Raw genomic sequence first — 57,671 nt, 5'->3', positions numbered from 1 at the left:
TCAAGTTATATAACCATCGTGAAATGCATACATATTCAGATAATTCGGAATCGTTTCCGATAAAGTGAGGTAACCATACATTGAGTAAAGAACAGAAACTTACGATCAAGGACGTAGCAGAACGTGCTGGCGTGGGCATCGCTACCGTATCCCGGGCCATCAACAATTCGGAAGGCATCAGCAGTAAAACACGAGATAAGGTGATGCAGGCCATTGAAGAACTTGGATTTGTACCCAACACCTCTGCACAGAGTCTAAAAATCCGGCAAACCCACCAAATCGCGCTCGTTGTACCCGACATACGTAACGCCATCATTCCGGAGATTTCCTGGTCCGTGGAGCAAACCGCGAAGCAGCATGGATACCATGTCGTGCAGATTAATACGGCGGGCAATGCCCGAACCGAACTGGAAACCATTCGTAATGTAAAAAAACTGCATGTGGATGGGCTGATCTTTATGCCTCTGGCTTATCCCAAAACATTGCCCGGACTGATAGATAAAGCCCCTCTCCCCATCTCCATGATTAATTACGGCAAGAAACTGGAGCCGGGCATGAAGGCAGATATCGTCTCTTTGTCTCAACCTGAAGGCAAATTGGTGATGGAACATCTGTTCAAGATTGGCCGGACTCGAATTGCATATGCCGGAGCATCCAAGGACATTATTGAAGAACGCTTCCGTGCTTATGAGCAAGCCGTAGGCCATGTGGACATTTCTCTCGTCTACTTTGGTGAGGACTTTTCATTGAATACAGGGGCTAATGCTGCCGATTATTTCTACGGACTTACGCATATGCCCGATGCCGTTTATGCCATTAATGATATGGTTGCCATCGGATTGGTTAATCGCTTCAAGGAGTTGGGGGTGCGTGTGCCCGAAGATGTAGCTGTAGTGGGCGTCGATAACAATCAATGGACTACCGTCTCGTCTCCACAGATTAGTTCTGTATCCATTATGGGAGAAGAAGTCGCCAGACTTGCTACCGAGCTGTTGTTAAAACGAATTCGGGAGATGAACACGACCGACTACGAGCACATTCAATTTGAACCGCGCCTAATTGTTCGTGAATCGAGCGTTGCCATGATCCGTTCTTCTCATCAAGGACCACACCGTTAAACTTGGTGAGTGGAATAGATCTGAGTACCTTACGGCTACGGTTGTAACAGTCCCTTAAGTTCTTCTTTTATGTGGATGTACTAAAAAGGTGTTGCCTAGGGATAATCCTTTCCTGGCAACACCTTATTTGTCTTTGAATCTATACAACTATAGGTAAATGGTTATTCAGCATACATTCCTTCTAAGGTAGCAGTTGCCTGATCGGTGTTCCCTTCAGGAACATCTCTATATTTTCTACGGTATGATTATAATAGATCTCATAATTGCCGCGAGTTACATAACCCAGATGCGGTGTGGCCAGGACGTTGGGCAATGTTCGCATGATATGGTTAACGGGCAGTGGTTCCTGCTCATATACATCCAGACCTGCACCTGCAATCAAACCACTCTGCAATGCCTTCACCATAGCTTCCTGATCGACAATGCCCGCTCGTGACGTATTGATCAATAGGGCATGAGGTTTCATTTGTTGAAATTCAGCTTGTCCGATCAGATTGCGCGTACGATCACTTAATACCAGATGGATGGAAACGATGTCGCTCTGTGCAAGCAGTTGCTCCTTGGTCTCGGCCCAGATCACACCATGTTTTTCGGCTTTCTCTCGTGTCAGATTCTCGCTCCAGGCGATCACATTCATACCGAATGCTTGTGCGATCTCAGCCATACGAGTACCTATCTTGCCCAAACCGAGCAATCCAAGTGTTCTCCCATGCAGATCCAACCCGACCGTGCTCTGCCAGTTTCGATTGGAGCGAAGTGCATTATTTTCCGTAACTAATTGTCTGGACAGTCCCAGAATGAGCGCCCAGGAAAGTTCGGTCGGCGGGTTGGAGCTCCCCTCGGTTCCACACACAATGATCCCGTTCTGCTCCGCAGCCTTGAGGTCTATGGACGCATTGCGCATACCACTTGTAATCAGAAGTTTTAGCCGTGGGAGCTGCGAAATGACATTCTCCGGAAACCGTGTGCGTTCCCGCATCAGGACCACAATATCGAAGTCCTGCAATTCCTGGATGACTTTTTCTTCCGAACCCATATAGTTGTTGAATGTCTGAATCTCCACCCGTTCCATCAACGGACTCCAGTCCGCCGACGTCAGCGCAACGTTCTGATAATCGTCCAAAACGGCACAGCGCAACTTTGTATCCATTCCTGATCTCCTCCTATACCTGCTCAATTCTTAACTATATTGTAGCAGAGACAATGTAACCTGAATGCTCTGTTCTACAAAAGAGCGGTCCGGTCCTGATTTCATCAATACCGTCAGTCCAATCATCGATACGATCAGAGACTGTGCGACCGCAATCGCATCCATATCCGCAGACAACTCCCCGCTTTGTTGCCCTCGTTCTATCGTTTCTTTGAAAAGAACACCCAGGTACATCTGATGCTCTCGCGTAAGAACAGCGAATTTGGGATCATGCGGAGCTAGTTCAACCATTGTATTAATGCAAAAACAGCCGTGACTAGGCTCGGTCACACTCCCCTCTGCTCCAATATGTTCAAACAATCTACGAAAGGCTTCCCGCACGGAGGATCCCTGTTGAAGTCTGGCCCTGACTTGAGCCGCATGCTGAGTGGTATACCTGCGAAGCGCCGTTTCAAATAATTCCTTTTTATCCCCAAAAGCTGCATACAGACTTGGGCGTTGAATGCCCATTGCATTCGTCAAATCACTCAAAGATGCCGCTTCGAATCCTTTGTCCCAAAACGTATGCATCGCTGCATCAAGTGCTTTATCCGTATCAAATTCCCGTTGTCTAACCATACAACCCACCTCTTTATGTATCGATCAGTATTTATTACATTGTAATCTCACTCTTATTACAAAGTCAAAACCAAATAACCAGAAAGTAGTTATTAGTTACAATGGAATCAAAATATCTTGTAATAATAGCGATTTAATAGTTATTCTGTCATCGCAGTCTCTGTGTAAAATATTCTTTAGTTCAACCCTCACCTAAATCTCTGTTGACAGAATTCACACAATTAAAGTATGGTTATGCGGAAACATATCATACCAATCAGTACATAATAGAAAGGTGACATCCATTCATGCAAACTTCTTCCCCAGATGCACAATTATCCAATAAGGATCGTCCTGTCATGTCACGGTTAGTTGCTCTTCTTTTTGCCGTGTGCAGCGGACTTGCGGTCGCCAATATCTATTATGCTCAGCCTTTGCTGGACTCCATCGCTCAAGAATTCAGCCTCTCTCCATCATCCATAGGGATTGTCATCACAGTGACTCAAATATGTTATGCCTTGGGGCTGTTCCTTCTTGTTCCGCTTGGTGACCTCTTAAATCGCCGCAAGTTGATCATCATTCAAATGCTCTTATCTGTGCTTGCACTGGTTCTCGTAGGAACCGCACAATCCAGCTCACTTTTATTAACGGGCATGGCTGTAGTAGGTCTACTCGCGGTCATTACGCAAACGCTCGTTGCCTTTGCTGCACACTTGGCAGCCCCTTCCGAACGTGGTCGCATTGTCGGATTGGTAACCAGCGGGATAGTCATTGGCATTTTACTTGCCCGAACGGTTGCAGGTACGCTGAACGATTGGCTCGGATGGAGATCGGTATATCTCTTCTCCGCCAGCTTTACCTTACTCGGAATTGTCGCCTTATATCTTGTTCTCCCAAGGCAGCAGTCCTCATACGTGAAACAAAGCTATTTCCAATTACTCAGATCTGTTCTGCTACTGTACCGTGAATTGTCTGTATTACGAGTACGCGGTATACTGGCCATGCTGATTTTTACAGCCTTCAGCATCTTGTGGACTTCCATAGTTCTGCCACTAAGTAGCCCTCCACTGTCCCTGTCTCATACAGTCATAGGTGCATTCGGTCTCGCAGGAGCGGCGGGAGCATTGGCTGCTGCTCGTTCAGGTAAACTCGCCGATCGGGGACTTGGGCAAAAAACAACCGGCATCTCACTTGTCATTCTGCTCCTATCCTGGCTGCCCATCGGATATATGCATCACTCCCTGTGGTTCCTGATCCTGGGCGTTATCCTGCTCGATCTCGCCGTGCAGGCAGTACATGTTACCAACCAGAGCCTGATCTACGAAGTTCGTCCTGAAGCGCAGAGCCGCCTAACGGCAGCTTATATGATCTTTTATTCCATCGGCAGTGCGACCGGCTCCATCGTTTCTACCCAAGTGTATGCATGGGCGGGCTGGACAGCGGTTTGCTGGTTAGGTGCGGGCGTTAGTGCAACGGCCCTTGTGTTCTGGATGATCGATCGTTGTATGCATCGGAATACTGTTCGTTGAATTAGGGCGAGTTTTAAGACACGCCCTAGTCCAGTTTATTCCACACAACAATAAAGAGGGTTGCTAACGGACCAAATAACAGGGAAATCAGAAACCAGTTCCGACCACTTCTGTTTTTTCCCTGAGCCAGTCCGGCATTAATCAAGGCAAGTGTGCCCCAACCTACATAGTATTCATTATCCATCAATCGTCTTCTCTCCTTTATCCATTCAATTCTGGCTGCTGCTCAATCATCGTTTTGAGCTTACGATTACGACTCTCCAGAAATGCCTGCATGTATCTCTTCAGCACAAGTCGCTCCGTTACCCATCCCAGCAATCCAAGTGGAGCTTCGAATCGAAGTGTATCTCTCATGCAAGTCATCTGATCTCCAATTACGCTGAAATGATGTTCATGTCGCATACTCTTGAAAGCCCCTTTCTCCATCTGATCCACAAAGAGGAAAGGTCGTTCAAACTGCATGATTCGGGATTTCAGCTTCTGTCTGACCCCAAAATGAGTAGCCTGAAATGTGACTGTATCCCCTGCTTCAATTCTTCCTGTTGTTACTCCTGCGATTGCTCGCTCTCTCGTATGTTTCCAGACGGTCTGAGTATGTACGTCAATATCCCGGGCATAGTCAAAGCACCGTTCAATCGAAGCATGTATCGTAATCTCGGTTGTCACTTCAATCATGGCGATCGCTCCTTGGTAGGAAAAATAAGATCTTTGCAAAGTATACGCTTGCTTTTCTTGTCGAACAACACATCAAGAATGATATAACAAAAAACGGGTCCCCTGTCTTCGTACAGGAGGCCCGTCTTCTATGTAATACTGAATAGCAATGAATATCGATATTAAATAAGCAATTCATCAATGGCAAGCGTACGCTCTTTGGAGAGGTCGCGATATTCTTCAGATTCCACTTTGATGAGCGGTTTGAAAATATCAGACGTATTGTTCATGACAATAACACCTTTTTCTCCGTTGCTGAGCAGAACCTGTTTCCCAATGAAATTAGGAAGCAAATGTTGCATCAATGCCTGAACCGGCTTTTCGTTCAATTTACCAAATCCCATACCATAGATATCTCTAAGGTTGTTGATCAGGTTCGGATTACTGCCTCCGTGGTTCCCAGATCTCATGCCAATATAGATATCGGCTACAGATACAATCTGGGTATAGGGATGAATCTCCTCTTTTTTCAGTTGCATCGGATAACCGGAACCATCTTCTCGCTCGTGATGCTGCAGGGCAACCAATGCCGTCGCTTCATCCGTCATGGAATTTTTGATAATATCATGGCCATAGATCGTATGACGTTGCATTTCAAGCTGCTCATCAGCCGTCAACGGTTCTGTTTTGTTCCGAATCCGGTGGGATACTTTGCACTTTCCGATGTCATGCAGGTAGCCACCACGACTGATCTGATAACTTTCCTTCTGAGAATATCCAAGCCAGTTGGCGAGGTAGAAGGACAACAGGCCCACCTGGATTGAATGTGTATAGTTATTGACGTCATCTCGCTCCAGCATCATCAGGAGATGAACGACATCTTTCTGCTCATCCAGTCCCTCAACCATTGGTTGCAGTGCATCATCCACCATGGTGGCGTTGAACTTGCCAACAGTCAGAGCTTCGAGAAAAGCATTTTGATAATTATGTACAGTCTGAATAAATTGGGACTTCATCTCTTCTTCAGGCGGCTCTTCCTTCGTGCTTGCGCTTGACCCGGAAGCATGCTTTGCCGCTGCAGCAAAAAATTCGGCCTCAGTAATTTCCTCTTCACGTGATTCAATATCTACATAATCTACACGGTGCTGCATGAGCAAGGAGATATCCTCACTTTTGATTACAGTCCCCTTTCCGAGAACGTGTAATCCTGCATCGCTGAATGTATCTGCAGTCAGACGGTCTCCGTCTTGCAGGTTCATAATATGGATTCTCAAATCGGTATTCCCCCTGAACAATTCATTATAGTAACAGCACCCAATGGATCGGGCCCACAAAAATACCTATACTTCTTTATATCGTTAAAATTCTTCATTTCCTACATAGTTCAAACGACCTTAATCGCAAAGGTAAATACGAATATATAAGACTTTATCCTCACTACTGCATCTGAATTAGTCCCGGTTTTGAACATTTATTTACTTTTATGTGAAAAAACTCTGGATCAGAGTAAACAAAAGAAGTTCAAACTCTTATGTTTGAACTTCTTAAACATCACAAATTAGATTTTGATCGAACCCAGGCTTGCCCCTTTAACAAAAAATCGTTCAATGCTCTTCTCGACCGAAGCATCGGGAATCAGCGGCGGTGCCTGATGAGGTTTGGTACGGGCATCAATAATAACCTGATCACAACCCCAATGCTTGTGGTCATATCCGCTATTAACCCCATACATATCATGTGAAGGGTTGCTTCGAGTAAAGGTTGCCCATAAGAAGTTGCTGAGGTTCGCACTCAGGAACGAACTGTCATCACAAAGAATGATCATCGGACACGAGTCCAGACCTCCTTGTTCCTTCAATAGAGACGTGAATGCTTGCATCTCTTGTGCTGTATCCGCATAACTCGTGAAGGCCGATGTCTGAATCGAAACGATGCCCGGCATGATGAGTTGCGCATTCTCATAACCTCGAATATTTTTCAAAGACTCCGGCACTTCCGTGCACAGATCCCGAATCTTGTCGCCATAGGCTGCAAAAACAACTTTGCTACCGCTGTTCAGCCCTGTACCCGAGTAATCCAATGTATCAATGGTCGTATGGGTATGGAAATGAATATCCCGTTGCATATCCATGCGCTCCAAGATATAGGTCAGGAATTCAACTTCCTTATGGGTGTCCAAAGGCTGTTGATCCTCAGCAGTAATGAACAGGTACTTCGCCAGACTTAGCTGACCCGTACCCAAAATGCGATTAGCAATCGTGAGCAACTCTGTCGGTTGCTTCACAGCCTGATAAGGTGTGTAACGTTCACTGCCAATGGCAAACAGCAATGGATGAACCCCTGCTGCATCGACCGCATGCACTTCTTTGACGCCAGGAATCTCCTGTTTGATCGCGTCTCCTGTAATCTCATGAATCAAATCGCCAAAAGCCGTATCCTCTTGCGGTGGACGACCAACAACCGTAAACGGCCAGATGGCATTCGGTTTGGCATAGACTTTATGCACACGCATTAGTGGAAATTCATGCGTCAGACTGTAGTAACCCAGATGATCGCCGAACGGACCTTCTGGCTTCGTCTCGCCTGGATAGATATCACCTGTGATGACAAAATCGGCATCATTACTAATGCAATACCCATCTTTGTAACTGTACCGGAAACGACGTCCAGCGAGCAGGCCAGCAAATGTCATCTCACTGAGTCCTTCAGGCAGAGGCATCACCGCTGAGAGTGTATGTGCTGGTGGACCCCCGATGAAAATACTGACTTTCAGCGGTTCTCCCTTTTTGACAGCTTTGGCTTGATGTATACCAATTCCGCGATGAATCTGATAGTGCAGTCCAATTTCCTTGTTCATTTCAAAATCATTGCCATCCAGCTGAACCCGGTACATCCCCAGATTGGAATTCATGATTCCTGGCTTATCCGGATCTTCGGAATATACCTGCGGCAGTGTCACGAATGCCCCGCCGTCCATGGGCCAGTGCTTGATGAGCGGCAGGTCCGAGATTTGAATCTCTTGCGCGGACACGGGTAGACTAATAGACTTCTGTTTCGGCAGCGCCTGCCACGCAGCTAGACCTGTTTGGACATGCTGGAATGGCGTCTTAAGCGCCTTCATAGGATCGTCACGAACAGCCATGACCCGTTGTACGCCTTCCAGCGTACCGCGGAACATGAATTTGCTTCGTTCCACCGTGCCGAACAGATTCGATACGGCCTGGAACTTTGAGCCTTTTACATTTTCGAATAATAACGCCGGGCCTTTAGCCTCGTGCACTTTCATGTGGATCGCTGCCATCTCCAGATGTGGATCAACCTCTTCTTTGACCCGAATCAAATGACCGTGCTGCTCCAGATCGTTAATACAATCTTCCATATTGCGATATTTCATTGGATGGCTCCATTCTCTGTATGATAAATTGATTAAGTTCATAGATTCACATAACGTCTCTTCTATTTTATCAAATGATCCACTGCTAAACAAAACTATATGTGAAATTTTGTCGCGATTATAAATGTCAAAAAGCAACATGGAAGCAATCTGAACCCTGAACGCACAGGGACCGATTGTTTCCATATTGCTGCTCTCTATTTTCTGACTTGCCTTAAGATAAAATGGTCGATCTGGGGATCGTGACAATAAACTGCGTACCTTTTCCTACTTCACTCTTTACATCAATTGTACATTGATGCAATTTCAAGATTTTAATCACAATGGACAACCCTAATCCATTCCCTCGAAGCGAGCTGCTCCGCGCTTTGTCCGCCATATAGAATCGATCAAAGATATACGGCAGAGCTTCCTCAGGTATGCCTTGTCCTGAATCTCTAATCAGTACCTTCACGAATGAAGATGACGTCTCAATCTCCACATGGATGGTACCACTAGAACCGGTGTATTTGATCGCATTGTTTATTAAATTCTGCCAGACCTGATCAAACAAATCTTTGTCCACTGTGATCTCGCAGGGCAACAGGTCCAACTCGATCTGGATGTCCTTCTGCGCCCACTGCGGCTCTGCCAGTAAAATCGCCCTTCTTAATTGTTCATCCAACTGGAATGTGGTGAGATGAACCGGATGATGCTCCGAATCCAGCGAGGCCAGCCGAAGCAGATTATCACTGAGCCTCGATAAGCGCAGCGTTTCCTCATAGATAATATCCAAATGCTCTTTCTGCTCTTCTAATGGAATAACACCATCTTGTAGTGCTCTGGTAAACCCTCTGATCGATGTGAGCGGAGACTGCATTTCATGAGAGACGTTGCTGACAAAGTCATCACGAACCGAATCGATTTTCTGCAACTCACTGGCCATATGATTAAAGCTCTCCATCAGTTCCCCAAACTCATCCTTATTATTGTGTTTCAGGCGGATCGACAGGTCTCCTGAGGACATCTCCTTCGCTGCAACCGTTAATCTCTTAATCGGTTTCACAATGTACCCGGACATAAACAGGATTAATAAGCTACCAATGACCAGAACCGTTAACAATGAGGTTAAGAGCGTGTTTCGCAGTGTATGAAAAAGAGAGGAGAAATCGCTTTGAATTAGAAATGTGCCTATCCCCTCGTTCGTTCCGGGAACACCTATAGTCGCAATTCCATCCTTACTGGACATAAACATTGCATCCGTTGTACCCATCTCAAATAACGAATGAACTTTGTCCTCAGGCAAGGACGATAACACTTCACTCTGTTCATTCACGGGAGTGATGTTCAAGCCATACCGGGCAAAGATGCCTAAGCTTGATTGTACTTTTTCCGGATCATCGATCAAATTAATCAGTGTAGCGATATCTTCGGCAAAGGTAACCATGAAACGATCTGGCGTCTTTTCCTGTGTCCCACTATTCAGCATAAAGGAGAGAATCAGACTCACCAGAACAATTCCAATAAACGTAGCTACGATTCGAAGTCGCAGGCTTTTCCTCAACATGTTCATGCACGCTCCAGGCGATATCCAAGTCCTCTTATCGTTGAGATCACTAGCTCAGGTACGGGTTCAAGCCGTTCCCTTAACCGCTTGATATGCACGTCGACCGTACGCTCATCGCCTTCATAATCGATACCCCATATATCATCTATAAGCTGTGTACGTGTGAATATTTTCCCTGGCGAACTCGCCAGAGAAAATAACAATTCACATTCCTTCTTTTTCAATTCGATAGATTGTCCATCCGAAACAACCATCAGATTGCCCAAATCAATCGTTACACCGCTGATCTGGATCATGTTCGATGAACTTTTGTTATATCGTTTCAGTAACGATTTTACACGTAGGATTAACTCTACCGGATCGAAAGGTTTAACCATGTAGTCGTCTGACCCTGCATTAAACCCTCTGACTTTGTCCTTGGATTCTCCCTTGGCAGTCACCATCAGGATCGGAATATCCAGATAAGATCGGATATCTTCCGTCAGTTCAATGCCGTCTATTCGTGGCATCATTACATCCACAATCGCCAAATCAACTCTTGTATGAGAGAGGATATCCAGCGCTTCTTGACCGTCTGGTGCTTCCAGCACGGAAAATTGATTCTTTTCAAGATAGATTCGGATCAATTTGCGGATATGGGAATCATCGTCCACCACCAAAATCGTGTTCATGTAGCCATTATCCTTTCCGCAATTGGTTTTATTCGTATCGTAAAGATTCCATCGGGTCCAGCTTCGCAGCTTTTGATGATGGCATCAAACCAGCAACGATACTAATCGCTGTACTTACGACGATCCCGAACAAGATATAATATCCTGAGAGATTAATGAGTTTTGCGCCAAACGCATTGTCCAATAGAATATTTAACACATAACTAATGATTACTGCAAAGATTACCGCAATAATACCACTAAATACGCCTAATAAGGCAGATTCGGAGAAGAATATTCGCTTGATATCTTTCTTTCTCGCTCCAATTGCCCGAAGAATTCCGATCTCCTTCGTCCGTTCCACGACACTGATATAGAGTACTACCAGTATCATAATACCGGATACGATCAACGAAATGCCTGCAATACCCGCAAGTACAATGGAAGCCATACTTACATATGTGGTGATATTCTCCATGACCTTGGCCATTTGGGAGCCTGCGAAACCAGCGTCTACAGCAGCTTCATTGATTTCATTTACATATTTCATATCGGTTGCATAGGCGTTAACCTGAATCGGCCCGATTGTTATTCCTTTGTCAGTATACATTTGCTCCAGCATCTCTGATGAAATGTATCCAGGCGATTGTTGCATTGGAGATTGTGGATCTGCCGCTTCGTAAATCCCTGAAATGGTTACTTCCTTCTCCAAAGTTACTGGTTTATTATTGCCATCCATCTCATTGATATATAGAAACACGGACTTGCCGATCATGGTTTCAGCTTGATCATTTCCGCTTAATTGTTTCGCTGTATCGAGAGGTAACAACATCTGATTTTCTACCGGCAGAACACCAGTTGTCATCAGTGCTGGATCAAAAGCATCCGTTAACGTTGTTAACTGTGTGAGTCCCACACTTTGTTCTTCATTCGCCATAGTCGATTTACCTGTAATGGTCGTGATCGTCTCTACATGATCCACATTAGGAAAATTGCGAATCGTCTCAACATCAGCTTCGGTGAACGGTTCACCTGGTGCCATCAAGGCCTCGGGGCCTTGCATGTCTTTGGCTTCTTCACTCGGCTTCGTTATATCCACGAGCAAAGGGTCCATACTTGAATTGATTTCGTCATTCATATACGTCGTTATACCATTCCCCAGCGAAAGCATCAGCAGTACACTTAATATACCTATAGATCCACCCAAAGCGACCAGAACATTACGCTTGCCGTTGAGTTTCATATTTTTAAGTGCCATCTTGAATGAAGCAAGCAAGCTCAGGCTCCGGGAAGAATCCTGACGACTCTCATAAACAGCCGTAGAAGGATCTTTCAGGTGAATATCATCACTAATGCGCCCTTCTTCAACCTTCACAATACGTGTACCGGAGTCAGCGACTTTCTGCGAGTGAGTTACGGCGATCACCAGCATTCCCTTTTTTGCTATACTGTCGAGCAAAGCGAGGATTTGATCTCCGTTTTCCCTATCCAGAGCACCTGTTGGTTCATCTGCGAGAATAATATCCGGATTGTTGGATAACGCCCGTGCGATGGAAACTCGTTGCTTCTGACCGCCAGATAACTGGTTGGGACGTTTGTTCAGATGATCCTTCAGCCCGACCTCTGTTAATATATCAACGGCACGTTGGTTCCGCTCCTTCTCATTGGTATCCGTCATTTGCATCGCAATCGTCACATTTTCGAGGACAGACAGATGCGGGATCAGATTGAAATTTTGAAAGACAAAGCCGATATTATTCTTCCGATAATCATCCATTTCTTTCTCTGTCATCGCACTTAAGTTCTTGCCACGAACAACGACGTCCCCTTCATAATCGGAGTCCATTCCCCCAATGATATTCATCAGCGTTGACTTACCGCAGCCAGATTCGCCGAGGATGGAGACGAACTCCCCTGTCTCAAAGCTTAAGTTCAAACCGTGGAGTACCGGAACTCTTTCTTTTCCATATAAGGTGTATAATTTCTTCACATTTTTAACTTCTAGTATTTTCATATGGATCTCTTCCTCTCCTGATCATGCACTCTATCTATCTATTTCATGTTTCATATCGTAACAAATCATTGTGAACTGATAATGAACTGGACCATTGCACCTATAAGAGGTTGTTCAAAAGAACTATATGCAAAAAACCCGAATCCTTAGATATAAGGACTCGGGTTGTCTTATTTCGTTATTGCATTTGATAATATAAGTTAAACTAATCATTTACACGATAACGGAGAAGACAGAAAAAACCTGAAAAAGCGAAGCGTTCGCCTTTATCCCCGGATTTTCACCTTTGGAAAAGGGATTCAAAAAATCTGGGGATAACAGCGATTGGAAGGTTATTCTGTCGTCGTAGTGTCAGTGTAAATAATCTTTAGTTCAACTTATAAAGTTTAGATTAGTCCGGCTTTTGCCAGCAGCCTTTTCACAATTGCCGCTGACTGTGCACGACTAATGTCTGCATCTGTCATCAGCTTGCCATCAGCACCTTGTACCAGCTCTTGTTTAATCGCCGATGCAACCGGCTCTGCTGCCCATGATTGTACTTTAGCGCTATCGCTGTATGTGCTCAGCAGGCTTGTTGTCTCTGACGCGTCGGCCTGTGCCAGACCGACCAGTTTCATCGCACGTGACACAATGGTTAGCGCTTCAGCACGAGAAATTTCGCTGTTCGGACGGAAGCTGTCGTCAGCATAACCTGAGATCAGGCCATAGGACACAGCCGTCTGAACCTCATCCTCATACCAGCTGCCTGTCTTCACATCCGTGAATGATGCTGCTTCTGCGCTGTTCGGGGAGTGCAGACCCAAACCTCTTAACAGAACAGCCGTGAACTCGGCACGTGTAATACTGCGGTCCGGCGCAAACACGTTCTCACTGGTACCTTGTACGATCAGACGGGATGCCAGATCCTGTACGTCCTCACGACTCCAGTGATTCGTTACATCGCTGAATGTTGCCGGATGATAGATCAGGGCGTAAGTGCTGTTCGTCAAGCTGTTAATTATAGCAGAATCTTGCCCGTTACCTTTGATAACCTTGGTCGGCACATGCAGAAGGCTGCCATCTGGTTGAAGTACGACACCTGTCGTGATCTTTGAACCATCGACACCCTCTGGGAGTGTAATGGAGCGCTCTACATAAGAGTTAAAACGATCCACATTGACTTGCTGTCCATTCCAGATGGCTTTCACTTCAAAATCAACCGGAGTTGCAACCACCGTAGTGTTCTGCAGCTTGTCTGCTGCGGCCTGAATTGCTGTTTGCTTGGATGTGGCACTAGGCACAATAGCGATTTGAATGGTGATATCTTCCAATGGAACGGTGCTTCCGAATTGGTTCAGAACCTGATCTACCTGAATCTGATTAGCCGGGAGGGTATACGTACCGCTATCAGTTTGAATGACAACTTCGGCATTACTTCCTTCCATCGTTTTGACCAGTTTGCCGTTCAGTTCACCAACGACCGCGCCCTTGCCAGTACCTGTAATGGGTAGCAGAAGCGTTCGCAGTCCACTTCCAATCTGATTAATGACTTTGTCATTATCCACGTGAACAGTGGTAGTAACCTGATTGCCTACCGTTGATGTGGTAGCCGTCGCTGATTGTTCCTGTTTCTGTCCGTTCACATAGATGTCTACGCCTTTGGTTACCGCCGGAGTAGATGGAACCGGGGTAACCACGGGTGTAGTAGGTGATACACTTCCTCCCGAAGAGGAAGCTGGAGAACCCGAATTGCCACCACCTGAGTTTGCTGCTGTAATTGTGATTGTTCCACCGGATAATTCAGTGTAGTTCTCGTGCTCTACATTCGTGAAATGCCAATGTTCTGAATCGGTTTGATCTACGGATAGCTGTTTCGTTCCAGGCGTCGCGTTGCTTTTGGCTTTGATTTCCATATCAAATAATTGGGTTTCATCTACAATTGAATGGTCACCCCCAGTAAAATCAACCCAAATGATCCGTACCCAGCCTTCCGCATTATTAATTTCGTACTGGAAGTCTGCTACACCTTCTTCATTTGGGGATGTGCTCATGACGTTGACAGATTTAGGTGTGATCCGAACGATTTCCAGTGCAGACGTATCATAATCAATCTGCATATTATAAGCTTTCACCCCGAAATGGGATTTTTTCAATGCAACAGGAACATGAACCGTCTGCCCCGCCTGAACACTAACATTTGCAAATTCCACCTGTGATGGTTCTGCCGGCTCTGCCCCAGCTATACTCGGGAATACGAGAGACGAGAGTAGCGTAAGTGCGATGAGACCTGACATTGTTCTTCTGATTCTTGGACGTTTCTTTTTCGGTTGAAACATGTATTAGCCTCCATGTCTATATCAATTGATAGATCGTATGGTCAAGATAGAAAAAGTATGGTTATTCCTTATCTGAAATAAAAAATATGAATTAATCAGGAAGTTGTATTTTTTCTTTTCCAACAATGAATGTTCGTCTAGGCTCCGTATTTGGGTTTGAAGTGGAGTGAGTAATAACTTCAAGCACAAGATAATGATCCTCGTCCTCAGATGTAACGCTATGCTGTTCTCCTGTTTCTCCACCTATCAGCACTCTATCTTCTCCTAAAGCGTCTGTTGCGCGATACCACTGATAAGAGGGAGTATTAAGGGAATCATCATAATCAATATCCATTAGATAGTAATCTGTGGAAAATACATTCTGCATGTACTCCTTCAATTCACCACTCAGTATATACGGCGCATCATCCACTTGTTGGAAGGTCAACACATAGTCATTGTTTTTCCCGCCAAGTGTTTTGCCCTTATATCCTTGTAACAAAGCATCCATGTCCCCCAGAGTAGGTTCCGTATTACGATCCACGTCCATACGGTTCATCTCTACATAGCTAAATCCGCGGCGACTTACAATGTTACGAAGATAATCGAACAAGTCTGCTGCATCCAGAGAATTCACTTTACCGTCTGCATTTACATCCCCTTTTTTACTAATGTAAAGTTCAATATTATCCGTAACAGTCTCTGGTGCACCAGAGATCATATAATTCGCTTTCAATTCGATGTTGATTTTGCCGCTTTGGCGAGGAATAACCACCAATGTACTCGTAGGGGCTGGCATATTCTCATCTTCTCTCGTTTCTACATAGACCTCAGCTATGCTGCTATCACTCGAGATGGCTGTGAGCATATTAAACTCATCGGATCGAAAATGTGTACTTAAATTGATTCTGACTGTATTATTGCTTGTTACCTCTATGGGCACATCGGGTACAAAAGAAGGATCATTTTGTTCCGATGAATAACTTAACCACTGGATGCCATCGTTAAGAACAGGTCGTGAAATGTTTATTACCGGACCAATTGCTCCTGCGTTAGCTTGAGGAAGCGTTCCACCTATAGGCAATGCAATGCCCAACCCGAGTGCAGTCAACATGCTTTTTTTCAATATCGGCTTAAGCCGTTTTTTGTTTTGTTTCCCCTTCAATTCATGTTCCTCCTCGTGTACATTTCAAATTTGAACAACTACATGCTCAGTATAACGAGTCATTCTGAACCGATTCTGAACAGGTCCATGGAACTATTCCCAGTTATAATTCGACAAAAAACGCCATGGAGAAAGCCTCCATGGCGTTTTGAGCACAAATCATTTTCCAGTTTGGATCAAATTGACCTAAAATTAAATTCCTTCAACGATTCGTTTGGCTCTAACCTTCACCTCACGGTAAAGTTCTTCCTCATCGATTGTGAGCAGCTTTCTGCCTCTCATGAGAATCTGGCCATTCACGATCGTGGTGTCCACATCCGCACCGTTTACACTGTATGCCAGTAGCGACTCTACCTCATGTACCGGTTGAAGATGTGGTTTGGCCAAGTCGATCAGAATCAGATCAGCTTTGCGATCCACTTCAAGCACACCCACTTCATGTTGAAGGCCAAGCAGATTAGCACTTCCGCGTGTCGCCATGCTTAGAACTTCCTTGGCTGGCAAGCGAGTGGGATCACCATAGTCCAGCTTTTGCAGCCAGGTCGCGGCTTTGATCTCCTCGAACATATCCACGGTTGTGGCACTTCCCGCTCCATCCGTTCCCATTCCCACGTTAATTCCTTGGGCCAACATCTCGGTAATCGGAGCAATTCCACAACCCAGCTTCAGATTGCTGACCGGATTGTGTGCTACACCGCCGCGCATACCCTTCAATCTGCCGATGTCCCTTCGATTAAGGTGTACGCCATGTGCAAGCAGGACATGTGCCTGTTCGAACATCCCCGCCTCTTCCAAATACTCCGTCGGCGTCATGCCATAGCGCTCACGAATCTTCACGACTTCTTCCTTCGTTTCAGCCAGATGAATATGCAGAGGAATATCCTCCGCGACAGCCATGGCAATGACTTCACGGAGCGGCTCCACGGGACAGGTGTAGGGCGAGTGGGGGCCATACATGGTTGTAATTCGCCCCTCTGCCGCTCCAGACCAACGTTGTACAAGATCGATCGCCTCCTGCAACCTGCGTCCCCCATCATCCTCCATGAATACCATCCCACGTGTAAGCGATGCCCGCATACCTGTTTGCTTCACTGCTTCTGCAATCTCATTCATATGGATATACATATCCGCAAAGGCAGTGGTACCTGAACGGATCATCTCGGCCATGGATAACTTGGCACCCCAATAGATGTCTTCCGGGTTCATCCGTGCTTCGGCAGGCAACATTTTACGTTCGAGCCAGTCCATCAGCTTCAGATCATCCGAGAATCCCCGGAGCAGGCTCATCGGTGTATGTTGGTGGGCATTTATCAGTCCCGGCATAGCAACCTTATTGCGGCCATCGATAATCTCATCGTCAGGTTGAGGAGGAATGTGGTTCGCAATCTGTACAATGCGATCTCCTTCAATACGAATATCCCCCATAAAGGGGGCCTCGGCATCTTTCATCGTTAGGATGGTCGCTTGCTGAATCAATATACTCATTACATTCACGGCTCCTCTGGATTGGTTATCGTTCCTTCCATATCCGAGGGTAAGCCTTCACGTAACGGCAAGGTCAAGTCATTTTAATTTTTGGATCGTCATCTTTCTGAAACTTTGTATAAAGGGTTTAGGGTCAATTTCGACCATGTATGGATACACGCCTGTACTTGTGTGCAGATAGAAAAATCCACCTTCATCGCCCATTCGGCGAAATGACATGTCAAACACTTCCGTAATGTTGAACTCGCGGTATTTGGTCACAATTTTATCTGAATACAGAATCATGGAGCGGGCATTCATCTCAATCTCTTGGGCGAGACCCGTCACTTCTCTCTGTACTTTGTAATAAGGTAATACAGCAACGCAGTTCATGATCTCCCTCCATTCATACCATGATTATTGTTCCATCATAGCAGATTGGAGGGTACCCGCAAAAGAACATGAAACTAGGTGATCTTGGTTGTCACCTTTAGTGGCGTATGAAGTGCATCCTGAATGTCCTGCAAAGAGAGAACCTGTTCAATATGAAACACACCATGTGGCAACGCTGTTCTATACACGCGTTCTGCCACGGCTGCTGCCACGGCTGCTGTCGCATCTGCTTCTTTATGACCAACCAGCAGTTGTTCAACACGGACTTGCTCACCATTTTCCCATCCGACGGCATCAACCTTGACCGCATACATCGGCTCTCCTCCAGGAATAAGGCCAAATGCCTTAACTGTTCCATTGCGAATAGACGGGACACGCAGCAACGAAAATAACCCTGCACGTTTGGAGATTGCCATGGATCTTGTGATCCAGCGGGAGTCCAGACAGAGTCGGGTAGATACGGTTGGGATCCGTAACGTCCGAGCAACCACATGCTGATCCGAAAAGTTAAACCGATAGGCCTTCCGATTCCCCAGTTCCGCTCCAAAATCAATACTTTTGCCATCTCCGAAACTTTGTACCTCAGCAGGCTTGCCCTTTTGCATCACCTGGTAGGTGGCATTCATCTGATCAACGGTCCATTCCACGGCAGCTTTCCCGTGTTTCTCGCCAAGTCCCAGCATTACGGTAATATCTGCTTCCTCCACCTGATCCATATGCATGGTCGCTTCGCGTACAAGCAGATTAGTCACTCCCGGTGATAATCCAACGCTGAGGATCGCGGTCGATTTGGAACGTTGCATTTTGGTGTGTAATTGTTCAACCTGGGCGAGAAAATCATATTTTGCAGAAATATCAATATAATCGGTTCTGGCTTGTGCGCAGGATTCAACAAACCGGGTATCGCTCTGATCGACACACATGATTACAAGCTTCACAGACCGTAACATGGACGGTTCCACAGGTTTTGTCACATCCAGTTGAAGCGGCAGTACAGCACCACCAGTCGATCGGCTGAATTCTTCCGCACGGTTCATGCGCGTACCCGCTGCCCATACTTTACCCGGGAACAATTTCCCCAGCTGAGTACATATCATCTGCCCCACTTGACCATAACCGCCAACCACCCAGATCTGATCTTTCACAGACTTCACGTTAGTTTCGACTTGCATAATACCCCTCCACCCAGAACGCCCCGAAGTAACGTGTAATATGTGAGAAACCGCATTCGGTCAGTAGCTGAGTCATCTCTTCAGAGGATATGGGATCGGATTCACGGCCCAAGGAAGCAGCAAAACGCTCCCACTCTTCAGGAAGAACACCTGCATTCAACATGTGATCCTTCCAAGCTTGCATCATCACTGGATATGCGGAGGATCTAAGATCTGCATTTACAGCGGCGATGATCAGTGGTGCACCCGGTTTAAGTCTCGCTGCGAGGCTGGTCAGAAACGTTCTCTTGGCCTCCATCCCCTGAAGGAAATGTAACATGAGCATGCTTGTGGCCCCATCATATAAAATATCCTCTGGTAATTCTTCAACCGTGACAGATTGCAGCTTCACTCTGGAACCGATGCCGGCTTCCGCGACTCGGATCTCGGCAAGTTGCAGCATGGGCTGTGAAGGATCTACTCCGGTCAATGTCCACCCGGCATGGCGTGATCCAAGCAGAGCAATTTCTTTTCCCCCTCCCGCTCCGGCTACAAGTATATGAATATCGTTGTTATCCGTAACAGATGCTGCAAGCAGCCGTTCCATTAGATCATGCATATGAGAATAACCCGGAATCTTCAGGGCTATCGATTGTTCGTAGCGATGTACATCTGCCGTTTCCCAGCTCATGGGTGATGGATTGTGATTCATGGATACTACACTCCTCTTGAATTGAAGTTAGACTTGACTCGCTGTTCGTCTAATTTCATTATAGAAGGATACGCCGAACCTACAATCCCAGAACATTGGGATATAAGCATAGTGAGAGGAGATATCTTGTTGACATCACGTATTGATCGGAACCACAGACTTATCACTTCTCTTGAAAAAGGAACCTGGACCTCGCGTACCTATCGGGAAGCTGTTCTGAAGCAGATCCATTCGGCGGTGCCTTATGACGCATACTGTTTCACCACCGTTGATCCTCTGACTCTTCTTTCCACAGGAGCTGTGACAGAAGATGGCATTGAAGCCATTCATGATCGGTTATTCATCAATGAATACATGGAAGAAGATATACATAAATACGCTGAACTAATTCGCAGCGGTGAACATACTGCTACATTCCACACGTCCAAGAACGAACAGCCTGACCAAAGCCCACGTTATATCAACATTCTTCAGCCAGCGGGGTTCGGTGATGAACTGCGTGCTGTATTGGTCAGTGGAGACGCTTGTTGGGGATACCTGACCCTGTATCGTAAGACCGAGAATTCTTTTTTTACAGAGGAGGAACGGTCGCTAATTCAGAGCTGGACTACTTCTATTGCATCCATGCTGCGGTCCACGAGTCTGACACTGATGGATGAGATCACGAGTGAAAGTCCCAAGGAACCCGGAATTTTGATCACCTCGGACACGTTCCAGCTCTTATCGCTGAACGCCTCGGCTCAATATTGGCTGTCCCATTTGCGTACGCTGGAGCGTGTAGGGCCAGACATTCTGCCCCGTCCGGTACGTGCAGTGAGTTCCCACTTGCAGCGCAAGAATCGGGTAGAACGGGCTGACGATCGTCAACTCGCTCCCGACTCGCCCTCCAAAGTCTGTATCCAACTTCCGGATGGGCGTTATCTCATCCTTCATGCCAGTCTTATGCAACAGCTTGCGGGACCGGATCAGATTGCTATTCGTTTGGAGCAGGCGATGCCGCAGGATTTGCTGCCCTTGCTCGCCGAGAGCCATGGATTATCCAGTCGAGAACGGGAACTACTGGGTTATGTGCTGCGTAGCTATTCTTCCAAAGAGATTGCTGCCGCGATGCATATTTCTGTCTATACGGTTCAGGATCATTTGAAATCCATTTTCGCCAAAACCAAGGTATCTTCACGTCGCGAGCTCATCTGGTATTTCGTTTCCCGTTTCCAGTTATCGGATGAGCCGGCCATATAAATGCTGAGAGGTAAGCAATTCACTCTACAGTTCCAACTCACTTAGGTTACCAAAGCAAAAAAAGCCACCATTCAGGCGACTTCTTAAGCGACGATATTCTTGTGCTTTGGGGTCGCTTGCTTACTTTCCCCGTGAGCGGATAAGCGTGCGAATGCTCCATTGGACAGATCAAAATCACACTTGTGTTGGTTTCACTTCCACGTCATTGGTATGAGGTCCGAGAATAACATCTCTCTCCATAGAGAAATGTTCCCCATTAACAGTTACATTCTCAAATCTCACGTTCTCTACCTTCCGCGCTTCATCGTAGCCTTCGATATGGGATGGATTCAGACAATTTCCGTTATACGTAATATTTTTGAAAAGAATATCCCGGATCTGTTTCCCCGGAGCAGGATTGTATTTTGCATTTTGCAGTACTCTCACATTGAACAGTTCACCCAATTCGAACGGTTCAATACGGATATTCTCATACACTACGTTCTGTACCGTGTTGTTGTCTCCGGCATTGATCGCAAGACATCCCCAGTAATCCGGCTGTGGTTCGTGATGCTCGAGGATATCAATATCGCTGAATATAATATCCTCAATCACATCTCCATCTCCTTCATAGTTGCCATGTGTGCCTATATTGGCTGGGTGCGCTACATCTGCCCACAAGATCGAACGGGTAACACGAACCCTCCGGGTATCACCTCGATATTCATCCCTTGAAGCATAGATCGCAATACAGTCATCAGAAGTACGCAGAAATACACTGTCGATGTTCACATCTGAACAGGCCATCATGTCAATGCCATCCGACCAGCCACGTGTACTAAAAGTTTTTATATTGCAAATATCTATAGACCCCGATTGACCAATCAGGACTGTATAATGGGGCGGATCAATAACCGTGATGCCTTCAATGGATATGTTTCGGGCGTAACTGATTTCTACCCCACGATAAAAGGTCGTTTTCTCAAAATCGGACAAATACAGAATTCCTCTGCCACGAATGACCACGTCCTCCACGTGACTGCAAATAAAGCCCCCACAGATGACTGCACCACCGGCGATATAGATCATTGTATTCGAAGGTATCTCTAAACGGGATGTATCGAAATAATGGATACCGGGTCGAAAATATATCACTTTGTGTTTCACTGCTGAACTCACAGCTGCCAAATTCCCCAGAATATCTGCCGTGTCATGTATACCCGGTTCAAGCGGCAGGACACCATCATCCGAAACCAGCGGGACATCCTGCTCCAGCGGATTAGCAAAGATATGCAGATTGTGGAATCGATCTCCGTCCACTTCCAGGGATAGTTGCTGTGGACCGTCCAGATGAAGCAATATACGGTTTGCTTCCAACTCACAGCTTAATCCTGTTGAGATTGGGCGGATGACTGCAGCCTCAACACTCCCTTCATTTTTCACAATTTCCAGTTCCGCCGGCCCATTACAATCGAACGTGACCATCGATGCATTGCGGACATCATGCATATCGACCTTCACATTGTAACTGAACAAGGGCTGCCACTCCCCATGTGGCTTGCGGACATTCACGGTGAAGTCCGGGTTGACTACGGCACCAGTCGGGGCTGGATAAACCACTAAATGCGTATTTACAGTCTGCATATCCGTTCTCCTCCATACCTAGAGATGAGACGGTTAGCAGATGAGCACCGTTCCCAGGTTCATCTGCTAACGATCTTGCCATCATCCCTGAAAGTCATTTTTATTTACTGCGTTCCTCATAAATCTGTTGGGCCTCATCCAGTTCCGACTGTCCCCCGGAGTTCAGCCACTGTGACCGGAAATCATCAAAATCTTTATCTGTATTCGCTTCACCAGAGATTGCTTTAATATAATATTGAGCCTGTAGTGTGTTCAAAATGGCCTCATACTGGGCTTTGGTCTTCATCACCGTCGACTGCATCAGATCACTCAAGACAGTTACATCTTCCACATTCGTCAGCTTTTCTTTGAAAGCCAGCTTTTCAGGAGAATAGTGATGCTTCATCATGGAGCTGACTTTGGCACCGAATGGATTATAGAAACCTGCACCCAGTTCACTCATTAACTCCGTACCTGCTGCCGCTTCCGTAACGACCGCCAATTCACCTTCGAGGTTATAGGAGTTTCCTTTTTCCCCAAACACTGTCGTCAAGTAGCCTTCCGTATCCGTCGTGACATACTCCAGAATTTGCAAGATTTTAATTCGTTTGGCGTCATCCTTCTCAAGCTGTGCCCCAAACAACAATGGAGGCTGCAATGCTCCATTAGCCATCGCATACTTCTTGCCGTCCGGCCCAGCGAATGGAACACCGGGAACAAGTTCAATGCCTTTATCCTTGGAGATCAGGCCAAAGTATCCATCATCATACAGATGGTGCCACATTCCGGTTTCAATGATCCCGGTACGCAGACTGACAAATTTGGTTTGAATCTCGCTATTGCCATCAGTGATGAATTCAGGATCAATAATGCCCGCCTTATACCATTCATTTAACAGCTTCAGCGCATTGCGCGCTTCCTCTGTAATTGCGCCATAAGTTACTTTGCCATTCGCGTCCAGTTTGAACTGGTACGGTGCTACTCCGTAAGCTGCGAACACCGTATTGAACAGTTGTGCCTGGGCATCCTTACCTCGTCCGGTCAAGCCATAAGTATCCTTTTTACCGTTGCCGTCCGGGTCATTATTCATGAATTTGGTCAGCACATCCTCAAGCTCGGCAAGATCCTTTGGCGGTTCATTGTAGCCAATAGCCTTCAACCATTGTCCGTTATATGCGGGAATAAAACCTGTTGCACCTTCCCCCCATACCTTGGGAACACCCCAGTTCTTGCCGTTATATGTACCCGGGTCCCAGGCATTTGGATCAACGCTCTCCACGTCCGCCGTGTATTTAGGCATATATTGCTTGATCTCCTCTTGAGATACACTCGCAAGGATACCTTGATCCGCCCATTGCACCACATCGCCTACGGTGCCGTCTACGGAGATAATGTCCGGGATCTGTCCGGAAGCCAGCATGACGTTAAATTGTTCTTTCCAGGTTGCCGTCTCGAAGGAGATATTCTTGAACTTCACATTGAATTTCTCCTCCAGAAACTTCTGGACGTAATTGTTATCGGCTTTGGGAATATTCCAGTTGTTTGCGATTGAAATCTCAATTCGCTTTTCATTACCCCCATCTGAACTTTCACCAGTGCTATTATCAGTAATCGTACCACCACTGCAACCGCTTACGAGTAATGAAGCCGATACCACTAGGCCCAGCATACCGGTAATGAATTTCTTTTGTCTCATCTCTGAATTCCTCCCTTTTGATCTAACAATTCGCATATGTGAATCAAGACACCCTGAGGCAGCCTGAATGAACCTGTGTTACCCTTTGAGCGAGCCTACCATCGTTCCTTTTACGAAGTACTTTTGCAGAAATGGATACACAATAATAATGGGCAGTGCCGTGAACATCAGTGTAGCGGCTTTGATCGGTTCCTGATAACCCAATTCTGAGCCCTTAACGTCTGCCGCGAACATGGATAGATTCTCTCCGGTGATGACTACTCGCCGCAGGAATGTCTGAAGCACTTGCTTGGAAGGGTCCTGGATGTATAACACCGCGTCAAACCAGGCATTCCAATGTCCTACCGCAGACCATAGCGACAATGTGGCGATAACAGGCATCGATAACGGGAGAACGAGTTGAAACAGAATACGCAGATCGTTTGCCCCGTCGATTTTGGCTGAATCCTCCAGCTCATCAGGTATGTTCTGAAAGAAATTACGCAGAATCAGCATGGAGAACGTACTGATCAATCCCGGGATAATGTACACCAGTCGCGAATCCAGCAGCCCAAGCGATTTGATCAGAAAGTAGGAAGGAATCATGCCCCCGCTAAAGAACATCGTGAACACAATTAACATCGTATACACATTGCGATGCGGCAAGTATTTACGGGATAGCGGATATGCTCCAAACGACATGAACAGGATCGAGCACACGGTCCCCACCACGGTACGAAAAACGGTGTTGCCAAACCCCATCCAGATATCTTGATTACCCAGTACTTTCTGCCAAGCAAAAAATGATACCTGCTGTGGATATAGATGGATACCCAATCTCAATGCTTCTGCTGGTGTACTGAACGAGATCGCTAGCATATGAACAAACGGATACAGCATGACAATACACAAAATAATCATGAACGTAATCAAACAACCCTGAAAAAGATTACTGCCCCTGCTATGCTTCACTGCCTTGTCCTCCAATCTGGTTATTCTGTTTAAAAGAGCCCCTGTTGTCCAAACCTTTTAGCCATATAGTTTGTTGCAAGTACCAGCGCAAAAGCAATCACATTTTTGAACAGACCGACCGCTGTCGTCAGGCTGAACTGGAAATTCTGTAAGCCTACCCGGTAAACATAGGTGTCCAGAATATCCGCCACACTATAAGTCGCAGGTGAGTACAGGTTCAAAATCTGATCAAAGCCGGCATCCAGTACATTGCCAATGCGCAGAATAAACATCAGTACGATTACGGGCATAATTGTCGGAAGTGTAATACTGAGGGTCTGCCTCCAGCGACTCGCTCCGTCCATCACAGCAGCCTCGTACATCTCGGGTTGTACACCCGCAAGTGCGGCCAGATAGATAATCGTGCCCCAGCCAACTTCTTTCCAGATCGCCGAAATCACCAGTGTTGACCGGAAATGATTCGGATCTCCCAGAAAATAAACCGACTCCAATCCCACAAGCTGGAGCAAATAATTGACTACACCCGACGATGGAGACAACAGTGTGATCAATATCCCCGAGAGAATGACCCAGGAGAAAAAATGCGGCAGATAGGTCAACGACTGTGCTACCCTTTTGAATGCACCTGACCGGATCTCATTAATCAGTAGCGCGAGTATAATTGGCGCCGGGAATCCAAACAGAATATGCAAAAAACTAATGATGATCGTATTCTTCAGAATCATTAAGAAGTCAGGAGATTGAAAGAACAAAAACTCGAAATGCTTGAATCCCACCCAGGGACTGCCCCAGATTCCATCCATGATCCTGAAATCTTTGAAAGCCAGTTGAATACCGTACATTGGGCCGTATGCAAAGACCGCGTACCAAATCATCACCGGAGCAAGCAACAGAAACAGATATCTGCACTTCTTGTATTCCCTCCAGGTTGCTGCCCATTTTGACGGCTGTTCATGGAATATTTTCTTTTTGCCGTCCACTTCCGGATTGTGCACCGGGTTCATGATAACCGCTCCTTTCCAACCATCCAAAATTCCTCAAGCCACACATCAATCTTAGAATTATGTAAGCGCTTTTTCTATTGCAAGTTCATTCGATTCTTTATAAATTCTTTCACGGTTTCTTATAAAATCTAACGAATTCATAAAAAATGACCGCTGCTTGGGTAACATTCGTTAGATGCTCCAAACAACAGTCATATGCACCTTACCTTTGAGCTTCATACTTGCTTCTGCTATTCCTTCTCCAGAGATAATGAATCCAGCGCTGCCAGCTGTGAATTCCGATATTGCACAGGCGTTACGCCGTAGCGTGATTTGAATTTGCTATGAAAATACTGAGGATTCCGGTATCCGACTTGCGTTGCAATAACCGACACCGAGAGCCGTGGTTGATCACGCAGCAGATCCGCAGCTTTTTCCAGCCTCAGCCGGGTTACATATTCCGTAAAAGATTCTTTGGTCCCTTCACTGAAAAGTGTAGAAATATAAGCAGGGGCCAGTGAAACCTCCTTCGAGAGGATTTGCAGGGATAACTCTTCATGCAAATGCTCTGCAATATATACCTTCAACGTACGAATCACATCCGTGTGAGCATGGTTACCCGCATACTTCAAATGTTCGGTAATCTGCATGCACAGCCTGCGAATTCCTTCGACCGTCTCGATCAGCGTATCCTTTTTCAATTCATCAAAAATATTGGAATGCGGCAGAAAGTGCTGTAACTTCAACTCAAGCACCGATTGATACAATTGCATTATTAATTGCAGCACAGCGAGTTCTGCAGTCTCGATCTGCATATGACCATCCTGAAGAATCTCCAGAAAATGATTAATGAAATCAGCAACCGCCTCCTGATCTCCTGCCTGTAGTGCATTTTTGAAATGATCGTATTGAAACAGATAAGGCGCTGTACTCATCTCCAGGACTCTGGAATACGCAACGATTGAATCCTTTCCATATAAAAAATGATATCTGCTTGCCTGCTTGGCCATCTGATAAGAATCGGCGAGCGCTTCTGGGTGGTCTACCCTGCTCCCAATAGCCGCTCCAAACCGGGAACCATGCTCATTAGAATGCTGAGCCGCCTGCAAATCGGCCATAATACGATTGTCTTCGTCGTGTTCATCAGGAGAAATATAATAAATGATAGCCGCCTCATTTTCATTCAATGGAACGAAGATACTGTGTAAAGACCTATTCATCTTTTCATAACGCATCTTCAGACCTGTACTGCCCTCCTCTGGAATCCGGAGATAGACGGTGCAATAGTGATACCCCGGTTGGATGAACTGCTCCGCTTCGATCTCCAGGCTTACGCCAAGCAAGAGATTTTTTAAATCATTTTTTCTCGCTTGGGTTTCGAGGTTTACGATCTTTTCCTCCATCAGATGGAAGGTGTTACCTATAAAAGCATACTCATTACCTAAGGACGTGACAGCACTTGATGTATGTAAACCTTTGATCTGCATCATCAGTCTTTTTACCGGAATGTAGAGTTGTTTGGAGAAAAAGAACGATAGTAGCAAACCAAATAGAACAACTACGCCGCAACTAATTACAAGACTGTTTTTCAACTGTTCAGAGGACAGGACAAATGAGTTCATCGGACGATACATCGCATACGTCCAATCCTGCTGCGAGTTCGCGGACTCCAGATAAGACAGAACGGCTTTGCCTTCCGCTCCTTCTATAATCTGTTCTCCGCTTTGGCGGTTGTGAATAGTGTTCTGTAATAAACCACCGAGAGCCTCATCATACTCCCCCGTGTGAAGCAGCTCTTTACCCGAAGAGTCGAAAATATACAGCTGGTCTGCCGGGGAACTCAAGATTCGGGAAGCCGCCGTCTGCAGATATTCCACCCCTACATCCATAAAGAAATAACCCATGGTTGGCACGCCAGGTGTCTCATATGGCAATTTAATCACATAGGTCATCACCTTGCTTCCATCAGCCAATGTCCGAAACAGCCATTCTTTAGGCTTCACTTCGTTCAGCTTCAGAATGAAAGCTGCATCTTCGGATGTACAACTCTTCATATGAAAGTTGCTGGCATCCACGACATAATGATGGGCCGGAAAATAAACGGTAACATTGGTTAACCCTTCATTTTCAATCCTGTAGAATTCCAGTTCCTGCCGAAAGGATGCAATGCGACTCAAATTCCCCTCCCAGCTCTTCGTTAACAATAGATTCAAGTTGAAGTTATTCTGAATGAACCGAATGGAGAGTGCTTTATTCTGCAGGTTGTCTTCATATTTCTTTAATATCGTCTGCTCGATATAATCCTTGGCGGAAATCAGGCGATTTTTATTGTCTTTGGCAATCTCATCTTCCATCATTTCATTAGCCTGGGTATACCAATACCCACCCATAATGCCGATCAGAACCACAGACAGAACAGTATATGACAATATAAATTTGATAAAGATGGTTTTTCTGTATTCAAGCATTTTCATCCATCCCCTTTGGCTTCGCTCATCGTGCACTATCCCGTCCCTATAACAATGTATGCGCTATCATAAATGAGATTAACAATAGTTATTCATATTGCTTAAGCTATCAAAATCATTCTCTAAAATCCAGTATAAAATCTTTCACTTCATTCTAATTTCTTTCAACCCTGTAGTGGACCTGCACATATCTGGTACAAAACAATGCAAAAAAATGCCCCAAAGCCTCCTTATTCAGTGGCTTCGGGACATTTACATTGAACACGTGCTTTTTTTTGCAGACAAGCAGATTCGTCAAAATGATTTATTAGGATGGTTCGAGCTCAGCACCTCCTATCATCCTTCTTCGTTCGGTTCCGTCTGGATAACTAGTGCCTGTACCGCCTGAAGCAGTTCGTTAGCTGCGGAATCAATCTGTGTTTGGGTGCTGTCCGCATCTACCGCTATTACCGCTCCCAGTGATTTGGCCGCCAACATGGCAGTAAAGCCAGCCTCATCATAGGTTTCTTCCTGTAAGGTGTCTGCTTGTTCCAGTAGCATGACTAGCAGTGTCGGGTCTCTGGGATTACTATACAATTCCAGTTCCGCCACGTTGGCATAACCGCCTGGTGAATAGTACCTCAGATAACGGAACGCTGTATCGTTGGTTATCGAAGCTGTATGCCATTGGACGCTACTGATCCCGCTGATGGTATACAAATCGGTGTAATGCGTGCCGTCGTTAGATCCCTGTAGAATAGCTCCGTTAACACGCGTAATTTCTGAAGCCTTACCATTTCTCGGATAAAACTTGAAGCTCGACAATGACTCGGCCTCATTTTCTCCCAAATCAATATCAATCCATGCTACAGCATCCTTCGTATCGGTAAACGTATCCACATTACTGTCCACGGCACGCCAACCATTCTGCTCTTTGGTCCCCTTGTTCTGATAGACTGGCGTGGAAGCCGCCACCATGGAAGGTGTTATAGTGACCTTCTGCGCAGGCAGGGAAGCAAGAGAAACCAGCTGCTCTTGAGCCTGGAACAACTCCTCCAGCAAAGCGGACCGATCGGATGCAGGATTGTTGAAGAGTGCTCGAATCCGCTCAACCTCTTGCATGTATTGGTAATAGCTTCCCTTCGTATATACATCGGGGCTGACTACCTTGGAATCGATGCTGCGAATATCATATTGTCCGTACAATTCCACTTCTGCCACATTCCCGTTCCATGCAGCGCTGTTGTAAATTCTCAGGTATCGGTAAGCATCATGATCGATTATTTTGTCCCCGCCAATGTAAGTCCACTTGCCTTCTGCTGTTCCTGTGACGGCTGCAATCAAGTTCGTCCAGCTGTTATTGTCATTCGAACCTTGCAGGACCACTCCGTTCATTCTTGCGGGATAGGAGGCTCTGGGCATTAGCATTATATCGCTCAGCGTTACGGATACGTCTGGTCCAAAGTCCACCGTATAGTAAGCTCCGGCACCAGTAGCCAGATCGCCGAAAGTCCCCGTATTGCCATCGAACAATAGATAGCCTACTCGTTCATTGCTCAGTCCGCCTGTACCATACTGCTTATCCGAAGCCATTACTGTCGCCAACCTGGATACATCGAGAAGCTTGAATTGGTTCACCAAATACAGCGAAGATCGATCCGTCGTGAAGATGGCAGGACCTGCGGACAGTCCATTAACGGTCTTATAATCAATGGCAAACCGAATAGGACCTGTAGGCGCAAGATTGTCCATGACCGCAGATGCCGTCCAATTCAGCTGATCCGTTGAATGCACGGTTGCCTCCTGACCTTGAATCACAGCCTGCACATCTTGAATCGGTTCGGTGGATACAAAGGTCAGCACAACCGTATTGCCTGCATCAACGCGGTTTTGTACGCTCTGGGGCGAGCTTATTGAGAGCGATTGAAGTTTATTATTCGTTTCATGGCGTTCTCCAAATATTCTGAATTCGGACAACTCCAGCATCGTACTGGATGGCTCAATCATCTGAATCTTGAAGAAACGGAAGGCAGTATTCCTGTGACCTTCGCTGACTTCAAGTGTCTGCATATCTTCAGATACGACGGTCAACCCTGGGGTTAGCCGTGTCCATGTTTCATTATCATTAGAACCAAAAATCGCAGTACCGCCGATCCGCTCGGGGAAGCTTGCCCTTACCTGAAGGGAGAAAGCATCCGCAGTGACTTTATAATCCGGTCCAAAATCCATGGTGTGTGTCAAATTGACGGCGTTACCGTAAAATGCAAAGCTCCCCGCGTAATTATCCAATAAATTCAGCGTTTCGTTGTAGAAGGTTGCGGCAGCCAGCATATTGGAATAGTCCATACTTCCATCCTGAAGCTGCGGTGTTAATTCTTGGAGACCTACTACCGCAGCTCTCAACTCCACCAGCTTTTGCAAAAACTCGTCATCTGAAGCCGTTGCTATTACATCCATGACATCAGCATATATGCTATTGTAGTGTGTTAAACTCGCAGATACATAGCTGGTTTCCGGGTTATAGGCAGCAATCACTGCGGCAACGGCAGACGAACGGTCAGCGCTCACGATGACCTTGACTTCTTTGGCTGTGATGGTGGCCCCATCCGTCGCTCCTACCACTATGGAGTAGGTGCCGACCTGCTCCGGCTTCCACGAAAAAGCACCCGTGCTTTCGTCAAAGACAGCCCCTTCAGGCTTATGATCGATCTGGTAAGTAACGCTATCGCCTATGCCATCATCGATGGCAGTAAAATCGTACTGCAATGCTGCATTTGACCCGACATACGTATACAAATCAAGAGAGGTTCCGCTATCGTTAAAAACAGGTGGCGTCAGCTGTTCACCCGCTTTTAGATGTATGTGATCCATATCCACTACAGTGCCCGCTCCCTGAATTTTGAAATACGTCAAATCACTTAGACCTCGCAAGTTGTGCATGGTGTAGGATACATATTTCCACTGCCCCTTGGTATCCGGCAAAATCAAAGGAGCATTGTGCCACCCATTGATCACAAGCTTGGCTGTACCGTTCGTCCGTATTCGCAGACCTATGGTTTTGACGGGAGTGCTGGTACTGACGACGGAGAATCGACTCCCCTCTTCCGTGGCTGTAATCTCTACAAAGGACGTTTCACCCTCTTGTTTTATCTCGGAATGTGAATCCAGACTTGTAGCTCGGTGTTCGATTTCATTCCAATCCGCATTCGTCGATACTTTTGGAAGTGTTGTTGCGCCCTCAGTAGCTGCTTCTTCGGGGATAAACATCCAATAATCGGCGCCTCCATCCGGAGATTCCCAATAGAACGGTAGTCGCTTCTTAAACATATCGGCATAGTATGGAGCTTCCTCTTCCATATCTAGGCCTGCCGCATATTTGTAATAATAGTAGAGACCATATACGTTGCCGCCAATACGTCCTCTGTATCCTTCAGCCAGCTCTTTATAGATAATGGTCGGATTGCCATCGGCATCCGTATGAGCCGCCACCGGTGTCCATGGCGTATCATGGCCCAGCATGAACTGTGCAAAATAATCGGTTGCTTTCAATATCCTTTGATCCAGATATTCGTAAGCATTAACCGCATTCTCCATAGTGGACACCGTTCCTGCGACTGGATCGACCTTAGTTTCCTGTGCTTCCAACAGGCGGGCCAAGATCTCCACATTGGTGAGGTCCCCAGCGCCATGGGCCTGATCCCTGCCCATCTCCACATGCTGCACTCTCGGTGGAACCACTGCTTCACCTGTCACAATATTAGTGTCCACCCATCGAAACAGCTGCTTGATCGAGCCATTCTGCCCTTGATCCACAGCGGATTCATTCACGGTAAACCATTCCACGCCCTCATTGTAACGGTCACGGTTTCCTGTAAATATATATCCCGACATCGCTCCAAGGAGCGGATACAGATGCTGGTTCATAAAATACCCGTTATCATGTTGGAAAGTATCAATGACCGGATAGATGAGATTATTGCTAAAATCGGTTGTGTCCTGGTCTGTCCACTTCAGGTCTTGCGTTGTGCTGCTCGTATATCTTAAAATCTCTGCTGCTGTCACCATGCGATTCAGTGGAATTCCGGTGTGAATGTGCGAATCAATGAAATAGGTGTATTTGGCAGGGTCCATCTGAGACCAGATTCGAATGATGCCCATCGCGTTAGCCCTGTACACCTCTTCCCCGGTTACATAATACATGATGGCTTGCGTGTAGGCCTTTAAGCCGTCCGCAATAAATCTGGAGTTAAAGGATTGACTGTTAAAATCCAAGCTGCCAGGCTTTGTCGGATCCGCACTGCTCTGATTGCTGGACGTAACGTTTCTAGATGCGGTTGGAGAATTTTCCATTCGATTAAAATAACTGTACCAAGGCTCTTGCTTTGCCAGCACCTGTGTGCGCATATTCTCAAGAATGTCCTTGGTGAGCCCAATTCCCGGATGTTTGAAACCGCTTGCATCAATTTCCTCATAAATCGTTGGGAGATATTCTGTTGCCGTATTCTCATTCACAGACGCCGCATTTGATACTGGATAAGGATAAGCCATTGCAACCAAACTCACGATTAAAATAAACATTACAATACACTTGGCCTGGTTTTTAAAGCCCCGCTTTTGTCGAGATGCCATGTACACTCCTCCTTCATGTCGTAGACTTGTGTAACATTCACTTCGTTTGAATGATGCGTCGTTATTTTCTATATCATTGCAGGATTTCACAAGCTTCGTCCATTGCAATATCATTCAATTTGTTAAGATATCTTTCAAATCATTCAGATGGTATGCTCATTGTAATGCATGACTTCGCTATCATAGATGCTTTTGCCCTCTTTTGGCACAGGAATGTCTGCTCTCAACACAAAAAGAAGCCTAATCCATATGGATCAGGCTTCTTCATTATGTTTTTCGTGTTCAACAAGTTTCCGTAGTCACCATGTTTCCATAGTCTCCTGCGACCGACTTGATTAAGACTTTGCAGGTTTCCGAGAAGGTTTGGATGAACTGGCATTTTTATTCTTTTTCTTACTCACTTCCACAACCACAGGCTCCTGCGGATGTTCTACAGGATACATTTTACGGAACAATAACGTCTGTAGTACCAGGAATGCCCCCCCTACCGTCCAGTAAAGTGGCATAGCTGCCGGGGCTGATAGAGAAAAGAATGCCATCATCAGTGGGGAGAGATAACCCATAATGGCGAACTGTTTTCGCTGCTCAGGCGCCATATTGGCTTGTGATACCTTCGCTTGCACCAGATAAATGACCGCGACCACCACAGCGAGTACGTAGTCCGGCGCTCCCAGTTTGAACCAAAGGAACGAATGGGAAGAAAGTTCCGGTGTAAGTCGGATAGCCGTGTAAATACCTGACAGGATAGGCAACTGAATGAGCATCGGCAAGCAACCAATATTCAGCGGATTGAACTTATGCTTCTTGTATAGCTCCATCGTTTCCTGAGACAGCTTTTGCTTATCAGCAGGATCATTTTTGCCTTCATATTTTTTCTTGAGCGCATCCATCTCGGGTTTCATGGCGTTCATGATGACACGTGTTCCCTGCTGGGACTTGGCTTGACGCATCATCAACGGCAGCAGCGCAAGACGAATGATCAGTGTGATCACGATAATTGCGACCCCGTAGCTTCCATTAAATATGGTGGCAATGTGCTGTATCAGATACGATAGTGGAAATACAATATAGTGGTTAAAAAATCCCGGTGTCGATGAAGTAATCTCCGACACGTTGTTGCTGCATCCGGCAAGCAGCATGACTGCAAACAAAATGGCAATCAGGCCATAGATCCGTCCCTTGCCCGATCCAAAAGTGAATCCCTTGTTAGTCTTATGTTCCATATATATCCTCCTCGTTGATTTGTTGACCAATCGTTCAACGAGGAATGACAATCTGGTTCATCTTCATCGGGCGCTTCTCTTCGTCTAATCATGCGGCTCCAGTCTTCCTGTCTGTGTTGTCTGTCCAAACACAGGGCAGGAAGTACAGGTTCAAGTCCACCACCGACGCCACCTTCCACCCAGTACTCTGTCATGCCACAGTGAAGATGGGCAATATAGGCATAGCTGACGGTGAAGATGAGTCCAATCGAGAATAAATATGGTAATAACTCCTGCAGTTCAAACAAGGGATTCACCCCCTTTATAGGTTAGTTTTTATATTATAACACTTACATATTGTTTTTGCATAAATCCGTACGTAAAAACAGTGATTATTCAACTATTCCGTTCTTAATTTGGACATTTCTAGCTCAGCTCTGTGTCTTGCAACGTTATAAGAAGGCCATGAACGATCTGATGCATCCTCGTCCAGGTAGGCTTGACGTTCCAGCATTTCCCTCTTAAGATCCGGATACTCCTCCTGAGCAAACTCTCGAAGTAACGGAACTGCATCTGCCGACAGACTTGCCAGATAGGTTGCATCAATATTGCCAGTCTGATGATAACGTTCAATATTCAGCTCGGCAATCCGTTTATCCATGCCCACATAATTGACAGCAACATAAGCTGTGAGCGCCAGCACGATATACCAGCGGATCAGCGGTATTGATGTGTACCGTATACGAAGGCCAGCAATCAGCAACAGGAGTGCAAGGAAGATCATGAATGCGTGTACCAGGAAGCGGATGTACGTATATCCATATGCCTGCTCATACAGATTTAGGCGCATAAACGCGGAATACAACATAATTGCTGAACAACTGACCAGAATCAAGAGAAGTACCTGATGCACGATGGAACCCGTTTTGCCACTCGAACGGGTATACTGCAAAGCAACAATAAGAATAAAGAAGTTAATACCTATGACGAGAATTAACTCTGCGAATCCACTTCTCGCATAATCTGCGTAAGACAGATCTACCGGAAGATGCCCCTCTCCCGCACCAAAGAGATACGAAAACTGTACAAGTACAAACAAAACGTACACACAGTTGATGACGATGAGCATCGTACCCACTATGATGGGATCCAATCTGAATGGTTCCCGATGAACCGGAGTGAGTGCGGGCTCGGGTGTAATCTTATTCGTAACCTCACCTTTAGTGACCGGATCCACAGGAGAGAATATATAGGTGTGATCACGCTTATCAACCGTGGGTGCTGCTCCATTTTTCCAATGTGCGTTCGCTCTCTTCTCTGCCTCATATTGCATCGGCTGTACAAATCCCCATACATAACCGAACAGCAATACACCTGCAATGACAATCCAGATGATTCTCGGTATCCCTGGAGTAAAAGCCAGCTGATTCAGCCACTCCGGAAAACCGGCTAAATATTGATCGAAGACCCCGTCAGCGGAGGACAGTAACGCAACGACTACAATGAGGATCGGCAAGGACGCCACAAGGCCAATGAGCACTTTGAAAACAACGGTTTTTTGGGATTTGCCCATGCCACGCCCGCCTGCTCTCACAGCAATAGCAGCAACAGTCCCCCAATGACGTATGGCTTGAGGCAGCATGTGGTCAATAGCCGTACCAATCAAACCAATCTCCCACCATTGCTTCTGTTTTCTGCCCATCAGATACGTCATATGTAAGATAACTACGCCAGGTATGACCAGAAAATTAAGAACATACAGCAGTTCATTGTCGTATAACAGGAACGTTAGCGACAACAATAGCACTACAGCCGCTACAAAAGCATCAATGAACTTGAAAGACCTCATGCGGTCCCGTGCAAACAGATACATGAACACATAAAAGAGAATTACAAAGATAGGATACGATACTCCAATTTCATTACCATAGAATAAATACTGGTGAATAATCGCCAGCATCCATGCGGACAGTAGCGTGATCAGCGCGCGGTGCGGTGAAGCCATTATTTTATCAATCATGGGAAAAACCTCCATTAACCTTTCTATGCTTTATTCTAGATGATAAAATAGGAATATAAATAGAAATTAAAATCGATAAAACTTCTTATTTTAGAGGATTGCGTCAGAGATCACCTCCAGGAGGGAATCAACACTTTGAAATTACATCAGCAATATCTGCTGTTGCATCGCCATTACGGTCACCATACAGAACATGAACTTACACTCGCCGATCTCGCTGAACTGCTGAATTGTACGCACCGTAATACATTAACCATTGTCAAAAAGATGGTTGCCCATGATTGGATTCGTTGGGTTTCCCAGCGTGGCCGGGGTCGGCGTTCTTCACTGACTTTGCTTGTTCCGGCTGATCAAATCGCCGCAGAATATATGATGCAGGCCATGAATCGCCGGGAATTGCAGGAAGCTGCCGAGCAGGTGAGTGCATTCTCCAGTTCAACAATCATGCAGGATCATCTAAACCAGTGGTTGCTTGGGTATTCAGGACATCATACGGAAGCCGGCACCAATAATGAGCAGATTGATACGCTTCGGTTGCCCCTGCGCCAACAGCTTCATGCGCTTGATCCGCTGTACATTAATCTATTAGCTGAATCCTTTGTTACCAGCCATGTCTTTGACGGGTTGGTTCAGAGGGGTGAACAAGGAGAGATTCTTCCCTGTCTGGCTCACACTTGGGATGTCAGCGCAGACCGGCAGACCTGGATCTTTTATTTGCGAAAAGGGATTACATTTCACAATGGTCAGATGCTGACGGCCCATGATATTGTGCACACGTTTGAACGGCTGCTATCCTCAGATCGCCGGACACTATACCGCGATGTGAGTAAACAAATTTTATCTATTGAAGCGGTCGATCCCTTAACCGTGTGTTTCCAGTTGAAAGACCCTCACGAATTGTTTTTGTCCTTTCTTACAACAAGTCGTGCTGCGATTGTACCCTCACCAGGAACAAACGAACAGAAGATGAAACTCTCGGGTGATGTGCACGGGATGCAAAAACCTGTTGGCACGGGGCCGTTCAAGGTCACTGCCTGGGATGATCACTTGTGCAGACTTGAGGTATTTACATCGTATTTTCAGGGTAGAGCACATATGGACCGTGTGGATATTCTGCAGATTCCATGGAGTGCTTCGGCAGAAATGGATGATAGCCAAGATATCGAAACTCCGTTTTTTCATCTTGTTCATAATCCGTCTTCGTCTGCGGGTGCAGACTGGACACAGATTAGTGCAGGTGTAATGGTTCATAAATTGCTCACGTGTAATACACAAAAAACCGGACCGTTAAACGATCCGGAAGTAAGAGCACACCTTCAGTCATGCCTTGCTGGAATGTATAGAGATGACGGACATGCAGATAACTCTGAGGTCGTCGCTCCTGATTCTGGTGCGGTGAGTACCAAGAAAGTCCAGGTCCACTCGGAGGGATTTAGCGATATATTGATAAGTCCCGTATCCTCCAGTCCCATCTCCTTGCACATTGCAACCATTCCACAATATCGCAGGGATGCTAAAAATCTGGCGTCCATACTGGAGCAGTGCGGTTTCTCTTGTACCGTCCGAACCGCTACGATGGAGCAGTTCAAAGGAAACTTGCGGCTGGAATCTGATCTGATTCTCTTCTCTCTCATTCGGGACAGGGACGAAGAACTGCGCAGATACGATCTCTACTCTACGTTATCTGAGCATCTGGAAGATTCTGCTCGTATAACGATTCATGAGATTTTGCAAACCATCGTCGCCTCTCCCATCGCAGTAGATCGAACTTCTGAATTAGATCGAATTGAGCAATTTTTGGTTGATCAGAATTTACTGTTCCATTTATCCGAAAAACCAGTAGAAACCGCTTATCTACCTTCTGTGCGTGGTCTATCTTTCAATAGCCAGGGCTGGGTGAACCTGCGTCATATCTGGTTTCCGTGAATGCTCGTTAAACGAGCATAACAATATCTTCATTTCATGATACGGTAATGATTTTGGATGCCTATGAATTGGTCAGTAGGTCGGCATCCATCTTCTGCTGTATTTTTTCATTTATCGTCGAAATGGTATCCTTCCGACGATAAATACCGAGAAGTAAGCCGACCATGGCATATTCGAAAAGCAGGTGATTGCCATATCCTATTAAAGGAAAAACAATGCTAAGAATTGGAGCCTTGCCGGTAGTCATCGCCAACGAATAGATGATTTGCAACGCAAACATGGATGTGATACTGATAATTATCATTCGACCGAAATTGTCCCGAATGCGAGGAAGCATCTTCACCATACTTGCAACAAACCAGATGATACCCACCAATAACAGTATCCCGGCTGACCAGCCAAACACATCAATGAGCAGAACACCTGGGTAATCTAAATAACTCATTTTAAACATGTCGAACTTCGTATCAATCCCATTACCCCACCAGCCGGCTGATTGAATAATTTTAATAATGGAATTGTTACTATAGCCACCGTAAGGGTCATCCTGAAGATTCAAAACGACAGAAAGCCTCTCCAGGCGGCCGTACCTATCTGCAAAAAACAATAACAATACAAAAATACTTCCTGTTACAACAGCACCTAAGACTGTATAAAGCCATTTTCGCGTGAGCCAACCAAATAAAATAATGGACATTGTGCCAAACAGAAACATGCGCACCCAGTCCGACATTTGAAACAATAGCACTACAGGTAACGCTACCATAGCAATATAGGTCAATATGGATTGCATATTGCAGTTTGAATGAAGCTTCTCCTGCACAATTGCCCCTATGGCAAGTGGCAAAATCCACACTGAAGCAGTGGTAAGGTCTATTACAAATCCAAGTGGTGCAATCAGGAATCTGCTCATACCATAAAAATTCGTAGATATCATTGGATTAATCCACAAAAGGGCATTAAGTAGAATATAGATCCACCAAGCAGCTTTTTTCAACTTACGATAATCAAAGTAAATAAAGAACAACATAATCATTACACCTATAACGGTGTACATCACATGACCGCGATATAAGAACTGATACTTTTCATCTGCTACATTAATCGTAAAAATCCATATCAGTAACAGGCTAGTTATAGACAAACCAATTAGTCCAACTAACAGACCCCAATGCATACGATGGCGATGCAACCGGTGCATGCTTTTGCCCACTACTGCAGGATCGCCCATCTGTTCAATGGCATATGCAATTGCTTCTTCCTCTGTATAACCTTCTTGTTTTTTGTCCAAAATCATTTCTTGCATGTGGTTTCCCAACTCATCACGCAGGTCGTTATGTACTTCGCGAGCTTTAACCTGAACACACATGTGATCAAGATAATGCTGAATTCGTTCATGTCGATTCGTCATGTCAGGCCTCCTTCCCCAAGCACCCGATCCACAGCTCTACGGAACAAATTCCACTCTGCTTTTTTACTTTGTAAGGCCTCCATGCCCTTGTCACGAATTGAATAATATTTCCGTTTACGGCCTTCAACCTCCATCCAGTACGACTCTACCCATCCTTCAATCTCCATAGCATGCAAAATAGGATATAACGTACCCTCTTTCAGATTAAACACACCCTCGGATTGACGATGTAATTCCTTAATTAATTCATAACCGTACAACGGTCGTTCCTGAAGCAGGGTCAGAATCAATGTTTCGGTACTGCCTTTAATCATTTGTTTGTTAACCTGCAACGCGTTCACTCCTTCCTTTTCAATTTATTTAGCAAGAGTTTTTAGATTTCGAAAAATACACTTTTAAATCTCTTCTTTTCATATACATCGGAAACCTATGCATAGAACAACTAGGTATGATATTACCTTATCCTTCCTTTTCTGTCTAGCCAACAAGCTTCTTTATTTATGTTAAAATAAACAAGTCCTTTCATTCACGAACTTTAATGATGAAGCTATATATTCGTGTATTTTTCAATTACATATCCAGTTTTTTGAATCTAACTAAAGGAGGCATAACATTCATGAGCAAACTAATTTTCTTTCTCGGCGGGGCCGGAAGTGGCAAGACCACACTAGCCAAAGCCCTTTCCCGTAAACATAAAGCTGCTTTCTTCGACATGGATATCCTGCTTCGCCCAGCAGCTGAGGCGATTATGACCCTTCAGGGACTTGATCCATCCGACCGAGATTCGCCTGAATACAAAAGGTTGTGCCGTGATCTTGGGTACCGCATTACGATGGACGCCGCTCTGGATAACGTTCAGTTGGATATCGATACGATCGTTGTGGGGCCATTTACCAAGGAAATCGGTACCTCTGACTGGATCGAGCAGGAACTCGCACGGATTGGACGTTCTCTGAAAGATACGGATGTGCGTGTGGCCTATATTTATTTAGAGAATGAAGCATTGTATCACAAGCGGATCTCAGCAAGAAAATCCCCACTAGATGAATGGAAGTTAGCCAACTGGGATGCCTTCACAGCTTCTCTCGTCCGTAAAGAGATAGCCTGGCCGCTCCCTGCTTCATCCGTCGCTTATATTGATAATTCCAGTGATGATCCTGCCATTGCCTATGCTGAACTTGAACGACGGATGTACGAGTAAAAAAGAATCACACGCTCAATCTTACTTTGGTGATAGGTAGATTAAACGCTTCTCTCGCCAAGTTGTGACTCACTTCTTGAACTCTAACGAACCTGTGGCACCTTATTGCCTTGTTTAGACTAATATTAAAATTCTAACGAACCTCAATAACGCTAAACGGGAGCAGACGAATGAAAATGAATGAAAACGGGCCAAAACCTGCTACAAACGGATAAATAAGGTGTCTCAGATTCCTTACGATTTCAATCTGACTCATATGCTTGGAATAAGGTGCGTCAGGTTCGTTAGCTTCCAAAGAGTGCCCAGCAATGAAGCCAAGTGTGCGCCAAAATGTGATCTGAATGAAAGCTGTACACCAATCACATTTACATATCAAACAAAATCAAAAAAAAGGGATCCGTGTCACCAAGCCTATCAGGCCGATGAAACCGATCCCTTTTCCCATTAAAGATCCTCTCACAACATGGGATAGCCGATACCTTCTACTCCAATTGGATGTCAGATATCTGCCGAGAAGAATACTTCACGTTCCTCCGTCCCCCTACCACACACCTATCCATGCGCTCAGCATAAAATTTACCAATCTCCCTATCCGCGCTGACGTGCCGCTTGACGTTCAGCAATGCGAGCTGTAATCAACCCATGACTCTCATCGATTTCTTCCGGTGTACAAGCGCCTTTCAGCTCATATACTTTCACCGGAGAACGGTCGATAATATCCAAAAAGGAATCAAAGAAGGTCATGTCTTTGCTATGAACGTATGGACACCAATGATCTGCCAACCCTACGGTTTCATGGATATGCACCCCAACCACGTGATCAATCAACGCGTTAGCTTCACGTACATTGTCATATAGGCCCATTCGATCCATCATCATGCCGTGACCAATATCGTACCAGAGACCAAGCGGCGCGCCCTTCATTTGTCCAATAATCGTTCCTGCTTCGTGCAAAGTCGGCATCTGATAACAGCGTGAACGGGTCTCAATACCGAAATTCACCCCGTATCCCCGCTGCTCCGACAAGTCGCATACCTCTTCGAGACTTTCCTGAATCCGGCTCAGGTAATGTGCGCTACCATCTTCCCGCTTCTCCAGCATCTCTTGCCATAAAGATTGATACGCCGGTGAATCCGGCCCCTGATCGTGGTATATCTTTTTCAACGCTTCATCTATATTGTATTCAAACGGCACCTCACCGGGATGTACAACAACAGCCTTGGCACCATAACGATGTGCGTACTCGGCTGAGCGAAGTAACAGTTCAATCGCCCGTTTGCGGCGCGGCTCATCATCGAATCCGAGCAGGACGGAATCCGTCCCGTAATCCGGATCAGGCACATGTGGAAATGTATTATGCACACTGGATACACCGATCTCTCCGCGTTCAATCATCGGTTCTATCGTCTTCAGCAACTCTTCCGTAACGTTATAGTTCAGTTCAACCTGTTTGAATCCAAGAGACTTGATCTCCTCGATCATGCCTTGTCCGGTCGTATGACGTTTGATATTCCAACATGTTGAGAACGAATATTCTTGTTTGTCCGTATACATGATTGGTCCTCCTGTCTCTCATTCTATCGCCCATTCATATTCCATTAATCTGTCTATCTATCTCTACTATTCATTCCTCTAACCGTTGTCTTCACGGAGGATTAATTCAAATCTCATCCTGTTCGCAGTCTTTCCAGGCACATAACGATAGATGATCTCCGCATGATTCACGTACATTAACACGGATGGTTCAGGCGCCTCAGCCTTCACGGTACACGTAAGTCCTGGGAACTGCCATAACGCTGGTGTAATGTCCTGCTGACGAAGGGATGGCCCTCTGATTTCAAAATAAACGTCGATCTCTTCCGCCGTATCCAGCTCCACATCAATGGTTAACGATTCTGGTGTGAGGTCCGCATCGAACGTTACTCCGCGTAGATGACTGTTCCACCCCTCGCCTACCTCACGGCGGATCAAGCGAAGATAATAACGCTCACCCGTCTCTGTCTGCCAGTGGATCGTGGCAGGATGCATCTGGCCGTTGGTATTCACACTTCCCGACATGGCCCCGATCATCCGATCCTCACCGATCCAGGCTTTGGCAGTACATAGATTCCGATTGGACGTTGGATCATTGCGCTCACACAGTTCCATGAACTGTTTCTGCACAAGACGATCCTCTTGATGAGCCTTGAAATACGGTATGGCTTCTGCGGGCACATCCACCCCAAGGAGCGCAATCATCGGATCATGACCAGATTCACAGTTGATTCCTGTGAGATATTCATACCCTTCACCAAGCAAAAGATAGATAAATACACCGATTGAACTATGTTCTCGCATCTCCATGTCGTACGCCCGAGAGAACGGGCCAGAGAGATTCTCCAGGTTGGCATTGTAATAAACTGCAATGTTATTCCAAAGCCCGTGTTCAATCCGGTGTCCAAATTCAACCAAACGTTCGGTGAGTCCATACTTGCGGTACATGCCAAGTACCGACAGATCGACTCCGTAATAGGTTGTCGTATTGAACTCCGCGAATGTACCGTCGTATTGTTCGAACTCCTTCATCAACGCCTCCGCTTGTTTATCCGAATGCTGAATCCATTCTGTCCGGTTCAAGCGGTGTCCATAGTAATGGGTGATGAAAATATGCATCAACTCAATATTGGTGTTCATTGGAATGACATCGGATAATCTTCGTTCCACTGACCCTTGAACAGCCAGTTCCATCGCATGGTCCATCCGTTTCATGAGTGTCTCCGGCATAAGTTCGGCGAATTCGGCAGTTACGATAACACAGACACAAGCGATAAACTCGCGCCAGTTGGGATCATAACTGATCCAGACCGGTGGCAGCACCTGATTCACTGCCGAATGAAACAGGTTTTTCAGTTGTTTGGGATCTGCTGCCTCTGTGAGCAGAGAACCCTCTTCCTGTAGTTTATGGATAAACTGCGCAGACACCTTCTCAAAGGTGCGTTCCAGGAAATAGGCCGTGCCTGGCGCAAAAGATTTCCAAGCATAGTGACCCGCTGGTGGATGCACATCATTGGGTCGGGTCGCGAAGGTTCCATGATAGATCTCATCTGGAGCGTCATATTGAACATCGAGCACCTTGTGGAACACCCGTATCGCGCGTTCCACATCACCAGGCTCATTTCGAATCAACAACCCGAGCGCATAATGTGCACTGGCTCGTGTGCTGTGCTGCGATGAATCCTCCTCTTCAAAACTGCGAAGCAGATCCAGTTCCTTATCATAGAAGCTATCCATCATCAACATGGATTGATTTACAAGATACTGTTGCTCTTTCGACATCTTCTCTACCATTCGTTGTGTCATGTCATGGACCTCCTGAGACTATAGGTGCGTGTTCAAAAAGATCAGTTTTCAGTACCAAGAAGATGGAATTAAGCTAGAAATGGAGTAGCGGAGCGTAGGACAACTACGTGAGCAACTACAATGTTTCCGAAGGAAACATACTTCGTAAGCCTCCCGCTTATTTCGGCTGAATTTCATATTCGATGCTGATGATGCCACTAGGCATCATTCGTAATCAAAAGTGAACTTTTTGAACAACCTCTATTAACCTTTTACAGCACCTACCATTACGCCACTGATAAAGTACCGTTGCAACCACGGATACACAAGCAGGATCGGTAACGTGGAGAATATAACGCTGGCTGCTTTCAGACTCTCAGGTAGGACCTGAACGGCACCAATGCCTTCGTTCTGCATCAGTTCTGTAATCTGGTTTTGCTGAATCATCTGATACAATTTCAATTGCAAAGGGTATAGCTCAGGCTTGGTAATATACATGAGTGCATCCTGGAAACCATTCCACCGTCCTACCGCGTAGAATAGACTCAGTGTCGCCATAACCGGAAGGGATAGCGGCAAAATAATCCGCATAAGTGTTCCAAAGTGGCTACTTCCATCAATGCCCGCCGCTTCTTCCAGACTTTCAGGAATCCCTCGGAAGAAGGTAATGAGGATGATCATATAGAACGGACTAATCAATCCAGGCAGAATAAGTCCCCATGTGCTGTCGAGTAGGTGCAGATTTTTGATCAGAATGTACTCAGGAATAATGCCCCCACTGAAGAACATTGTCACCACAATGACAAGCATGAACCACTTGCGCCCTTTCAGATTACTCTTCGCCAGTGGATATGCCGCTGCAATGGTCATCACCATGCTGAGCACCGTACTCAGGACGGTCAGCCAAATGGTATAGATGAGGGAACGAATCATTGATCCATCTGCAAATACTTTAGTATAAGCCTCAAAGGACAACTCTTTTGGGAAAAAGGAAACTTCTCCTGAACCGATCGCCCGGTTCGAACTGAGCGAGATCGCAATAATATGAATGAATGGTGCAAGACACAGCACCATCGTAATGACAATAAGAATGACATTTACCGTGTTGAATATTCGATTCGCCGTGTTTTCAGACATCCCACTCACTCCTTACAGATCATATGTGATTCAATCCACTACATAATGCTCTCATCGGTTAATTTCTTGGACGTATAGTTCGCTCCGAGTATGAAGACAAGTCCAACCAAAGCCTGGAACAAACCTACAGCTGTTGCGAGCGTAACCTGACCAGACTGTAAACCGACACGATAGACAAATGTGCTGAGCACATCCGAGTATTCACGTACAGCCACGTTACCGATAATAAATGGTCGGTCGAAGCCGATAGAGATCATGTTGCCGACATTGATGATCAATAAGGTAACAATCGTCGTTTTGATGCCTGGCAAGGAGATGTGCCAGATTCTGCGTAGCCGACTTGCTCCATCCACTTCTGCCGCTTCATACAGTTCCCGGTTAATCCCTGTCAGGGATGCCAGATACAGTATCGTACCCCAGCCTGCACTCTGCCACACGCCTACCGCAAGATACGTGAAGAGCCAATAGTTTTTGTCTGAAAGGAATGGTAACGGATCGAATCCCATACTCATTAAGATATTGTTAATGAAACCGGATTGCGTACCGAATACCTGAAGTACGATCCCTCCAATAATAACCCACGAAATAAAGTGAGGAATGTACAGTAAGGTCTGTGCCAACTTTTTGAACCAGGCCTTCTTCAGCTCGAATAATAAAATAGCCAATATCAGTGGCGCTGGGAAGGATACCAGTAAGTCCAGCATGTTAAGCACTAACGTATTGCGTAATGCCGTGTAGAATCCCTGATTTTGAAAGACTTCTCTGAACGCATCCAAGCCAATCCACTCACTACCAGCGATACCTTGAAAGAAGTTAAAGTCCTTGAACGCAATCTGCACACCATACATTGGCCCATACTTGAAAATAATGAAGTAGATCATGGGCAGTAGGAGCAACGCATATAGTTGCCAGTTTCTGCGGAAATAGATGCTTGTTTTCATAAACCTTCCCCCCATGTCATTCAGGATTTCTTCATCAAGACGATGTTGTCATCGCCTTGATGAAATCCCTGTTCTTTGTTGCCATACGCATTAGATGTGATCTCTACTCTACTTATTTCATCGCATTGTAAGCTTCTGTACGTTCATCCAGGATCGCTTGACCACCGCTCGCCATGTAATCTTTCATCATGCTGTCATACGTGGCTTCAAAATCAGCAGGTTTGGAAATGGTTGTTTTCACGAAGAACTCCATAAACTTGTCTTTCAAGCCGTTACCGTAGCGTGCTTCCGCCTCAATCGGTTTGGAGAAGCGCACCGGTTGAATGGTATCCGTATTAGAGATCGCTACCGACTTACGCATATCATCCCGATACTTCGACTCTACCTGCACGACATAAGCTTCTTCATTTTTCTTGTCATCCCCAACGTATTTACCATTGACGATAATGGCAATGTCACCGGAATTATAGATGCGACCTGCGATTTCAGGAGAAGCATCATCCTTGATCAATGGAACTCCATCCACGAGCTCATAGTTCTCATTTTCAACACCGAATTGCAGGTCGAACAGGTTGTTGCCTGAAGCCATCCAATCGAGATACTTCATTGCTGCTTCCGCATTGTTGCTTGACTTCGGAATCATGACATACATCGCATTGGGTGCATAAGCCGGTTTGGCGAATTTGCCTTCGGAGTTTTTGAATGCATCAATCGGTGTCATCACTGCACCAGGTTGATTGGTTTGCAAGTTTTTGTACGTACCAGAGATGTATATCTCCCCTGCATCCTCGGTGTAGAATCCAACTTTTCCGTTAGATACATCTTCCCACAGCTTTTTCTTGTCTTTGTCGAGTCCAAAGTCTTTGCTCATTAATCCTTCATTATAAAGTGTGTTCAAATATTTCAAGGCATCCTTGAAACCAGGCAACAACGTTGGATAGTCATTAGAACCCAGTTGTTGCGTTAATGTATATTTTTGTTCTTCCGTCAGTGGTTCAATGAATGACCAGATCAGTGGTTCATATTGAGCCGAGGCAATGGACATCCCCATTGGAATAAGTCCTGTACCAACGTTACCCGGATCTTTTTCCTTAAAGGCCTTCAGTGTTGTATGCAGCTCCTCAGCTGTCTCCGGTGAAGGCAATCCGAGCGTGTCCAACCAGTCCTGACGAACATAGGATGCGTACTTACCAAGTACGAGACGTTTACCTGGAACCGCAAACTGTTGTCCATCGTATTGACCGTAGGCCAGCGTTTCATCTCCCAGCAATTTTTTCAGGTTAGGACCCGTTTGATTGATCAGATCCGTAAGTTCAGTTAAACCACCTTGTTGTGCATAACGGTTGAATGTTCCCGAGTCGTAGGTAAAGACGATATCAGGTACTTCAGAGCCACTCGCCATCAGAACGTTAAGCTTCTGTACTTCCTCCGAGCGTGGTACCGGAACAAACTGAACGTCGATGTTGTTTGGATCGCCAAACTTCTCTTGAATGAAGCGAGTCAGATAACTGTCCGAAATGGTGTAGCCCGCCGGTGTGTTTCCCCGGTCGAAGATTTCCACTTTCAAAGTCGTTTTTTCCCCCGAACCCGACTCTCCTGATGAAGATGTAGATTCGCTTCCTGACGAACATGCAGATAATAATAGAGTGAATGCTGTTACCACTGCGAGGATTGAACTTGCCTTGCCTGCCTTACGTCTTTGAAATAATCTCATTTGACCTTTCCCCTTTCGCACACTCTCTGAATGGATTCACATGATTGCCACTCCACTTTGTTCAACCATTTCGTTGCACCTGTGAATGTCACTAATCATTACATACGATCTTATATTTAGACAATAAACTATTTTCAAAATGTAAAAATTGCGTTTTTTAAGTCAAATACCGCGATATATAAACATATTTCCTGACAATATACAATTTTCACGACATTTATGTTAACTATAATAACACTAATTGTTTGGTTTTACTTGATTTATTGTGTACCATCTGACATAACCGAATTCGCAATAATCCTTTTTCCGCTGGGTACTCCCATCAAACCATAACAAAAAGAGACCACATCTGTAGTGATCTCCATGTGTAGCACATATTAAAGCATTTCATGTACTAATCCCTCGGCGGAAGATTAAACTTCACTTGACCAAACAACGTATCGATGGCATTTCCCTCAAATTGATCGATGACATGTTCGTTGGTCGTGTCCGTATGTTCCAGAATCAACACATTATACTTCTCATCATAATGCATTCCGCCCAAAATAAACTGTACAGGAATGTTCTCGGCCGCCCCCGCCTTCGAAATGGCCTGCACAAGTTCCGATTCATGCCTTTGGCGAGTGGTTGCGTAGGTACCGTCAGGTATCGTTATCGTATATGACGAGTCATCTACATTAAATGTGAATGTGTTGTTGCTTGTTGTGATGGTAACCTGCCTATTGATATCTACCGATCCCCACACTTGCTGTCCGTATGTGTACATCTTCTTCAACTCCTTCCCTATGAATTAATGGATTGTCATAATGCTAGTATAGGTCATTCCTAAAATTTCTTAACGCACCAGCTTAATGGGCCTAAGATCTTGTATTAAACATCAAAAAATCTCCTGTAAAAGGACGATAAGGCACGGACCTTATTCCTTCATACAGGAGATTTCATGAGATATCTCTAAGAATATTGTTTTTCACGCGATGCTTGGATGTTCTAACATTTCCAATATCGTTATTGTTCACCTTGTTTTCCACTCTGCTTGCGGTAATCCCCAGGTGTCACGCCCATAATCCGTTTAAATACTCTGCCGAAGGAAATGGCATTGGCATAGCCCACTTGCACAGCAATATCCTGAATAGCCATATCGGATGCAGACAACAGACGGCAGGCCTTTTCGACCCTCAGTTTCACAAGAAAATCAACAAACTTCATCTCAAACTCTTCCTTGAACAAATAACTCGCATATTTACCCGAGATTTGGAACCGATCACTCAGATGTTTCAGCGACAGATCCGGATCATCAAAATGCTCTTCAATATAGATCCGCAGCTCGTTGATCATCGCTCGATGACTTTTCGTTTCATTCACAGAAACATAATTGCGATAGACCTCTTTAAGCCATTCCTGCAAAATCTCTTGAATTTCCTCGAGTGTCTCCACCTGCTGGATATCACTGCGAAGACGAGTCAGGATTTCCTCGGCAAACTGGCTTTGCAACCGTTCTGACAGCTCCCCGAATTCACGGGACAACATCTGGATTAACGCCTGCAGCAACATCCGAATATCGTTATCTGTAATCTGATCTTCGCCGAACGCAACAAACATCTGATCCAGCTGCGTCCGCCAGCCATCACCCGTAAGCCTGAATTCACGGACAAAGTCCGCGAGCATCTGCAAGTACTTGTACGATTGAAGCTCAGTACGATCCGGTAGCTGCTCACTGAGAACAATCGCATCTTTACCAAGGGTAAGCCTATGCTGCAGACCCGCATCTGCACTAGCGTAGGATCGCGTGATCTCTTCCCAACCTGATACGGTTCGTCCAATGCCAAAGGTAAACCGGAGTCGGAAGTGTTCCGCAATCCACATATGCATCTGTTTAGCCAGATCCATAAGCAATTTCCGATCCAGTCCTTCCTGCTCATCCGATGCAATCACCACAATAAGTCTGCGGTTCCCAAACCATTCAGCCCAACCACCGAACTGTGTCTCGTTCTGCACAAGTTCTTCTACCACGTTCATGAGCGCAATCTTCAGAATATTCTGATTGGTCGAGAGATCGTCACCATTCATCTCCGCAATGAGGACAGCAACACTCTTCGGTTCCATGAAACGTTCCTCTAGCGGTTGCAGATGACGAAGTCGCTGACGGAACGAATCCATTCGTTCTCCTTCCATCAGATCAACAAGCAACTGTCTGCGATGAATCAGCAGGTTCTCATGATGCTGTTTCTCATAATCAACCGTTTGAGCAATCAGATGTTCCAGCGCACGGTCGATGAGAGCCAGTTCATCCTTGACGGACGGGGCTGCTTCATCTTCCTCGGCACGTGGCTGTAGCGCCTGAATTCGATTCATGATCAACTGAATGGGTCGAGTATTTCTGCGAGTAATGTAGATCAGGCCCGCCACTGCACCAACTATCGTTAATAAACCAATGCCGATCCACACATAGGAGACAAGCGATACCCATGAATACAGTTGTCCGGATTGAATGCCACTCTCGAAGACCAGACCAAGCTTGTCCGCAGATACACGATTAAGGATTTCGCCTGCTGAAGGGTCCATTTGATGCGCGGCATAGATCAGATTGTCGCTCTTATCCCGAACCTGAAGAACAGACAACTTTTCATTCGTCATGTTATCAATCTGCCGTTCTACTGCATACATGCGGATCGTAATGACGAGCAGACCTTCCCCGCCCCACGGCAAAGGAAGCCACTTATTCATGCTAATCACCTGTGAAGGTACGTCGAACGAACGTTCCTTGTATTCACGTGGCAGGTTCCAACCGAGGTTCTCGCGATCTTTCAACGCTTGCTCAATATAGGCACGATCTTGGAAATCTTCCAAGCGCATCATGCCTCTTGGCGTAAGGATCTGGGAATCCGACATGCGATAGAGATAAATCGATTGAATCATATCCTGCTGATCCAGCATACGTCCCAACCCGCTTGCCGCATCATAGATGAACTGACTCGATAATTGTCCCTGTCCAGCTTCCAGAAAACGACTGTATGTCTTGTTCGCACCGATGTCTTCAAGCAACCGAAGTTCAATGTCGCTTAACGAGCGCTCCAGTGTATCCACGATATAGCGGGTGGAGATCATGTCGGCTTTTTGCGTTTCATTACGCGAGAGTTCGTTGACAATCAGGAAGGAGAGAAAGATCAGAATGGAAATCGTAAGCAGAAAAATGGGAAAATAGGAATACATCAACTTGGTGTGCCAATTCCGCTTCAGATTTACTTTCATAGGCTCCAACTCCTTCCATCTCTATTCTAATGAGTATGATCTTCTCTGTTCTTTGGCCTGCCTGCTGACGATATACAGAATCACTGATCCTAGTGCCGCACTGATCGTGCAAGACAGATACATCAATGACGGACCGCCAGAATCGAGTAAATATCCGTTAAGCATATTACCAACAATTCCGCCCAGGCCAGCAAATACCATGTTAAATAAACTTTGTCCCGTGGCCTGCATCTCCCGTCCCGTAACAGAAGCCACATATTCCACTGCTGCAATATAGAAGAATCCGAAGGATAATCCATGCAGCACCTGAACGCCAATCATCACCTCAGGCGTCGGCCATAGCCATTGTATTCCCCAACGTAACATATACGCCCCGGCTGCAAAGAGCATCGTGCGTTCATGCCCCCATTTTCGGAGTATGAATGCCGCTGCCAACATGGATGGAACATTGGTAATCGACGCAAGCAACAACGCTGTACCTGTCATGGTCACAGAACCGCCAGCCATCTGAAATGAAATAACGAAAAAGGAGTTAAACGCAGTGAGCGTTTGGTTAACCAGGAAACAACCTGTTAGAAATAGAAGGAATGTCCGGTTTCGGAGCAATCTTGCCAAACCTACGGAGAAGGTTACCGAGGACGAGGATATGCTCGTCTGCCGGGGAAGTGTACTTGCCAGTATGGCGCTCAGAACGTTAAACATCAGAAATGGCAGCCATAACATGTGAATGGAAAACTGGGAGAGATACATCCCTGCTGCGAATCCACCAACTCCCGTTCCGATGCTGCCGAAGAGTCGGATCATGCCATATGAGGTATTGGCTGCCCTCGCGGCGGTAACCGCATAGGAGTCAGCCACAGGTATCTGAGTCACTTGGAATATAGTGCATAAAGTATAAATCAATATTAATATAATGTACACTTGAATATTGTAGAAGTACGCTAACGATGCAGGAACAAGCAGGCTTATTACCAGTACGAATCGTGTCTTTTTAAACTTATCTACCAGAATTCCCCATATAGGTTGAAGAATAATAGATACGAGTGTGCCAAACGCCATAATAAATCCGGTTTCTTTACTGGAAAAACCTTGTGCAACCAATATGGGATTAATGTACGGGTTAAACATTCCTCCCGCAAGTCCCATAAACAGATATAGGCCCTGCAATTTGAGTAAAACACGTCTTGCATCATTGGAATCGGCTTTTGTTTTCTCTGTGTAAGCCTTCATATGTCTGCTTCTCATCCGGATCTCCATCCTTTAATTCTGTAGTCGCTTCGCCTATTCTCTATTGATACGTCCGTACTAGACTTGACCTGATTGCAGCCAATGCCCCGATGGCGCCTGCTTGGTTCCCCAGTTCAGCTATAGCTAAACGCGCAGGCAGAACCGTATATCGTTTAAGGCGTTTACGTACTTCATTTAGATAATAGGATGGGTTGGATGCTGCCACGCCACCACCGATCACAATTATGGAAGGATTAAGTAAAGCTATAATATTGGCTAGGCCTCGTGCCATATAACGCATGGGCAGCTCCAGGATCTCCAGTGCAGCAATATCACCTGATTCGGCTGCTTTGAATACATGTCTGGCTTCGACCTGTTCCACTTTCTCCCCTGCCAGACTCATGATCAGGGATACGTCACTTCCTTTTCCATCTGCAAAATAACGCCTCGCCTGTTCGGTAATTCCCGTACCTGAAGTCGCTTGCTCGAATACACCAAAGGAATCCGCATCCGCAACGTAACCGGAATGAATCCCTTCGTCTCCGGCAATGAAATGCCCAATCTCGCCTGCTGCTCCATTCTGACCGCTATACAGCTTTCCATTCAGGATAAGAGCAGAACCAATGCCTGTTCCAACCGTGACCATGACACAGTGTTGATGTCCCTGTGCTGCCCCTTGATCATATTCTCCCATTGCAGCCATATTCACATCATTATCCAACATGATATTCCCGCTGTAATACTTCGCAATAATAGGGCGAATATCTTGCTCAGGCCACTGAAAAGCCGGAGCACTTCGCAGTATTCCCTCATCTTGCAGAATCACACCAGGGAATCCCAAGCCTGCACCTTTAAGTTGATCCAGACTGCATCCAACTTCACGGCAGAACGTCTCCAATTCAGCGAATAACCATTGGAAGAACTCATCCGGCTGATCACTGGCAAGCGTAGGCAAGCGACGTTCATGAACTTCACTTCCAGCCTGTTGTGATGACAAGAGCATTAATGTTTTGGTGCCTCCAATGTCAATACCTGCAATCCAGCCGGATGGATCACCTCCAACCGTACCAACCTGATTAGACTGGCGATCATTACTTACATTTTTCACGGATTCTGTCATCCCGTTTCCCTCCTTACATGTGTAAATCCAATATCTATTCCATGGCTTCCTTTTGCAGATTTAGCATCGTTTGTTGTACAGCCACCTGCACCGCGCCAGTGACAACAGCCTGCTCACCGAGCTTGGAACAGATTAACTCTGGCTGCACCGGGAATTGCTCAGATATGATCTGTCTCAATAACGGTAACAACACATCCCCGTTTCCCCCGATGCCTCCGCCAAGCACAATCAGATTAGGAGCAAGCACCACGCTAATCTGACGCAAAGCTGAAGCAATCATCTGGCTATACTGCTTTAGAATCTCTAACGCCTCTACTTCTCCACTGCGTGCAGCTTCAAACAACATCTCGGGAGTCAGGTGTCTCCGAAGATCATTTGCATCTGCATTTATATCCACACCCGAATCAGCAACTTCCAATAGTTCATCATGTGGATTAAGGTAGCGTTTCGCCAATTGCATCAGACCATCGGCTGACAGTACTTCCTCCAGACGACGCCCATCCTCCATCAGCATCTCGGCAATCTCTCCGGTTAACCCTCCAAGACCTCGAAGCAGTTGACCATGCACCATGATGCCAGCGCCGGTTCCTGTTCCAATGGAGAAAAAAACAAACAAAGGACAACCTGCTGCTGCACCAGTCCTATACTCCCCCAGCGCCGCAAGATTCACATCATTCTCCAGGATTACTTCACAGGGAAATGCTCCTGACAACGACTCCAGTGAGAAGGCATGTTCCAGACCCGCTAACGGGTCCACAATACGATTAATGCGACCCGAATCAGGCAGTACTACACCCGGTATGCCGAACCCGATGCACTGAATCTGATTCCAGTTCAGATGATTCTCGTCAAGCAATGCATTCATATGGCTTCGAAGCAGCTCCAACATTGTCGCTTCTGCTCGGTCATTGGCTGCTTGGACTATCATGGGATACGTTCGATAGGCGATGATCTCTCCATTCAGATCGGATAATGCGATCCGAATACGTGTTGCTCCGAGATCTATCCCACAGACATAATAAGCCGTTTCATTGAAACGGATGAGCGTTGCTTTGCGACCCTGAGCGTTGTCAGCTCTCCCCGTTTCCTTCACCAGATTACGATCAATCAGATGTTCGACCGCCGACGACACCGTGGGTTTACTAAGTCCGGTCTGACGGCTGATATCCGCTCTGGACATGGTGCCCTGCGTTATGAGAGCATCCATTATCAGATTTTCATTCAGATTGCGGATATATTGCGGTGTGCCAGCCATGTTATCCCCTCCTTTTATAGTTAGCATTTTGCATAATTCGATTAAAGTCGCTCTCGGGTACAAAATATAGACGAATAACACCGTTTCGATCTATATTTTGCTGATTGTAAAACGCTCTTGGAAATTATGCTAAATGCTTAGTTAGTTAAGTTTATTAACAAATTGATTAAATTCAATATATCACCGCCTTTTGGGAGTGTACAGCTTTTTATGCTCCAATAGATGACATGATATTCCCACATCATCGCAACAAAAAAAGTTGCAGTGAGCTTTCACCGCAACTTCTTTCTTCTATATAAGTGTATCAAGTTTTGGAGAGTTCAATGAATCCCTCACCGAATACATCACGCACATCATGAATGGTGATAAAAGCAATCTCGTCTTCTGCTCGTACAATCTTCTTCAGCATGGAAACTTCTTGCTTGCTAATCACAATGTATAGAATTTCTTTCTTATTTTTCGTGTAATAGCCATGACCGGACAGGACGGTTACTCCGCGATCCATCTTCTCAATGACTTGCTTCGCGATTTCATCCTGTTTGGAAGAGATAATCATAACGGCTTTTTTCGGATTGAGCCCTTCAATAATGAACTCCATCGTTTTGGTTCCGACAAACAGCAAGACAATGGTGCACATTAACCCTTGTGGTCCAATGATGAAGTATGAAGAAAAGGCCACAATCAGATCGAAAAACAGAAGTCCGTAACTGATATTCCAATCCAGATATTTGTTGGCAAGTCGGGCCAAGATCACTGTCCCCGCCGTTGTACCTCCCACTCTAACAATCAAGCCAATACCAAGACCGGCAAATACACCAGCAAAGATGGTGTTAATCCAGAGTTCATCCGATGCAATCGTCCAGTTCTCCGTCAGATGCAGGAACAATGAGTTGAATACGACCGCAATAATCGTATACACCGTAGTCGTTTTATCAAGAAACCGATATCCCACAATTAACAAAATACCGTTCAGGATCAAGTTCATCAGTCCAGGAGACCATTCAAACAGGTAATACAAAATAATCGTGATACCCGTTACGCCGCCTTCAGCCAAGTCGTTCGGGATGACGAACAGGTTCACCGCCAGTGCAAACAGAAATGCACCTGCCATAATAAATAGAACATCCGTAATTCGTTTCTTCATCATGTATTCCATCCAATCCATCAGAAATCAACCTAATCGACCCGTCTCATAAGTTGTCATAATCACTCAAAGATAGATTTTACCATGCCCACAACAAAATTTGTATACATAATACAAATTGTTGCGTGATTTGTGCAAAGGAATTTACAAAACCGTTCTCTTTTCACTTCTGCAAAGCCATTCACCATCATGCACCCATGACAAATGTCATGGGTCATCATTGATATTCATCATTATAGAAGGCTGACGTTTGTGACTTACTGTCATGGTCGTATTGTTTTACAATGATAAAAACGCTTCCTAAAGGAAAGTTCTACCGGGAAACGCCAAGTTGTAGCTGACTACAGCTATAACGATTGAAGGAGGACAAACGTCAATGAGCAGAAACAAAGAAATGGCGCTAAAAAAAGAAGTCACCCCTTACGAAAAAAATGATCTTAGATTAAGTATCCGACAGTTAATCAATACATTGCTCCCGCTCTTCTTGCTATGGGCTGCAGCTTACTTTAGCTTATCGGTTTCCTACTGGCTTACCTTCCCGATTGCCCTGGTGGCATCCGGATTTGTACTACGGACATTCATTATCTTCCATGACTGCTGTCATGGTTCATTCTTTAAAAGCAAACGTGCCAACGATATTCTCGGTACCATTACAGGTGTATTAACCGTAACACCTTATCAACAATGGAAAGCCGAGCATTCCATCCATCACGCAACCAGCAGTAATCTCGACAAACGTGGTGTAGGCGATATCTGGGTTATGACCGTTGACGAATACAAAGAAGCTTCCTTTTGGGGTCGTATGTTCTACCGCATTTATCGTAATCCGTTTGTATTGTTTTGTATTGGACCCATCTATGTGTTCCTTCTCGCGTATCGCTTTAACCGCAAAGGTGCAAGACGTAAAGAACGTATTAATACTCATTTGACTACCGTATTGATCGTTGCGCTATATGCTGCCATGTGTTGGTTAGTTGGCTGGCAAGCTTTTGTTATGGTGCAAGCACCTATATTCTTCTTCTCCGGTTTCTTCGGAATTTGGTTGTTCTACGTTCAGCATCAGTTTGAAGAAACATACTTTGAACATGAAGATGAATGGAGTTATGTAAAAGCAGCGGTTGAAGGCAGTTCTTATTACAAATTGCCAAAATTATTGCAATGGATCAGTGGTAACATCGGGTTCCATCATGTTCATCACTTGAGCCCGCGTGTACCGAACTATTTCCTGGAAGAGGCACATAATGCAACACCGCCTTTGCAAAAAGCAACGACTATTACACTACGTTCCAGTCTGGTTGCCCTGCGCTTCCGCTTATGGGACGAAGATTCCAAACAATTTATTAGTTTCAGACAGCTCAAAAGCTTATCCCGCAAGCCGTATGTTCAACCGCCTATCCGAGTAACCAATCCAGCGGGTCTGACAGAGAA

General features: G+C 45.7%; 43 protein-coding genes (1 of these 43 only partly in view). 6 read left to right on the top strand and 37 right to left on the bottom strand.

The features are described 5' to 3' along the window. Nucleotides 1-80: 80 nt before the first annotated feature. Entirely contained in the window at nucleotides 81-1,118 is a 1,038-nt protein-coding gene (locus tag HF638_RS20015) for a LacI family DNA-binding transcriptional regulator (RefSeq protein ID WP_169481735.1), read from the top strand. Nucleotides 1,119-1,299: 181 nt separating this feature from the next. On the opposite strand, the gene HF638_RS20010 is transcribed toward HF638_RS20015, so the two are convergent. After that, on the bottom strand, nucleotides 1,300-2,268 hold the full coding sequence (locus HF638_RS20010; protein ID WP_169481734.1) for a D-2-hydroxyacid dehydrogenase family protein: 969 nt from the start codon (nucleotides 2,266-2,268) through the stop codon (nucleotides 1,300-1,302). Nucleotides 2,269-2,298: 30 nt separating this feature from the next. Then, complete coding sequence (locus HF638_RS20005) at nucleotides 2,299-2,886, bottom strand: TetR/AcrR family transcriptional regulator (RefSeq protein ID WP_169481733.1); 588 nt, start codon at nucleotides 2,884-2,886, stop codon at nucleotides 2,299-2,301. Between the two features lie 287 nt (nucleotides 2,887-3,173). Between HF638_RS20005 and HF638_RS20000 the strand changes: the two genes are divergently transcribed. Further along, complete coding sequence (locus tag HF638_RS20000) at nucleotides 3,174-4,394, top strand: MFS transporter (RefSeq protein WP_169481732.1); 1,221 nt, start codon at nucleotides 3,174-3,176, stop codon at nucleotides 4,392-4,394. A gap of 25 nt (nucleotides 4,395-4,419) precedes the next feature. Here the strand turns inward: HF638_RS20000 and HF638_RS19995 are convergent, their stop codons facing one another. From HF638_RS19995 to HF638_RS19935, 13 genes are all read right to left on the bottom strand, one after another. Continuing rightward, nucleotides 4,420-4,581 carry a hypothetical protein gene (locus tag HF638_RS19995; protein ID WP_169481673.1) on the bottom strand — a complete coding sequence of 54 codons (162 nt, stop codon included), beginning with the start codon at nucleotides 4,579-4,581 and terminating at the stop codon, nucleotides 4,420-4,422. A 14-nt stretch (nucleotides 4,582-4,595) separates the two neighbouring features. Then, a complete protein-coding gene (locus HF638_RS19990; protein ID WP_169481731.1) occupies nucleotides 4,596-5,069 on the bottom strand; it encodes an SRPBCC family protein in 474 nt (157 codons plus the stop codon). 161 nt (nucleotides 5,070-5,230) lie between these two features. Continuing rightward, on the bottom strand, nucleotides 5,231-6,322 hold the full coding sequence (locus tag HF638_RS19985) for an HD-GYP domain-containing protein (protein WP_169481730.1): 1,092 nt from the start codon (nucleotides 6,320-6,322) through the stop codon (nucleotides 5,231-5,233). Nucleotides 6,323-6,606: 284 nt separating this feature from the next. After that, on the bottom strand, nucleotides 6,607-8,442 hold the full coding sequence (locus tag HF638_RS19980) for a UbiD family decarboxylase (RefSeq protein ID WP_169481729.1): 1,836 nt from the start codon (nucleotides 8,440-8,442) through the stop codon (nucleotides 6,607-6,609). A gap of 214 nt (nucleotides 8,443-8,656) precedes the next feature. Then, on the bottom strand, nucleotides 8,657-9,988 hold the full coding sequence (locus HF638_RS19975) for a HAMP domain-containing sensor histidine kinase (RefSeq protein WP_169481728.1): 1,332 nt from the start codon (nucleotides 9,986-9,988) through the stop codon (nucleotides 8,657-8,659). A gap of 2 nt (nucleotides 9,989-9,990) precedes the next feature. Beyond that, nucleotides 9,991-10,659, bottom strand: a complete 669-nt coding sequence (locus tag HF638_RS19970; protein ID WP_169481727.1) for a response regulator transcription factor — start codon at nucleotides 10,657-10,659, stop codon at nucleotides 9,991-9,993. A gap of 28 nt (nucleotides 10,660-10,687) precedes the next feature. After that, entirely contained in the window at nucleotides 10,688-12,652 is a 1,965-nt protein-coding gene (locus tag HF638_RS19965; RefSeq protein ID WP_169481726.1) for an ABC transporter ATP-binding protein/permease, read from the bottom strand. Nucleotides 12,653-13,038: 386 nt separating this feature from the next. Beyond that, on the bottom strand, nucleotides 13,039-14,967 hold the full coding sequence (locus HF638_RS19960) for an S-layer homology domain-containing protein (protein WP_169481725.1): 1,929 nt from the start codon (nucleotides 14,965-14,967) through the stop codon (nucleotides 13,039-13,041). A gap of 91 nt (nucleotides 14,968-15,058) precedes the next feature. Beyond that, complete coding sequence (locus HF638_RS19955; protein ID WP_169481724.1) at nucleotides 15,059-16,111, bottom strand: dockerin type I domain-containing protein; 1,053 nt, start codon at nucleotides 16,109-16,111, stop codon at nucleotides 15,059-15,061. A gap of 192 nt (nucleotides 16,112-16,303) precedes the next feature. Beyond that, nucleotides 16,304-17,596 (bottom strand): amidohydrolase, encoded by a 1,293-nt coding sequence (locus HF638_RS19950; RefSeq protein ID WP_169481723.1) that lies wholly within the window; start codon nucleotides 17,594-17,596, stop codon nucleotides 16,304-16,306. Nucleotides 17,597-17,674: 78 nt separating this feature from the next. Next, nucleotides 17,675-17,968: a hypothetical protein gene (locus HF638_RS19945; protein WP_076214685.1), complete on the bottom strand. Its 294-nt coding sequence runs from the start codon at nucleotides 17,966-17,968 to the stop codon at nucleotides 17,675-17,677. 74 nt (nucleotides 17,969-18,042) lie between these two features. Beyond that, the gene (locus HF638_RS19940; protein WP_169481722.1) at nucleotides 18,043-19,140 is read right to left on the bottom strand and encodes a saccharopine dehydrogenase family protein; all 1,098 of its coding nucleotides are present in this window, start codon (nucleotides 19,138-19,140) and stop codon (nucleotides 18,043-18,045) included. Beyond that, nucleotides 19,124-19,831, bottom strand: a complete 708-nt coding sequence (locus HF638_RS19935) for a class I SAM-dependent methyltransferase (protein WP_169481721.1) — start codon at nucleotides 19,829-19,831, stop codon at nucleotides 19,124-19,126. The genes HF638_RS19940 and HF638_RS19935 overlap by 17 nt, the downstream gene beginning before the upstream one ends. A gap of 129 nt (nucleotides 19,832-19,960) precedes the next feature. On the opposite strand from HF638_RS19935, the gene HF638_RS19930 reads away from it, so the two are divergent. Continuing rightward, a complete protein-coding gene (locus tag HF638_RS19930) occupies nucleotides 19,961-21,070 on the top strand; it encodes a helix-turn-helix transcriptional regulator (protein WP_248278209.1) in 1,110 nt (369 codons plus the stop codon). A gap of 174 nt (nucleotides 21,071-21,244) precedes the next feature. Here HF638_RS19930 and HF638_RS19925 read toward each other — a convergent pair whose 3' ends face one another. The 9 genes from HF638_RS19925 to HF638_RS19885 all read right to left on the bottom strand — a co-directional run bounded on the left by HF638_RS19925 (nucleotide 21,245) and on the right by HF638_RS19885 (nucleotide 36,600). Beyond that, nucleotides 21,245-22,693: a glycosyl hydrolase family 28 protein gene (locus HF638_RS19925; RefSeq protein ID WP_169481720.1), complete on the bottom strand. Its 1,449-nt coding sequence runs from the start codon at nucleotides 22,691-22,693 to the stop codon at nucleotides 21,245-21,247. A 100-nt stretch (nucleotides 22,694-22,793) separates the two neighbouring features. Continuing rightward, complete coding sequence (locus HF638_RS19920; protein ID WP_169481719.1) at nucleotides 22,794-24,368, bottom strand: extracellular solute-binding protein; 1,575 nt, start codon at nucleotides 24,366-24,368, stop codon at nucleotides 22,794-22,796. A gap of 78 nt (nucleotides 24,369-24,446) precedes the next feature. Then, the gene (locus tag HF638_RS19915; RefSeq protein WP_340401724.1) at nucleotides 24,447-25,319 is read right to left on the bottom strand and encodes a carbohydrate ABC transporter permease; all 873 of its coding nucleotides are present in this window, start codon (nucleotides 25,317-25,319) and stop codon (nucleotides 24,447-24,449) included. A gap of 29 nt (nucleotides 25,320-25,348) precedes the next feature. Continuing rightward, nucleotides 25,349-26,323, bottom strand: a complete 975-nt coding sequence (locus tag HF638_RS19910) for an ABC transporter permease (protein ID WP_169481718.1) — start codon at nucleotides 26,321-26,323, stop codon at nucleotides 25,349-25,351. Nucleotides 26,324-26,553: 230 nt separating this feature from the next. Then, nucleotides 26,554-28,770 carry a helix-turn-helix domain-containing protein gene (locus HF638_RS19905; protein WP_169481717.1) on the bottom strand — a complete coding sequence of 739 codons (2,217 nt, stop codon included), beginning with the start codon at nucleotides 28,768-28,770 and terminating at the stop codon, nucleotides 26,554-26,556. Nucleotides 28,771-29,106: 336 nt separating this feature from the next. Continuing rightward, nucleotides 29,107-33,378, bottom strand: a complete 4,272-nt coding sequence (locus HF638_RS19900) for a discoidin domain-containing protein (RefSeq protein WP_248278208.1) — start codon at nucleotides 33,376-33,378, stop codon at nucleotides 29,107-29,109. 335 nt (nucleotides 33,379-33,713) lie between these two features. Continuing rightward, entirely contained in the window at nucleotides 33,714-34,601 is an 888-nt protein-coding gene (yidC, locus tag HF638_RS19895; RefSeq protein ID WP_169481716.1) for a membrane protein insertase YidC, read from the bottom strand. Further along, entirely contained in the window at nucleotides 34,538-34,888 is a 351-nt protein-coding gene (locus tag HF638_RS19890) for a hypothetical protein (protein ID WP_211175704.1), read from the bottom strand. Before HF638_RS19890 ends, yidC begins: the two co-directional genes overlap by 64 nt. A gap of 92 nt (nucleotides 34,889-34,980) precedes the next feature. Next, on the bottom strand, nucleotides 34,981-36,600 hold the full coding sequence (locus HF638_RS19885) for a DUF4153 domain-containing protein (RefSeq protein WP_169481715.1): 1,620 nt from the start codon (nucleotides 36,598-36,600) through the stop codon (nucleotides 34,981-34,983). Nucleotides 36,601-36,735: 135 nt separating this feature from the next. On the opposite strand from HF638_RS19885, the gene HF638_RS19880 reads away from it, so the two are divergent. Further along, nucleotides 36,736-38,526 carry an ABC transporter substrate-binding protein gene (locus HF638_RS19880; RefSeq protein ID WP_169481714.1) on the top strand — a complete coding sequence of 597 codons (1,791 nt, stop codon included), beginning with the start codon at nucleotides 36,736-36,738 and terminating at the stop codon, nucleotides 38,524-38,526. A 61-nt stretch (nucleotides 38,527-38,587) separates the two neighbouring features. On the opposite strand, the gene HF638_RS19875 is transcribed toward HF638_RS19880, so the two are convergent. Next, complete coding sequence (locus HF638_RS19875; protein WP_169481713.1) at nucleotides 38,588-39,937, bottom strand: FtsW/RodA/SpoVE family cell cycle protein; 1,350 nt, start codon at nucleotides 39,935-39,937, stop codon at nucleotides 38,588-38,590. Further along, complete coding sequence (locus tag HF638_RS19870; protein ID WP_017688825.1) at nucleotides 39,934-40,269, bottom strand: PadR family transcriptional regulator; 336 nt, start codon at nucleotides 40,267-40,269, stop codon at nucleotides 39,934-39,936. Before HF638_RS19870 ends, HF638_RS19875 begins: the two co-directional genes overlap by 4 nt. 284 nt (nucleotides 40,270-40,553) lie before the next feature. Here HF638_RS19870 and HF638_RS19865 point away from each other — a divergent pair, with 284 nt between their 5' ends. Beyond that, nucleotides 40,554-41,138, top strand: a complete 585-nt coding sequence (locus HF638_RS19865; protein ID WP_169481712.1) for a P-loop nucleotide/nucleoside kinase family protein — start codon at nucleotides 40,554-40,556, stop codon at nucleotides 41,136-41,138. 588 nt (nucleotides 41,139-41,726) lie between these two features. On the opposite strand, the gene HF638_RS19860 is transcribed toward HF638_RS19865, so the two are convergent. From HF638_RS19860 to HF638_RS19810, 11 genes are all read right to left on the bottom strand, one after another. Next, nucleotides 41,727-42,692, bottom strand: coding sequence for a sugar phosphate isomerase/epimerase family protein (locus HF638_RS19860; RefSeq protein WP_169481711.1), 966 nt, complete (start codon nucleotides 42,690-42,692; stop codon nucleotides 41,727-41,729). A gap of 78 nt (nucleotides 42,693-42,770) precedes the next feature. Continuing rightward, nucleotides 42,771-44,477, bottom strand: coding sequence for a hypothetical protein (locus HF638_RS19855; RefSeq protein WP_169481710.1), 1,707 nt, complete (start codon nucleotides 44,475-44,477; stop codon nucleotides 42,771-42,773). A gap of 243 nt (nucleotides 44,478-44,720) precedes the next feature. Then, on the bottom strand, nucleotides 44,721-45,593 hold the full coding sequence (locus HF638_RS19850; RefSeq protein ID WP_047842693.1) for a carbohydrate ABC transporter permease: 873 nt from the start codon (nucleotides 45,591-45,593) through the stop codon (nucleotides 44,721-44,723). Between the two features lie 38 nt (nucleotides 45,594-45,631). After that, nucleotides 45,632-46,534 carry an ABC transporter permease gene (locus HF638_RS19845; protein ID WP_017688833.1) on the bottom strand — a complete coding sequence of 301 codons (903 nt, stop codon included), beginning with the start codon at nucleotides 46,532-46,534 and terminating at the stop codon, nucleotides 45,632-45,634. Between the two features lie 112 nt (nucleotides 46,535-46,646). Next, nucleotides 46,647-48,248, bottom strand: a complete 1,602-nt coding sequence (locus tag HF638_RS19840) for an extracellular solute-binding protein (protein ID WP_169481709.1) — start codon at nucleotides 48,246-48,248, stop codon at nucleotides 46,647-46,649. A gap of 394 nt (nucleotides 48,249-48,642) precedes the next feature. Beyond that, the gene (locus HF638_RS19835) at nucleotides 48,643-49,014 is read right to left on the bottom strand and encodes a hypothetical protein (RefSeq protein WP_169481708.1); all 372 of its coding nucleotides are present in this window, start codon (nucleotides 49,012-49,014) and stop codon (nucleotides 48,643-48,645) included. A gap of 239 nt (nucleotides 49,015-49,253) precedes the next feature. Then, a complete protein-coding gene (locus HF638_RS19830; RefSeq protein WP_169481707.1) occupies nucleotides 49,254-51,497 on the bottom strand; it encodes a helix-turn-helix domain-containing protein in 2,244 nt (747 codons plus the stop codon). A gap of 21 nt (nucleotides 51,498-51,518) precedes the next feature. Next, nucleotides 51,519-52,742: an MFS transporter gene (locus HF638_RS19825; protein WP_248278207.1), complete on the bottom strand. Its 1,224-nt coding sequence runs from the start codon at nucleotides 52,740-52,742 to the stop codon at nucleotides 51,519-51,521. Nucleotides 52,743-52,785: 43 nt separating this feature from the next. Next, the gene (locus HF638_RS19820) at nucleotides 52,786-53,844 is read right to left on the bottom strand and encodes an ROK family protein (RefSeq protein WP_169481706.1); all 1,059 of its coding nucleotides are present in this window, start codon (nucleotides 53,842-53,844) and stop codon (nucleotides 52,786-52,788) included. A 34-nt stretch (nucleotides 53,845-53,878) separates the two neighbouring features. Continuing rightward, the gene (locus HF638_RS19815) at nucleotides 53,879-55,099 is read right to left on the bottom strand and encodes an ROK family transcriptional regulator (protein WP_169481705.1); all 1,221 of its coding nucleotides are present in this window, start codon (nucleotides 55,097-55,099) and stop codon (nucleotides 53,879-53,881) included. A gap of 304 nt (nucleotides 55,100-55,403) precedes the next feature. Beyond that, entirely contained in the window at nucleotides 55,404-56,243 is an 840-nt protein-coding gene (locus tag HF638_RS19810) for a YitT family protein (RefSeq protein ID WP_169481796.1), read from the bottom strand. A gap of 376 nt (nucleotides 56,244-56,619) precedes the next feature. On the opposite strand from HF638_RS19810, the gene desA reads away from it, so the two are divergent. Further along, on the top strand, nucleotides 56,620-57,671 hold the 5' portion of the coding sequence (gene desA, locus HF638_RS19805; RefSeq protein WP_169481704.1) for a Delta(5) desaturase DesA. 7 nt of this gene lie beyond the right edge of the window; the window shows 1,052 of its 1,059 coding nt (coding positions 1-1,052); its start codon is at nucleotides 56,620-56,622; its stop codon lies beyond the right edge, outside the window.

The organism is Paenibacillus sp. SZ31, assembly GCF_012912005.1.
Classification (GTDB): domain Bacteria; phylum Bacillota; class Bacilli; order Paenibacillales; family Paenibacillaceae; genus Paenibacillus.
This window is presented reverse-complemented; position numbering and strand designations above follow the sequence as displayed.

Coding starts and splice junctions, on each gene's coding strand:
- HF638_RS20010 (WP_169481734.1), bottom strand. CDS start 2,268: ATGGATACAAAGTTGCGCTGTGCCGTTTTGGACGATTATCAGAACGTT.
- HF638_RS20005 (WP_169481733.1), bottom strand. CDS start 2,886: ATGGTTAGACAACGGGAATTTGATACGGATAAAGCACTTGATGCAGCG.
- HF638_RS20000 (WP_169481732.1), top strand. CDS start 3,174: ATGCAAACTTCTTCCCCAGATGCACAATTATCCAATAAGGATCGTCCT.
- HF638_RS19990 (WP_169481731.1), bottom strand. CDS start 5,069: ATGATTGAAGTGACAACCGAGATTACGATACATGCTTCGATTGAACGG.
- HF638_RS19980 (WP_169481729.1), bottom strand. CDS start 8,442: ATGAAATATCGCAATATGGAAGATTGTATTAACGATCTGGAGCAGCAC.
- HF638_RS19975 (WP_169481728.1), bottom strand. CDS start 9,988: ATGTTGAGGAAAAGCCTGCGACTTCGAATCGTAGCTACGTTTATTGGA.
- HF638_RS19970 (WP_169481727.1), bottom strand. CDS start 10,659: ATGAACACGATTTTGGTGGTGGACGATGATTCCCATATCCGCAAATTG.
- HF638_RS19965 (WP_169481726.1), bottom strand. CDS start 12,652: ATGAAAATACTAGAAGTTAAAAATGTGAAGAAATTATACACCTTATAT.
- HF638_RS19960 (WP_169481725.1), bottom strand. CDS start 14,967: ATGTTTCAACCGAAAAAGAAACGTCCAAGAATCAGAAGAACAATGTCA.
- HF638_RS19950 (WP_169481723.1), bottom strand. CDS start 17,596: ATGAGTATATTGATTCAGCAAGCGACCATCCTAACGATGAAAGATGCC.
- HF638_RS19945 (WP_076214685.1), bottom strand. CDS start 17,968: ATGAACTGCGTTGCTGTATTACCTTATTACAAAGTACAGAGAGAAGTG.
- HF638_RS19940 (WP_169481722.1), bottom strand. CDS start 19,140: ATGCAAGTCGAAACTAACGTGAAGTCTGTGAAAGATCAGATCTGGGTG.
- HF638_RS19935 (WP_169481721.1), bottom strand. CDS start 19,831: ATGAATCACAATCCATCACCCATGAGCTGGGAAACGGCAGATGTACAT.
- HF638_RS19925 (WP_169481720.1), bottom strand. CDS start 22,693: ATGCAGACTGTAAATACGCATTTAGTGGTTTATCCAGCCCCGACTGGT.
- HF638_RS19920 (WP_169481719.1), bottom strand. CDS start 24,368: ATGAGACAAAAGAAATTCATTACCGGTATGCTGGGCCTAGTGGTATCG.
- HF638_RS19910 (WP_169481718.1), bottom strand. CDS start 26,323: ATGAACCCGGTGCACAATCCGGAAGTGGACGGCAAAAAGAAAATATTC.
- HF638_RS19905 (WP_169481717.1), bottom strand. CDS start 28,770: ATGCTTGAATACAGAAAAACCATCTTTATCAAATTTATATTGTCATAT.
- HF638_RS19900 (WP_248278208.1), bottom strand. CDS start 33,378: ATGGCATCTCGACAAAAGCGGGGCTTTAAAAACCAGGCCAAGTGTATT.
- yidC (WP_169481716.1), bottom strand. CDS start 34,601: ATGGAACATAAGACTAACAAGGGATTCACTTTTGGATCGGGCAAGGGA.
- HF638_RS19885 (WP_169481715.1), bottom strand. CDS start 36,600: ATGATTGATAAAATAATGGCTTCACCGCACCGCGCGCTGATCACGCTA.
- HF638_RS19875 (WP_169481713.1), bottom strand. CDS start 39,937: ATGACGAATCGACATGAACGAATTCAGCATTATCTTGATCACATGTGT.
- HF638_RS19865 (WP_169481712.1), top strand. CDS start 40,554: ATGAGCAAACTAATTTTCTTTCTCGGCGGGGCCGGAAGTGGCAAGACC.
- HF638_RS19860 (WP_169481711.1), bottom strand. CDS start 42,692: ATGTATACGGACAAACAAGAATATTCGTTCTCAACATGTTGGAATATC.
- HF638_RS19855 (WP_169481710.1), bottom strand. CDS start 44,477: ATGACACAACGAATGGTAGAGAAGATGTCGAAAGAGCAACAGTATCTT.
- HF638_RS19850 (WP_047842693.1), bottom strand. CDS start 45,593: ATGTCTGAAAACACGGCGAATCGAATATTCAACACGGTAAATGTCATT.
- HF638_RS19845 (WP_017688833.1), bottom strand. CDS start 46,534: ATGAAAACAAGCATCTATTTCCGCAGAAACTGGCAACTATATGCGTTG.
- HF638_RS19840 (WP_169481709.1), bottom strand. CDS start 48,248: ATGAGATTATTTCAAAGACGTAAGGCAGGCAAGGCAAGTTCAATCCTC.
- HF638_RS19835 (WP_169481708.1), bottom strand. CDS start 49,014: ATGTACACATACGGACAGCAAGTGTGGGGATCGGTAGATATCAATAGG.
- HF638_RS19830 (WP_169481707.1), bottom strand. CDS start 51,497: ATGAAAGTAAATCTGAAGCGGAATTGGCACACCAAGTTGATGTATTCC.
- HF638_RS19825 (WP_248278207.1), bottom strand. CDS start 52,742: ATGAGAAGCAGACATATGAAGGCTTACACAGAGAAAACAAAAGCCGAT.
- HF638_RS19820 (WP_169481706.1), bottom strand. CDS start 53,844: ATGACAGAATCCGTGAAAAATGTAAGTAATGATCGCCAGTCTAATCAG.
- HF638_RS19815 (WP_169481705.1), bottom strand. CDS start 55,099: ATGGCTGGCACACCGCAATATATCCGCAATCTGAATGAAAATCTGATA.
- HF638_RS19810 (WP_169481796.1), bottom strand. CDS start 56,243: ATGAAGAAACGAATTACGGATGTTCTATTTATTATGGCAGGTGCATTT.